The 48,204-nt window shown below is 63.1% G+C and carries 43 protein-coding genes and 1 tRNA gene; 25 read left to right on the top strand and 19 right to left on the bottom strand.

Annotated elements, in window-relative coordinates; translation table 11 throughout:
• Positions 1-494: 494 nt before the first annotated feature.
• The 5 genes from E1200_RS04975 to E1200_RS35150 form a co-directional block, all read right to left on the bottom strand.
• Positions 495-1,340, bottom strand: a complete 846-nt coding sequence (locus E1200_RS04975; RefSeq protein WP_131950587.1) for a DUF1963 domain-containing protein — start codon at positions 1,338-1,340, stop codon at positions 495-497.
• 410 nt (positions 1,341-1,750) lie between these two features.
• Positions 1,751-1,945 (bottom strand): DUF397 domain-containing protein, encoded by a 195-nt coding sequence (locus E1200_RS04970; RefSeq protein ID WP_131950586.1) that lies wholly within the window; start codon positions 1,943-1,945, stop codon positions 1,751-1,753.
• A 1-nt stretch (position 1,946) separates the two neighbouring features.
• Entirely contained in the window at positions 1,947-2,822 is an 876-nt protein-coding gene (locus tag E1200_RS04965; RefSeq protein ID WP_165950200.1) for a helix-turn-helix transcriptional regulator, read from the bottom strand.
• 344 nt (positions 2,823-3,166) lie between these two features.
• On the bottom strand, positions 3,167-3,997 hold the full coding sequence (locus tag E1200_RS04960) for a methyltransferase domain-containing protein (protein ID WP_131950584.1): 831 nt from the start codon (positions 3,995-3,997) through the stop codon (positions 3,167-3,169).
• Entirely contained in the window at positions 3,994-4,122 is a 129-nt protein-coding gene (locus E1200_RS35150; protein ID WP_279483915.1) for a hypothetical protein, read from the bottom strand. The genes E1200_RS04960 and E1200_RS35150 overlap by 4 nt, the downstream gene beginning before the upstream one ends.
• Positions 4,123-4,510: 388 nt before the next feature.
• Between E1200_RS35150 and E1200_RS04955 the strand changes: the two genes are divergently transcribed.
• The 3 genes from E1200_RS04955 to E1200_RS35145 all read left to right on the top strand — a co-directional run bounded on the left by E1200_RS04955 (position 4,511) and on the right by E1200_RS35145 (position 7,303).
• Positions 4,511-4,966: an ATP-binding protein gene (locus E1200_RS04955; RefSeq protein WP_243708344.1), complete on the top strand. Its 456-nt coding sequence runs from the start codon at positions 4,511-4,513 to the stop codon at positions 4,964-4,966.
• On the top strand, positions 4,966-5,442 hold the full coding sequence (locus E1200_RS04950) for a hypothetical protein (RefSeq protein WP_131950583.1): 477 nt from the start codon (positions 4,966-4,968) through the stop codon (positions 5,440-5,442). Before E1200_RS04955 ends, E1200_RS04950 begins: the two co-directional genes overlap by 1 nt.
• A gap of 517 nt (positions 5,443-5,959) precedes the next feature.
• Positions 5,960-7,303, top strand: coding sequence for a site-specific integrase (locus E1200_RS35145; protein ID WP_131950582.1), 1,344 nt, complete (start codon positions 5,960-5,962; stop codon positions 7,301-7,303).
• A gap of 381 nt (positions 7,304-7,684) precedes the next feature.
• Here E1200_RS35145 and E1200_RS04940 read toward each other — a convergent pair whose 3' ends face one another.
• Positions 7,685-8,932: a hypothetical protein gene (locus tag E1200_RS04940; RefSeq protein ID WP_131950581.1), complete on the bottom strand. Its 1,248-nt coding sequence runs from the start codon at positions 8,930-8,932 to the stop codon at positions 7,685-7,687.
• A 146-nt stretch (positions 8,933-9,078) separates the two neighbouring features.
• On the opposite strand from E1200_RS04940, the gene E1200_RS04935 reads away from it, so the two are divergent.
• The 7 genes from E1200_RS04935 to E1200_RS04905 all read left to right on the top strand — a co-directional run bounded on the left by E1200_RS04935 (position 9,079) and on the right by E1200_RS04905 (position 14,294).
• Positions 9,079-9,390: a calcium-binding protein gene (locus tag E1200_RS04935; RefSeq protein WP_131950580.1), complete on the top strand. Its 312-nt coding sequence runs from the start codon at positions 9,079-9,081 to the stop codon at positions 9,388-9,390.
• 12 nt (positions 9,391-9,402) lie between these two features.
• On the top strand, positions 9,403-10,578 hold the full coding sequence (locus E1200_RS04930) for a hypothetical protein (RefSeq protein ID WP_131950579.1): 1,176 nt from the start codon (positions 9,403-9,405) through the stop codon (positions 10,576-10,578).
• Between the two features lie 60 nt (positions 10,579-10,638).
• Positions 10,639-11,100 carry an NUDIX domain-containing protein gene (locus E1200_RS04925; RefSeq protein WP_131950578.1) on the top strand — a complete coding sequence of 154 codons (462 nt, stop codon included), beginning with the start codon at positions 10,639-10,641 and terminating at the stop codon, positions 11,098-11,100.
• Positions 11,101-11,234: 134 nt separating this feature from the next.
• Positions 11,235-12,557, top strand: a complete 1,323-nt coding sequence (hisS, locus tag E1200_RS04920) for a histidine--tRNA ligase (protein WP_131950577.1) — start codon at positions 11,235-11,237, stop codon at positions 12,555-12,557.
• 265 nt (positions 12,558-12,822) lie between these two features.
• Complete coding sequence (locus E1200_RS04915; RefSeq protein ID WP_131950576.1) at positions 12,823-13,062, top strand: hypothetical protein; 240 nt, start codon at positions 12,823-12,825, stop codon at positions 13,060-13,062.
• Positions 13,059-13,655, top strand: coding sequence for a DUF6879 family protein (locus E1200_RS04910; protein WP_131950575.1), 597 nt, complete (start codon positions 13,059-13,061; stop codon positions 13,653-13,655). Before E1200_RS04915 ends, E1200_RS04910 begins: the two co-directional genes overlap by 4 nt.
• A 117-nt stretch (positions 13,656-13,772) precedes the next feature.
• The gene (locus E1200_RS04905) at positions 13,773-14,294 is read left to right on the top strand and encodes a DUF6082 family protein (protein WP_131950574.1); all 522 of its coding nucleotides are present in this window, start codon (positions 13,773-13,775) and stop codon (positions 14,292-14,294) included.
• A 170-nt stretch (positions 14,295-14,464) separates the two neighbouring features.
• On the opposite strand, the gene E1200_RS04900 is transcribed toward E1200_RS04905, so the two are convergent.
• Both E1200_RS04900 and E1200_RS04895 read right to left on the bottom strand, forming a co-directional pair.
• Positions 14,465-14,776: a DUF397 domain-containing protein gene (locus E1200_RS04900; RefSeq protein WP_131950573.1), complete on the bottom strand. Its 312-nt coding sequence runs from the start codon at positions 14,774-14,776 to the stop codon at positions 14,465-14,467.
• Positions 14,769-15,620, bottom strand: a complete 852-nt coding sequence (locus E1200_RS04895) for a helix-turn-helix transcriptional regulator (protein ID WP_131950572.1) — start codon at positions 15,618-15,620, stop codon at positions 14,769-14,771. The genes E1200_RS04900 and E1200_RS04895 overlap by 8 nt, the downstream gene beginning before the upstream one ends.
• A gap of 419 nt (positions 15,621-16,039) precedes the next feature.
• Here E1200_RS04895 and E1200_RS04890 point away from each other — a divergent pair, with 419 nt between their 5' ends.
• The 7 genes from E1200_RS04890 to E1200_RS04860 all read left to right on the top strand — a co-directional run bounded on the left by E1200_RS04890 (position 16,040) and on the right by E1200_RS04860 (position 20,709).
• A complete protein-coding gene (locus tag E1200_RS04890; protein ID WP_165950199.1) occupies positions 16,040-16,501 on the top strand; it encodes an ATP-binding protein in 462 nt (153 codons plus the stop codon).
• Between the two features lie 234 nt (positions 16,502-16,735).
• Entirely contained in the window at positions 16,736-17,155 is a 420-nt protein-coding gene (locus E1200_RS04885; protein ID WP_131950570.1) for a hypothetical protein, read from the top strand.
• 682 nt (positions 17,156-17,837) lie between these two features.
• Positions 17,838-18,170: a plasmid mobilization relaxosome protein MobC gene (mobC, locus tag E1200_RS33520; RefSeq protein WP_165950198.1), complete on the top strand. Its 333-nt coding sequence runs from the start codon at positions 17,838-17,840 to the stop codon at positions 18,168-18,170.
• Complete coding sequence (locus E1200_RS04875) at positions 18,167-18,739, top strand: hypothetical protein (RefSeq protein ID WP_131950568.1); 573 nt, start codon at positions 18,167-18,169, stop codon at positions 18,737-18,739. The genes mobC and E1200_RS04875 overlap by 4 nt, the downstream gene beginning before the upstream one ends.
• Before the next feature lie 39 nt (positions 18,740-18,778).
• Entirely contained in the window at positions 18,779-19,708 is a 930-nt protein-coding gene (locus E1200_RS04870) for a hypothetical protein (RefSeq protein WP_131950567.1), read from the top strand.
• A 225-nt stretch (positions 19,709-19,933) separates the two neighbouring features.
• A complete protein-coding gene (locus tag E1200_RS04865; protein ID WP_131950566.1) occupies positions 19,934-20,497 on the top strand; it encodes a hypothetical protein in 564 nt (187 codons plus the stop codon).
• An 11-nt stretch (positions 20,498-20,508) separates the two neighbouring features.
• A complete protein-coding gene (locus tag E1200_RS04860; RefSeq protein ID WP_131950565.1) occupies positions 20,509-20,709 on the top strand; it encodes a helix-turn-helix domain-containing protein in 201 nt (66 codons plus the stop codon).
• Between the two features lie 127 nt (positions 20,710-20,836).
• On the opposite strand, the gene E1200_RS04855 is transcribed toward E1200_RS04860, so the two are convergent.
• On the bottom strand, positions 20,837-21,688 hold the full coding sequence (locus E1200_RS04855; protein WP_165950197.1) for a hypothetical protein: 852 nt from the start codon (positions 21,686-21,688) through the stop codon (positions 20,837-20,839).
• Between the two features lie 323 nt (positions 21,689-22,011).
• Between E1200_RS04855 and dpdE the strand changes: the two genes are divergently transcribed.
• The 8 genes from dpdE to E1200_RS04815 are packed head-to-tail and all read left to right on the top strand — an operon-like array spanning position 22,012 to position 39,446.
• Positions 22,012-25,326, top strand: coding sequence for a protein DpdE (gene dpdE, locus E1200_RS04850; RefSeq protein WP_131950563.1), 3,315 nt, complete (start codon positions 22,012-22,014; stop codon positions 25,324-25,326).
• Positions 25,313-27,904 (top strand): protein DpdF, encoded by a 2,592-nt coding sequence (dpdF, locus tag E1200_RS04845; protein WP_131950562.1) that lies wholly within the window; start codon positions 25,313-25,315, stop codon positions 27,902-27,904. The genes dpdE and dpdF overlap by 14 nt, the downstream gene beginning before the upstream one ends.
• Entirely contained in the window at positions 27,904-28,803 is a 900-nt protein-coding gene (dpdG, locus tag E1200_RS04840) for a protein DpdG (protein WP_131950561.1), read from the top strand. The genes dpdF and dpdG overlap by 1 nt, the downstream gene beginning before the upstream one ends.
• Positions 28,796-31,810, top strand: coding sequence for a protein DpdH (dpdH, locus tag E1200_RS04835; RefSeq protein ID WP_131950560.1), 3,015 nt, complete (start codon positions 28,796-28,798; stop codon positions 31,808-31,810). Before dpdG ends, dpdH begins: the two co-directional genes overlap by 8 nt.
• Positions 31,803-32,486 carry a hypothetical protein gene (locus E1200_RS04830; protein WP_131950559.1) on the top strand — a complete coding sequence of 228 codons (684 nt, stop codon included), beginning with the start codon at positions 31,803-31,805 and terminating at the stop codon, positions 32,484-32,486. Before dpdH ends, E1200_RS04830 begins: the two co-directional genes overlap by 8 nt.
• Positions 32,487-32,491: 5 nt before the next feature.
• Positions 32,492-36,967, top strand: coding sequence for a protein DpdJ (dpdJ, locus tag E1200_RS04825; RefSeq protein ID WP_131950589.1), 4,476 nt, complete (start codon positions 32,492-32,494; stop codon positions 36,965-36,967).
• Entirely contained in the window at positions 36,964-37,497 is a 534-nt protein-coding gene (dpdK, locus tag E1200_RS04820; RefSeq protein ID WP_131950558.1) for a phospholipase D-like domain-containing protein DpdK, read from the top strand. Before dpdJ ends, dpdK begins: the two co-directional genes overlap by 4 nt.
• A complete protein-coding gene (locus E1200_RS04815; protein ID WP_131950557.1) occupies positions 37,494-39,446 on the top strand; it encodes a hypothetical protein in 1,953 nt (650 codons plus the stop codon). Before dpdK ends, E1200_RS04815 begins: the two co-directional genes overlap by 4 nt.
• A gap of 702 nt (positions 39,447-40,148) precedes the next feature.
• Here the strand turns inward: E1200_RS04815 and dbpB (E1200_RS04810) are convergent.
• The 10 genes from dbpB (E1200_RS04810) to E1200_RS04765 all read right to left on the bottom strand — a co-directional run.
• Positions 40,149-41,261 (bottom strand): DGQHR domain-containing protein DpdB, encoded by a 1,113-nt coding sequence (dbpB, locus tag E1200_RS04810; protein WP_131950556.1) that lies wholly within the window; start codon positions 41,259-41,261, stop codon positions 40,149-40,151.
• Positions 41,258-42,520 carry a tRNA-guanine transglycosylase DpdA gene (dpdA, locus tag E1200_RS04805; protein ID WP_131950555.1) on the bottom strand — a complete coding sequence of 421 codons (1,263 nt, stop codon included), beginning with the start codon at positions 42,518-42,520 and terminating at the stop codon, positions 41,258-41,260. Before dpdA ends, dbpB (E1200_RS04810) begins: the two co-directional genes overlap by 4 nt.
• On the bottom strand, positions 42,517-43,665 hold the full coding sequence (gene dbpB, locus E1200_RS04800) for a DGQHR domain-containing protein DpdB (RefSeq protein ID WP_131950554.1): 1,149 nt from the start codon (positions 43,663-43,665) through the stop codon (positions 42,517-42,519). Before dbpB (E1200_RS04800) ends, dpdA begins: the two co-directional genes overlap by 4 nt.
• Entirely contained in the window at positions 43,665-44,645 is a 981-nt protein-coding gene (locus E1200_RS04795; RefSeq protein ID WP_131950553.1) for a hypothetical protein, read from the bottom strand. Before E1200_RS04795 ends, dbpB (E1200_RS04800) begins: the two co-directional genes overlap by 1 nt.
• Positions 44,646-44,648: 3 nt before the next feature.
• Positions 44,649-45,449 (bottom strand): GTP cyclohydrolase FolE2, encoded by an 801-nt coding sequence (gene folE2, locus E1200_RS04790; RefSeq protein WP_207933183.1) that lies wholly within the window; start codon positions 45,447-45,449, stop codon positions 44,649-44,651.
• Positions 45,446-45,802 carry a 6-carboxytetrahydropterin synthase QueD gene (queD, locus tag E1200_RS04785; RefSeq protein WP_131950552.1) on the bottom strand — a complete coding sequence of 119 codons (357 nt, stop codon included), beginning with the start codon at positions 45,800-45,802 and terminating at the stop codon, positions 45,446-45,448. The genes folE2 and queD overlap by 4 nt, the downstream gene beginning before the upstream one ends.
• Positions 45,802-46,440 (bottom strand): 7-carboxy-7-deazaguanine synthase, encoded by a 639-nt coding sequence (gene queE, locus E1200_RS04780; protein WP_131950551.1) that lies wholly within the window; start codon positions 46,438-46,440, stop codon positions 45,802-45,804. The genes queD and queE overlap by 1 nt, the downstream gene beginning before the upstream one ends.
• 8 nt (positions 46,441-46,448) lie before the next feature.
• On the bottom strand, positions 46,449-47,153 hold the full coding sequence (gene queC / locus E1200_RS04775; RefSeq protein ID WP_243708342.1) for a 7-cyano-7-deazaguanine synthase QueC: 705 nt from the start codon (positions 47,151-47,153) through the stop codon (positions 46,449-46,451).
• Between the two features lie 605 nt (positions 47,154-47,758).
• Positions 47,759-47,832: transfer RNA gene (locus E1200_RS04770), tRNA-Pro, on the bottom strand.
• 47 nt (positions 47,833-47,879) lie between these two features.
• On the bottom strand, positions 47,880-48,204 hold a 325-nt coding region (locus tag E1200_RS04765; RefSeq protein ID WP_131950549.1), incomplete at its 5' end, for a class I SAM-dependent methyltransferase.

The following is a 48,204-nucleotide window of genomic DNA, read 5'->3' as shown; positions in this document are numbered from 1 at the left end:
GGCCCGAAGATCCGGATCTCCGGCACCATGGGCTTCGGCCGGTTGAAGATCCGCCACGCCCGCCGTTAGCCGACCGAGTCACAGGGCAGTCGGCTGCCGCTGGCTCGCAGCAGGGTCATCACTCCGTCGTCGCCTGCACGTCGTCCCTTGTGTCACACGAATCTGGCAGAGAGGGGTCAAGCCGAACGGCGGAACCATTCAGGACCGACATCCCGTGCGGTCAGCCATCCGAACCGATCGGCGCCACCCGTTGATCGCCCGGCTCGGACGAAATCTCACATAGTCCGTGTGGCGTCACTACTCTGACCCGAGTGAACAGGCTGGGCGATGCGGAACTGGACGCGTTGGTGGAGCGGCCACCGTGGACGCCTACGACGAGTACGAGCAACGCGCCGGGTTCCATTGCCTGTTTGAAACAGCATCTGCGTGTGCCTTCCGGACCACCGTCCTGGGTGTCGAGGTGACCGTCACGAGGGACGATCTAGGGCGCGCGGTCACTGACTGTAGAAGATCACCGGATGTTCGTGGTCGGTCGAGCAGCCGTAGAACCCGCCGTGACTGAAGCGGCTGATCACCAGACCGGTCGGTTTATTGGCGGCCCAGTAGGCGTCAAGCTCAAGGCCGGTGTCCTCCACAGGCTGCCAGCGGGGTGGCCCATCCTCCTGATCGGACTCGCCGCCCCATTCGGAACTGTCCAGTTGCAGGATGAGGCGTGCCTGGGAGCCGCACACGTCACAGGTGGGATGCTGTCCCATGTCCGTAACATTCCACGACATGCCACCGCCCACTTTGCAGCCCGAGGCGATCGACAGGCCGTACAGGTAGGCAGGGTATTCGCCCTCCCACTCTTCGATTTCATCCTGGAGCTTCCGAGGCAGTTCCTCGATGTAGGGGTACTCGACGATCGGCTCCGGGTCGAGTAGGCAAGGGATCGGCATCGCCCATTCCTCGACTTGACGTGGAGCGGGCGGGACCGCAAGTACCTCGGTGACGTCCGCCGCCCGACGCCACCGCAGGCAGGCCCCTTCCCTCGGCACCAGCGCATCATGTGCGGGGCACCAGAGGATCTGCATAAGATCGAAGTCCGCCGGAAAGTGAAAGTCAGGGATATCGGAGGCATAGAGCTGCGCGATCGGGACCATGGCAACCGGCTCCGGATGCTCTAGCCGTCCCCAGTCATTGGGCTTGTTGTGACAGGACGGCCAGGGCTCGTCCACCGGCCACAAAAGCGGTCCGCCGATGTGACTGTCACCGACCCCAGGATTTCCGCGACGCGGATGCAACCTCACTGCCGTGCGAGCGTGCCCGGCGAGATCCGGGAACACTTCGGTGATGTCCAAGACCGGAGGACGAGTCGTATACGCCATGAACACACCCTCTCGCGCCCCGACGACAAACCCGACCGACCACCCCGGCTGGTGCCCGTGTCAGCGGCCAACCGGCTGACGACACTGGGACATCCACGGCGCTCTCGCCCCTGCGAACACCGTGCGCGGTGCTGTGGCAAGCAGTAGCGACTCCACGGCGAATCGCTTAACTTCTGAAGTCAAGGTAGCTAATGCCCAGATGCGGCAACCGGCTGAATCTCAGCCGCATACGACCTGGGTGACGACTGGGCCGTCCGAGAACCCCGGCGACGGTCACCTCTACTGATCACTGCCGCCACACCCGAGGAGAGGCATCCCCCTAGGCCGCCATGACCAGGCCGAAGAGAGGCCGAGCCCGCCTCGAGGGCCTGGTTGGCGGCTGCCTATGCCCTGGTGGAGCGAACGGTCAGGATGAAGTGGGTCCACTCTTGGCGGGTGAGGACGAGAATGGGACCGTTACCGGACTGCTTGGCGTCGCGTAGGCCGATGGTGCCGTTGGGGGAGCGGCCCACCTCCACGCAGTTCGAGTCCGGGACACTGTAGCTCGACTTACGCCAGCCGCTGTACTGCTGCTTCACGTTACGGGCCTGCCTGTTCGTTCAGCCGGTCGGCCGTGTCTGTCAGAAGAGCAAGGCTCTCCAGGGCGGGCAGTGTGGCCTGCCGGAGACGGTCATGTAGACGTTCATACCCTGCCACTTCGTCCGGAGTCGTGTGAACCAGGCAATTACTGGTCTCGGTGACGACCAGGCACGGATCGTTCGTATCGGGGAACGTGTAGATAGTGTATGAGGATGCTGGAAGACGGCCGGGCGGGACCCGCGCCTCCAGCGGTAGGACGAGGATGGTGAAGCGTGGTTCGCGGGTGACGAGTTGCACCATGTGGCGGAGCTGCGTCACCATGACATGTTTCGGAACCGCCAGCCTCTTCAAGACGAACTCGTCAATGATGACCTCGACCGAAGGACCACCTGGCCGGAAGACGTTCTCCTGTCTCCGCTGACGTGCTTCGACACTTTTTTCGGGCACATAGTTGATCCTGGAGCCCTCGACCTTGTCCAGGTCGATGAGCGCCCAGTGGTATTCCAGGCACTGGAGAAGTCCAGGTAGAGCTGTCTGGTGGTATTCGCGGATCGTCGCGGCGCCGGATTCAATGTTGGCGTACATGCGTTGTCGTGCGCCCATGGCATCGCCGTAAGAGTCCCACCAGCCGCGTGCATTGGCTTCGAGTGCGATCTCGATGATCTTCTGGGTGTGCTCGCGGGGGGTGTTGAGTGCATTGAGGATGTTCGAGACGTCGCCGACGTCGGGGCGGCAGCGGGCGTTCTCGAGCTTGGAGATCGTCGTGCGGGAGCGGAAGATCGCTTTGGCCAGCTCGTCAGCGGTGATGCCGCGCTGCTCGCGCAAGGTCCGTAGTTCGGTGGCGAGTCGTTGCCGGCGGACGAAGGGACTGGTCACCGGTGACCTCCGTGATCGGGCCGGTGAGGGCTGGGGTGAACTGCTGACCGAGGACAGCCGAGCTAGTGACTAAGGGTTATCATGCAAACGCCAAGCGTGTCATCGATTGTGGTTGTCTCGAACAGCACTCGACGAATGGCTACGCACCGAGGACGAACGTGCGCATCCATGCACGTTCACGAAAGCGCACGTCGTCGTCCGAACAGGCCACCTCCACCTCGACACGCGACTCTGGTTCGCCGGGTGCGTTGACCTGCGGCGTGTTGCCCATATGAAGGCGTCGAATGGGCAATACGCCGCAAGTCAACGCGGGGAGGCCCTGGCTGACGTTTGCGGTTACCGCGCTAGCCGGCTGTGCGTGGCAGGGTGGGCGGAACGGGGTTTTCCGATCGGTCGAGCCAGATGTGCTGCGTCGTGGCGGTGACGGTGAGGCCGAACCGGGACACGGCCGGCTCGCCCATCTCCTCCCAGCGTTCGCGGGTTCGGTGCCTGACGTCCTGCGGCATCCGCTGATCCCGCAACGGCATGAACCAGGCGGGGCACCTGAAGCGCCCTTCGGCCGTCCCGTCCTCCCCCACGGTGAGGACCGCCAGCGGATCGTCGGGGTGGAACGTCGGGCCCCAAGGGACGAGGATGAGACCGCCCGGCCGCGTCTGCCGCACCCACGCGTAAGGCAGTCGGCACACCGCGGCCGTGGCGATGACGCGATCGTAGGGAGCGCTCGCGCCGTGCCCGTGCGCGCCGTCCCCGGTCACCACCTCGACGCGGCAGTCGGCCCGCGCGAGTGCGGTGCGCGCCTGCTCGGCCAGACCGGGATCTATCTCAACCGACGTGACATTCTGCGGCCCGGCCAGCTCCGCCAGCAGCGCCGCGTTGTAACCGGTGCCCGTGCCGATCTCCAGCACCTTCATGCCCGGTTCGACATCAAGCGCTTCGAGCATCGTGGCCACGATGCTCGGCGCGCTCGCCGAGCTGGTCGGCCACGTCCCTCGCTCGGTGGCCCCGTCATCGACCTGCGTGATGATCGAGTCATCGGATCGGACGAGTTCCAGCCACCGGTCCGGGGCGTCCGCACGCCGCAGGGGGACGGCGAAGCCGTCGTCCCGGCGCACCCAGATCGTGTCCGGGACGAACGCCTCACGCGGCACCCTGCGCAGCAACTCGTCGATGTTCACCCCTGCCGCCCGGTGCCGCCGCAGCCGGTGCAGGGAATGTCCCGGGACTTCCCGTCAGCGTTGGTGGCGATCTTCCCCGTCCCCTGGCACATGCCGCAGGGCACCTGCTTGCCGTGTTTCCCCATGCCGACGACTCCTTCGGTGATTCACCGTTGAGGCCGACCCGCGTAGTGGGCGCGGCCGGCTGGACGTGTCCGGTGAGGGCCGGGGGCGACCGCTGACCGGAAACGTTCTGTCGTTCTGACTCTGTGTTATCAGTCGATCGCCAAGCGTGCCGCAGATCGAGCTGCTCCGAATGGCCTTCCGCGAGCATGTGCGTCCCGGAGACGAGCGTGCGCATCCGTGAACGTTCATGATCATGCACGTCCGCCGCGCGAACGTCCCTGCCGTCAACGCACCACCTCTGCGGAGGGGGCCGAATACCGAAAAGGCGCAGGCGGACATCGCTTGCCGTTCCTGAGCATGAGGACGTCATTCCGGAACGTCCATGTGAGGTGATCAACGTTGCTCGCGGTGCCCATTCCGGCGAAGCCCGAGACGTCCATGTACTGGCGGCGGGAATTCCACGGCAAGGCGGATCAAATCCGGCTTGTCCGGGCATTCGCCGCGCATCTACTGGCCAACTTTTCGAGCCTGGACGACATACTCCTCGTCCTGGACGAACTCGCCGTGAACGCCGTCCGGCACACCCGCTCAGGCCACGACGGCGGACGGCTGATCGTCGAGATCAGCATGGACGTGGCGGGCGTCATCGTCTACGTCACCGACCAGGGCGGCCCGGACGAGCCGCACCTCCGGGACATCACCGATCTGGCCGAGGGCGGACGGGGCCTGCTCGCCGTCGAGGCCCTGACCGCGACCTGGTCATGGACCGGTGACACCCAAGGCCGCACCATCCGCGCCACCTTCCCCCGCGAACGCACATCACCTGACGAGTGCGTGCGCCCCGCTTGTTTGGAGGTGACGTGATGACTCTCGAAATGCCCTTCGCCCGAACCGGCGGAGTCCCCTGCGGGCTGACCGCCGAGAGCCGGCGAGCCATATCGGCGGAGACCGATCTCGATCTGGCCGTGGCATGGCTGCAGCGGCGGTACCCGGACCTTTGCATCTGGTGGGGCGAGTACACCGGCTCTATCTGGGCCCTGCTCCCCGACCAACTGGTCGAGGCGAAGAACGCCCTTGCCCTTGCCCGCCATATCGACACCATCCGCGAGCGCTCCGTCCTTCGGCGCGCCGCGGCCGAACCCGTCCAGCGCGCGAATTCACTCCCTCGGACACCCCACGGCGCCTGGACCGACCGAAGCACGCTGACTCCACCCGCGGCCCGTCGGTATCGGCCCACCGCCGCAGCAAAACACGAATGGCGTGGCGGCCTTCTCCGGCGCCTGTTCGCCGGCGGCTGGCGCATCCTGTTCGGTGAAGCAGGGGCACCTCAAACGTCATGAAAGCCGTCGATCACCGACATAGCCGGGCCCTCGCGTCCCCGCCCGTGAACGGTCCTACCGAAGCCGGAAGCACTGTGCGGGCGCGCCGCAGCGGTACGCGCGTCTGCGGCCGAGCGCGCATAAGAAAAGCCGCAATTCTTTCGCGCGCTGGCTGCGTAGGTAGCCGAAAACGACGCGTCCGCACACGGCGCTCACGCGAACGTGCACGGCACGACGCATGAATGACGCACGAGCGTCGGTTGCATGGAGAAGGGCCCGACCCTCTGAGTGAGAATCGAGCCCCTGACCTGCACGGGAACCCTCTGCGGTTCTGTCGGGGTGGCGGGATTTGAACCCACGACCTCTTCGTCCCGAACGCCAAAACATGGCCATTTGGGGGTCATGCAGGTAAAGCTGATTCGCGTTAAAATCCCAGGTGGGCGGCGGGTTCCGGTGTCAATCGCTCACGGACAAGGATGGCCGGTTCGCCACCGTCCACGGACAAATCACGGACGGATGATCATGGGGAGATCGCCTCGTGGGATACGCGAAGAAGCGCAAAGGCAACAACGGAAAGTACCGCTACACGGCCTGCTACGTCGACATCAAGGGCCGCCTTCGGTCAGCCGGGACATACTCCAACAAAAGGGAAGCCGACAAGGCATGGCAGCGAGCCGAGGTGGAGGTCTCAAGAGGCCGAACCGGCGACCCGGGCCGCGGAAAGCAGCGGTTCAAGGACTACGTCGAGCAGGTCTGGCTCCCGAACCACCAGGTCGAGGCCACCACCCGTGAGAGCTACACGTACGCGATCTACAGGAACATCATGCCGACGTTCGGCTCGATGCGGATGATCGACATCCTCCCCGAGCACGTCCGCGCGTGGATCACGGCCCTCAAGAACCAGGGCATGAAGCCCGTGAACATCCGCTACAACAAGATCGTCCTCAGCGCCATCTTCACGACGGCGATGGACGACCAGGTCACCTTCATCCACCCCTGCCGCGGAGTCCGCACGCCCCCGGTCGTCCGCAAGCCCCTAGAGATCATCACGCCGGAGCAGTTCGACGACGTCTACAACGCCCTCCCCGAAGGAACCTTCCGCCTCCTGGCCGAAACCGAGATCGAGAGCGGCCTCCGCTGGGGCGAACTCAGCGAGTTGCGCGTGAAGGACGTCAACCTCCGGACCCGCATCCTCACGGTCAGCCGCACGGTCGTCGAGCTGAACCCGAAGTTCCACCCGGAAGGCCGCCACTTCCTCGTCAAGGACTACCCGAAGGACAAGGAGTTCCGCCGCTTCAAGCTCAGCACCCAGATCATCGAGAAGCTCGAGGACCACATCCGGGCCGCCAACCTGACCCAGGACGACCTCCTCTTTCAGATGCCGCCCCAGGACAAGCCCCGAGCCCGCATCACCGAGATCCCAGACCCCGAGACACTCGGCCGCACGGAACCCAACGAGAAGGGCCGCACCTACAACCACGGCACCCTCAGTGGGTACACCGCCGGCCGCTGCCGCTGCGACTACTGCCGAGGCGCCTTCACCCTCTACCGCGCCGCCCGCCGCGCGAACGGCAAGGACAACCCCCGCCCCCGCCGCGTCCGCGAGACCGACGGCCACATCCCCAACGACTGGTTCCGCCGCAAGATCTGGTACCCCGCCCTGGCCGCCGCCGGCCTCAACTTCAAACCCACCATGCGCGACCTACGCCACGCCCACGCCTCCTGGCTCCTCAACGGCGGCGCCGACCTCCAGGTAGTCAAGGAACGCCTAGGCCACGCCTCCATAGCCACAACCGAGCGCTACCTACACACCCTCCCCGACGCCGACGAGACAGCCCTCGAAGCCCTAGCCAAAACCCGCAACCGCTCAACCGCTCGGTAGCAGAAAGGTAGGCGAGAAGGGCTGGACACTCCGGCCCTTCTCGCCGCAGGCGCCATCGATGCGGAAAAGCAATTACGCGATTATCGAGCCTCACCCGAGCTGTTGCGGCAGTTGATGCGAGGTGGGGCTCGTGCCGCTGTAGCTGCGGCCGTGATGGCCAATCACGACCCCGGCCGGTAGACCAGGTGCGGTCTCCGACCTGGTCAACCGAGACTTCATGCTAACTATCATGCTAGTTAGCATGGTTATGGTCTGAGATGAAATGCTCGGCGGGGAGCTCGCCGAGATCGTCGGCAACCTTCGCATCATCGGCGCAGACAAGCCCACGGCCCTGCATGATTACGCCGGGCGGAACGCCAACCGTCTCTGCTCAAAAGGTTGTCAAGGATCCAGCCTTGCCCTATCCAGCTTGGCAATGAACGACGTCTTGCGCTTGTGGCGCTCCCGCAGGTCGGCCAGGTAGCCGGCGAAGCCGCTTTCGTCACCGGATCGCCGGTACGCCTCACCGAGCCGGATGATCGTCTTGACCGCCTTGTTGTAGCGGTATTTGTCACCGGTCGCGGCCAGTTGTAGCTCGATCAAGTCCTGGTAGGGCGCGATCACGTCGGCCGGTTGATCGATCTCCCGGAGTTCGATCAGCCGGAACCACTCCGATTCGTGCAGCTCGTTCGGGTGGGCGACCGCCAGGCCCCACGCCTCGTTCAGGAGCTTCTCGGCGATCAGGACGTTGAGCAGGTCGGTGACGTAGCGGCGGTCGACCTGGGCCCGGCCACGGATCACGCTCAACGCCGAGTCGCGCAGGTCGGGCCACTGGCCGACCCGTTCGGCGGTCTTGCGCAGGGCTATGTAATCGATGTGCATCGTCCGGTGCTCCAGCGCCGCCCGGCGCAACGCGATGGCCTCGTCCCCGCGGCCGTGGTCCAGCAGTAGATCCACCAGCCGGTCCCGTAGCTGGTCGGCCTGGTGGCCCGCCCTGTCACGCGCCAGTCCCTCGCGGGCCCACCATTCCGCGTCGCCGTCCCGTCCGGCCGCCCGCAACGCCTTCACGATTTTGGTGTAGCGGTAGGTGCCGCGCAGATCCTCGGCCAGCACCGTGACATGTGCGTCAACGTCGCCCGATACTGCCGCCAGCTGCTCCCGCAGGTCCCGCACGCCCACGAGGACCGCCCACGAGTCCGGATCATCGGCGGCGCGGCGGTCCTCCACGAGCCGGGCGAGTTCGGCCAAGCCCCGCTCTCCCAGCGCGTCTTTGAATACAGCCAGCCGGGTCTCCGGCCAACCCGGCCCGTCCAGCCGCATCTTCACCAGCCACGCAGCGAGCCGCTTGGCGTCCGGGGGCGCCGCTGTGCACGCCTTGGCGTACAGGAGCATCAGCTCACCCAATCGATCGCCCACGATCCCTGACGAGTCGTCCATGTGCAGCAACGCCGAGGTGACGCGCTCCACCGCTCGGCGTGCCAGGGGGACGGCCTGCGCTGCCGCTTCCCGCTTGATCAGCCGGTCGATCTCCGCCGCCACCTCGTCGGCCCGCGCCCCATACTCCCGGCGTCCCCGGTACGGATCCCGGCGGCGATCCCACCGCAGTCCGTCGATCAACCGCCGCACCTCGATGACCTGTGAATCCGCCACCGAGCCATTCAAGCCGAACGGCGGAACCACCCAGGACCGACATCCCGTGCAGTCAGCCATCCGAGCCGACGATCGGCGCTACCCGTTGATCGCCCGGCTCGGACGAAATCTCACATCGTCCGCGTGGCGTCACTACTCTGACCCGAGTGACAAGGCTGAGCGATGCCGAACTGGACGCACTGGTGGAGCAGGCCACCGTCGACGCCTACGACGAGGACGAGCAGCGCACCGGCTTCCACTGCCTGCTGGAAGAGCATCTACGCGTTCCCTTCCAGACCACCGTCCTGGGTGTCGAGGTGAACGTCACGAAGATCGATCTTTCGCCTGGTGGTGAGATCGTTGCAATCTGCACCCGCGGTAAGCACCGGCAGGCCATCGGGCTCCTGAATCTGCCGCTTCCCACACCTCGCCCGGCAGGCGCCGAATGGATCGACGCCTACCAGCACTGGGCCCGCTGAAGACGAGCGAAGATGAGCACTTACCAGTACTACGAGTTCCTGGCCGTCGACCAGCCTCTGGACGAACGACAGCAGGCTGAAGTCCGCGCGCTATCTACGCGGGCACGGATCACCGCCACCAGTTTCACCAACGAATACCACTGGGGCGATTTCCGGGGCGACCCCCGCAGGATGATGCGGCGCTACTACGACGCCCACCTGTACGTCACCAGCTGGGGCACCCATCAGGTGATGCTCCGCCTTCCCCGCACACTGCTCCCGCTCAAGGTCGCCGAGCAGTACTGCATCGACCCCCACGTCACCGCCGAGGTTTCCGGCAAGCACATCATCCTCGACCTGACCAGCGAGGACGAGGGCGGCGACTGGATCGAAGGCGCGGACGAATCGCTCTCGGCGATCATCGGAGTGCGCACGGAACTCGCGGCCGGAGACTTGCGTGCCCTCTACCTCGCCTGGCTCGCGGCTTACGGAAGCTGGGAACGCGATGAGGACGCCTTCGACCAGGACGAAGAAGACGAACTCGAACCGCCGGTACCCGCAGGGCTGCGTGCCCTCACCGCTTCTCAGCGCGCTCTCGCCGACTTCCTCCGCCTCGACCCCGACCTGCTCCAAGTCGCCGCCCGGACGAGCCCGCCCCTGGCTGACACCAAGGACGATGGCGGCCAGCTCGCCGAATGGATCGAGGCACTGCCGGTCAGGGACGTGAAGGCACTCCTCCTTCGAGTCGCGCAAGGCCAAGGGCACCGGGTCCAGATGGAGCTGCTCCGCCGTTTCCGTGGCAAACCCGACGCCGAAAAAGACGACCGTCCCCGGCGCACGGTGGCCGAGCTGCTGGACACCGCCGCCCAAGTCCGCCACGAACGTGAACGCGAAGCCGAGGCGGCACGCGCGGCGCAGGAGGCCCGCCGCGAGCAGCAGCGCGCGGCGGCCCGCGAGAAGAGACTGGACGCCCTGGCCCGCGACCCCGAACTGACCTGGGTACGCGTCGACGCACTCATCGACACCCGCAAACCGTCCGACTACGACGTGGCCGTCGAACTCCTCAAAGACCTCCAAGCCCTCGCCGACCGCGCCGGCCTCCCTCAGGAGTTCACCGAACGGCTCACGCTCCTACGCCGAAAGCACCACCGCAAACCCGGCCTCATCGCCCGCTTCGACCGCGCCGCCCTACCCGCGGCACGGTCATGACCACCACGCCGCCATCGGAAACATCCTCGCCGCGCTCCCCGGTCTGGCTACCCTGCCAGCGTGACCACCGCATCGGGGCTCGACTTCCAACAGTTGCACGCCGACGCCGACCGCGACGGCATCACCAAGCTCGTGGTCGGTGCCATCGTCCACACCGATGGCCAAGTGCTCATCCTGCGCCGCTCCAACGAGGACGCGTTCATGGCCGGTATCGAAGAGTTGCCCTCAGGCGGCGTCGAGCCAGGCGAGAACCTGCTCACCGCACTGGAACGCGAGCTGGCCGAAGAAATCGGCTGGACCGGACCACTCACCCTCGATCCTGGCTTTGTCGCCCATTTCGACTACATCTCCGGATCTGGCCGCAAAGCGCGCCAATACACCTTTGGTCTCACCCACAACGGTCGGCCCATCGTCCTGAGCACCGAACACACCGCCCACCGATGGCTTCACCCCACCGACCTAACCGATTCCGACGTTACTGACGAGACCGCTCAGGCAATCCGGGACTGGGCCGCCTCATAACGTTGGCAGCGCGGTGAGGAAGCCGTCGATAATCTCGAAAAGGTTCGGTCCCATGGTTCGCTCCGCGTCCGGATGCCGGGCCGGGTCTCTGACACACCTATCGCGATGAGCCGTCGCATTGATCAGGAGCTCCCTTGGCGTCACAACAGTTCGAGCCGCCCTCGGGCACCAGGGACTTTCTCGCCAGCGCCCTGCGTACCCGCGAGCATGTCTTCGCGCAGGTCCGTGGGGTGTTCGAGCGGTACGGATTCGAACCGTTGCAGACGCCGGCCTTCGAGCGGCTGGAGACCCTGACCGGCAAGTACGGCGACGAGGGCGACAAGCTGATCTTCAAGATCCTGCGGCGCGGCGAGCACGAAGCGACCGGCGAAGCCGACCTCGCTCTCCGCTACGACATGACCGTCCCGCTTGCCCGAGTCGTCGCCGCCTACGGCTCACAACTCCCTATGCCGTTCAAGCGGTACGCCATGGGTCCAGTGTGGAGGGCTGACCGGCCAGGTAGGGGCCGGTTCCGCGAGTTCGCGCAATGCGATGTGGACGTGGTCGGCTCGGCGTCGCCACTCGCTGATGCTGAGGTGGTCTGCGCGCTGACTGATGCGCTGGACGCTGTCGGCGTGCGTGACTACCGGGTACTGGTGAACTCACGGCGGGCGTTGTCGGGGCTGCTGGAGGTCTATGGCGTTCCGGTCGAACTCGGCGGCGGTGTACTCATCACCCTGGACAAGCTCGACAAACTCTCCCCAGACAAGGTCGCGGCCGAGATGGTGGACGCCCGATCGTTGGCGCCCGACCTCGCCGAAGCCCTGGTCGGCGACCTGACGGCCGCTGACGCTGTTGAGCGAATGCAGACCGCGCTGAAGGACAGCGAGGCCGGGAGCGCAGGCCTGGACGAGATCAACCGGCTACTCGAACTGGCATCCCCGAGAATCGGCGAAGACCGACTCGTTTTCACCCCCGGCCTGGTCCGTGGCCTTGACTACTACACCGGCGTGATCTTCGAAGTGGTCGCCGAGGGAATGCCGGGATCGATCGCCAGCGGTGGCCGCTACGACGGCCTGATCTCCTCCCTTGGAGGACCAGACGTCCCTGCCTGCGGCGGCTCCCTCGGCGTCGAACGGATCATCGGCCTCCTCGGCGACGGCGAGGGCGACGCACACAGAATCGACGTCGCGGTCACGATGATCGCCGAAGACACCGCGTCCGAAGTCATGGGCTTCGCCGCACAACTACGGGACGCTGGCCTGCGCACCGAGATCTACCTGGCCGCCAGCCGCAAACTGGCCAAGCAACTCAAGTGGGCCGCCGACCGAAAGGCGCGCTTCGCGCTGATCTATGGAGCGTCCGACAAGGAGGCGGAGGTGATCACAGTGCGCGACATGGATTCAGGGGAGCAGACCCTGGTCCCGGTCGGCGAGCTTGTCGCGCACCTTGCCCAGAGATGCGGCCCGTTGGGATAACCGTACGGCGCCTACCCGTTCGAGGGCCGTACCCAGGCCAAGGTCTTGGGAACGGACGCCTTCGACCCGCACACCAGAACGCCTTGTGCCTGATCAGGAATTCGGGTCAATCGACTTTATGGCTATTGTATCGCCCGATACCTGCTGATCGCTTCTTCGTATTGCATACTCCAGTTGGCCCCATCAGGCCATGAACTTGCGACAAGCGTTTCTTCGGGATGTGGCTCGGGTAGGGGCGTCGGTGGCTTCTATCCAGGAGGTTCGCATGAAGGTGACCGGTCGGCTCGGCAAAACGCCTGCTGAGCGCGGTGACACGACCTCGACGACCGGCTCCCCTGATATTCTCACTCTCAGTGATGGCGCATTCGCGGTCATCGGTGTCGACATTACCGAAGAGCTTGGGTCGAATCCGCTGAAAGACGCCCGGTGTGCACCGAACGAACGCATCGTTCGAATCACACGCACCACTCTCATCGCCGCGAAGAAAGACATCCCGGACGAATGATGCATCAACCGCCTCCGTGGGCACTGGACGGCAGCGAACGGCTCACCCTGGAAGGCTTTCTGGAGTCGTTCGGTGAGGCATGGGCACGCACCGAGCGGCGTTTCCTCAAGTTGGAGTGCTGGCAGGCATACCGTGAGGCCGACGGTGTCCAATCGCAGGAGGCATTCCAGGCGGGCGACGCCGCGCTGGCCCGCCGCCTTCTACAGGAAGAGGCGATGGGGGACCAGCCTCTTCGCGATGAGGTGAGGTCCCGGAACCTGCAGTTCACCCGGGTGCGGCTGCTCGCCTACCCGCTCACCGACTACCTGCACTACGAAATGATCAACTATGAGGTGCGGAGCCGGCTGGGAGAAGACATCGAGTTCTTCGTGCCGCCGTCTCCCGTGGAGAGCTACTTCGACTTCCTGTTGTTCGACTCCCACACCGCCCTCATCCACGACTACGGACCTGGCCCGGTCGGCCACCAGACCGGCGGCTGGCTCACTCATCACCGAGAGACGCTGCACGCCCTGGCGGACATCGCCGACGACTTGCGCACCCGCGGCGAGCAGATGCGGCCACTGGAAGGCATTCCGGACACATCCCGCGCCTAACATGGCGGTGCCATGACAGGCAGAATGAGGCGCGCCCTCCCCACGGGTCTCGCGATCAGCGCGGGGCTCCTCATCGTGGTCCTCTGCGTCCTCGTCCCGGTTCTTCTCCTGCTTCGGTTGGAGGACGACGAGTTGGCGCGCTGGTCGGACATTGGCCAGGCGGTCAGCCCGGTCGCGGTCTTCTTCTCCGGTGCCGCATTCCTGGGCATCACCGCCGCGCTCCTGATGCAGGGCCGTGAGCTGCGAAACCAGCGTGAAGAGCTGAGGATCGCCCAGGAGGAGCAACTGCGCAGCAGCGAACTCGCGATGCGCGAGCTGCACACCGACCTGATCAAGATGGCCATCGAGGACAGCGAACTTCTCTCGGTCTGGCCAGCCCCCGCCCCCGGTGAGCAAACGACCCGCAAGGACCACTACTGCAACCTGATCCTCAACCTCCAGAAGGTCGCCTACGAGACTCACACGATCGAGCTCCCAGAACTCCGCAACGCCCTGCGGTTCCTCATGACCAGCCCGGACATGCGCGCCTTCTGGACCCGAAGCCGCCAATCCCGCGTCTCCATCACCGACGGCGACGATGCTGAGGACACCTTCACTGCCGAGGTAGACGCGGCGTACACCGACACCATCGCCCCGTAGAGCAGTCCAGCGAATGCTCGGTCCGCCCTTACGACATGCCGAGGTGGCCTCCTGAACGACCTGCGTCCGAGTTTCTCCGCTATGCAAGTGCCTACGCTGGATGGGCGTGACGAGCCCTGGACCCGCACTTGGCCGAGGACGGCGTTCGCGCATCCTGCGAGATGACCGCGCTACGTGGCAGACCTCGCCTCATCGAAAGCGCCGGCCTTGATCTGACGCCTGAGTTCCTGCCATGCCCGATCTTCAAGGATGAGTTTGGGGCCTTCCGGATCCTTGGAGTCCCGCACGGCTGCGTAGCCACTGACGCTCGCAAGCTCGACGCACTGATCAGTCGTTTGCTGGCTGCGGCTGCTCTTCATCCAAGAGCCCTGGCTGGAGTCTTGATCCTCGAGCCCAGGCGCCAAGGCAGTGACTTCCACGCAGTTCTCGCCGCTGGTGCTGTAGGAAGAGCGACGCCATGTGCGGGGGGTGACGCTAGCCATCTCCGGTGATCTCCCTTGCGGCACGTTCGATGCGCGCCCGTGATTCGTCTGGAGACAATGCCATTTCGGATAGTTCGTCGAAGACCACCCTACGGCGACTGACGTCCTCTTCGGACTCCAGGTAGATGTCGCCGCCCGGGGTCTCGAGGTAGGCGATGTCGGGGTCTACGCCTACCTCGAACGTCAGGACGACGAAGTCTCCGTTGAGGCCCGGATGCCTGCCACGGGCGAACGGGAGCACCTGGAGGTTCACATGCGGGCGCCGCGCATCGGCGAGTAGCGAATCGAACTGGCCCCGCATCGTCTCGGCGCCACCCATCCTGCGATGCAAGATGGCCTCGTCGAGGATGACGTGGAGGTCAGGAGCGCTCGGGCGACTCAGGATTGAGCGCCTGGTCATCCGTGCGGCAACGCGACGCTCGATGTCTGCGGTGTCCGACGTGAAGGCCATCACGACTTCGCGTGCGTAATCGGGCGTCTGGAGCAGACCCGGAACCACCTGGGGCTGCCATTCGCGAATCTGGGAAGCCTCGTCCTCCAGGGACAGGTACGTGCCGGTGAAGATGTCGCGGTAGGCAGTCCACCAGCCTCGCTTCCAAGCATCCTTGGCGAGCTGGAGCAGAGCATCACGCTCGGGACTGATGACACCGTAGAGATCCATGATCGCGCTGAGGTCATTGCCGCTGGCCTTGGTGAGGGCCCGCTCGATCCGCATTACCTTCTGGCGGCTCCAGCCAAGGCGTTGAGCAACATCGTCCGGACGCAATTGGGCCCGTTCGCGTAGTTCGCGAAGTTCTCTGGCGAGGCGACGGCCACGAACCGTCGGGCTATGCGGCTGGACCATGAGTGGCAGTCTGCCTTCCCCTCTGCGTCCTGGGTGAAGTGGTCGCAGCAATTCGTCAACAAATCTGGTCGAGGTGATTGTGATCATGAACTGTACAGAGTCACTATGTCATGGCAACACGGAGAGCGACCAAGTGACCACAGTCGAACAAGGTGGCGAGTTGGTTCGCGTCGGTGGCCAAGAGGTTCGTCAGAGCTTCAGAGGAGCCGACGCACGGTGGCTCTGTGTGCCAAGAAGTCTCCGTGTGGCCGGGCTATGGATTGCAGCCCCTCGCCCGGCCACACGGCCTCACCCACAAAAGGGAGGTATGGATGAGGATAGCTCTGAGGGCCGTGACACCGCCTATCCTCCAGAGCGCTGAGGGTCTCTCATGCGCAGCCGAGCCGCCGGGCCGTAGCGAACCGCCCGCTAGGACGGACGTGGACGGCTCCCTGGCCATCTCCAGAGGGCCGGCGGTGCGCCAAGTCTCCGATTTCGGAGCGAGGATCAAGGCAGGCAGAGACGATCATCTGTGGCGCATAGACACGCCGGGCGTGGCCGACGCGGTACCTCTTCTGCGCCGATGGGTCCGTCTGCTCCTGTCAGCAGAGCCACGGCTTGCCGAGGCGTTCGAACTGATCGTCAGCGAATACGGCACCAATGCCGTCTGGCACTCGGCCAGTGGCGCACCTGGTGGCCGCATCAGAGTCGAACTCCTCATCGGCAACCGGCAGACGCTCCTCACGGTGCTGGACGACGGCCCTGTCCCCGTCCGCACTGATGAGGAAGTCGACCCCGCCGAGCACGGACGCGGATTGATTCTCGCCGACGCGCACGCCGACGAGACCGGTCAGGACGACCGCGCCGACGGCCACGCCGCCTGGGCCCTGATCAACCACTGAGACCAGGACGCGCGCTGCACCCCCTGGTGCGCGTCCTTCGCCGACCGTCCTGGTCGGCCAGTCGTGCGGTCGGTGGTCTGTTCCCCCGGAATCCACCGGCCGCACGACACCCCATTCGGCCGTCCTGGCCATCCATCACCTGACGAGCGCGCCTGCCGCGTTCGCTCTGGAGGTGACGTTGTGACTTACTGTGAGTACGCTGCCCGACTCAGCGGCCTCCCCGACGCTGCCGTCGTGTGGAACCACGGCCTGGCAGAGGAAGCCGATCTCGACCAGGCTGTGGAAGCCCTGCGGCGACGCTACCCCGGCATGTGCATCTACTGGGGCGAGTACACCGGCTCCCTTTGGGCCTTGCTGCCCGATCACCTGGTTGAGGCGAAGAACGCCTCTGATCTCGCCCGACGCATCGACTCGATCTTCGAATGCCGGGCTCTCCGGAGCGTTAGAAGCCTCCACGTCCAGCACGAGGTATCACCACCTCGGGCGCTCGACGGCACCTGGGACACGCCGAAAAGGAAGGTGCCTCCCGCAAGGGATCAGTTCTGGCCTGCCGACCCGGAGCCACGCCGCCGGCGCAGCCTCCTCGGCTGGCTCCTGGTCGGTTTCCGCCGGATCATGCGAGGCCCACCGCACCTGGCGCCTCCCGTCCGCTGAAGCGACACCGATGGCAGTGTCAACGGCGCCCTCTTGCTCGTGATTGTCTGCAGCCATGAGGCGCCGCGAGGTTCGAGCCGGAGGAAGAGGGCCACGGCTGTGAGGGGCGGTGCCTTCGCAGTCGCCGACGAGGTACTCGACGCCATCCGGCTGGGAGGCTCGAGCGAGCAGCCAAGTTCGGCTCAGGGCTGCCCGCCCTGCTCAACGATCTGGCCCGCCTGACCTCTCCAGCAGTCGTATGGATGGGAGTCACAGGCAGATCTTCCCCCTTCCGGCCCTACACCGAGAGTCGTCCTCCTTTCGGGTATTACGCAGGCTCCAGTGAGACGTGGCGGCGAGTTGTAATTGAGCTACTCGGTCGAGGGAGTAACCTGCTGATGGCCCTTCTTTGAGATGGCCTATCCGTAACTCTGCGGTCCGCCGCCGCCCGCCGCCGCAGCGTAAGAGCTTGAGTGGGATGCGCTGGCACAGTTTGGGTGCCGCGCTGTTTAGAGGCTGCAAGGTAGGACCGTGTCGCGACACGTTGTGGATTCATGGAAATCCACCGCACTGTGGTGCGGGACCGGGCGCGGTCCTGGTCGAGTTGATGGGAGGTGCAGTCACGAGCGAGGCGCAGCTCAACCAGCCACGCAAGCTCCAGCGACGTTCGCAGCTCGGCGGAGGACGCCGACGGGACCGGGAGATGAGGTTCCGAGTCAGCGACCAGGAGTACGAGGAAATCTGCGCGGCAGCCCAGCGAGCAGGAGCCGCCTACGGCACCTTCATTACCCAGACCGTACAGGCAGCCATTCGCCAGCACGAATTAGGACAGCAACCAACCGCGGAACTCTGCGAAGAACTGCGCGGCATCGCGCGACAGCTGAACCGAATCGGCGTGAACCTCAATCAGCTGGCGCGCATAGCGAACACGACGGGACAGGTGCCCTGCGAACTGCCCGCCGCATTGTCGTATCTGGAAAACGTCCTCCGCAGAGTGGACACCTGGTCCGTTGAGATCGGCCGGCTCCTGCGTTGATCGGCAAAGTAACCCGAGGCGAGAACCTCGCAAGGCTGCTGTCCTACCTCTACGGCCCCGGCACCCGCAACGAGCACGTCGATCCCCACATCGTCGCCGGGTTCCGGCTCCCCATGGCCCTGGAACCCGGTCTCGATGCCAGAGGCCATCGGGACTTCCGCCACCTGGTCGGTGTCATGACCTCCCCACTCGACACCCTCCGGCACACGCCACTGACCTCGCCGGTCTGGCAGTGCTCGGTCCGAGCGGCCCCCACAGACCGAACCCTGTCGGACGACGAATGGGCCGACATCGCCGAGGAGGTGATGCACCAAACCGGATTCGCCCCACGAGGCGACGACCAGGCATGCCGCTGGATCGCCGTGAGGCACGCCGACGACCACATCCACTTGGCCGTCGTCCTGGCCCGCGAGGACGGGCGCAACCCCAACGTCCACCGCGACTACTACAAGGTCGCCGACGCCTGCCACATGGTTGAGGAACGCTACGGCCTCACCCGGACCGCCCCCGCCGACCGTACAGCAGCACCCCGACCGACCCGAGCCGAGAAGGAACTCACCGACCGCTAGAACTGGCCGGAGCCACCCCGCTCCACCCTCCGCCGGCGCGTGGCCGCTGCAGCCGCCGGAGCACAGAACGAAGCAGACTTCTTCGCCGCCCTCGGAGACGCTGGAGTACTGGTCAAGACCCGAGAGAGCACCCGCAACCCTGGAGAGATCACCGGTTACGCCGTCGCCCTTCCGCACCACACCAACCAAGAAGGTCAACCGGTCTGGTTCTCCGGAGGCAGACTCGCCGCCAACCTCACCCTCCCCAAACTCCGTCACCGCTGGTCAGCTTCACAAGAAAGCAACCCGTTCCACCAACACACCTTCTACAGAGGAGAGCTGACCCATCAGGAAAGATCCGCGGCCTACCAGCAGGCCGCCCGAGCCGCCGCCACAGCCACCTGGCAGATGCGTCACATCCAAGACCCGAGAGTCCGCGCCGACGTGGCCGCCGCAGCTGCCGACGTCCTCAACGTCACCGCGGCCATCACCGGCAACCGAGAACTCGCGGAGGCCGCCGACTTCTACGACCGGGCAGCCCGCGAGCCCTACGGATACCAGCCACCGCACACGCCCTACGGAACAAACCTCCGCACGGTTGCCCGCGCGCTGGCCCTATCCGAGATCCGGGGACGACGTGGTCACCGCCCGAGCTTCGCTGGAGTCCTGCTCCATCTCATCGTGCAGTTGGCAGCCCTCATCGAGGCGGTCGCGGAGTTCCGGCAGCTGCAGCAGCGTGACGCCCAGGCCGCTGCTGCCCGAAAAGCTGCCGCCCAGCTCACCAGCGTCAGCCGGCACACGCCACGACTGCCGTCCCCGACGTTTCCAAGGACGCCCCCGAATCCCACGGCCGAGCAGAACGCCGCGCGTCTCGCCGCCACTGGCTTCCCGATACCCCTCGGCCATCAGTTGAGCGATTACCAGGGCCAACCCGTCAGGCCCACGCCCCCGCAACCTGGCTCGCATCGCCGCCGCGGTCCATCGTGGTAGCCCGACAGTAAGACCGGACGCCACGCCGGACGCAGTAGTGGCGTAATGATCAACGCAGGCGCATACTAACGGAGCGTAAACAGTCTCAACGATGTGCAAGCAGTACACGGGCGCAGCGTCCGAGACCGCGAACCTGAGCCACATCTTCCCCGCCGCACGAGAAAGGCGAAGCCATGACCGACCACAGCCCGAGCACGGGATCCACATTCACGAGGACACACCCACATGAGCGACTACACGCCGGCCCCCGCCGCCGCTGGTAATGACGACGAGACCGTCCAACTCGCAGCCAACCTGTACGAACACGTCCGACAGCTCAACTACGCCACGGCTGGCCCACCCAGCCTCACTCAGCCCTCCACCGCGTACGCCATCCTCGGCAACCTCAGCGCAGCCACCTATGGCCTCAACCAGGCGCTCGATCAGGTCAACCGCTTCTTCCTGCGCGAACTCCAGGCTGGCCGACTCGGCCACGACCACGGCGAAGACCTCACCGACGTACTGAGCCGCCACGGCCAAGCCCTGGCCGATGCAAGGCACCACACCCAAGCACTCTGCACGGCCCTCAACGAGGCACACGCCGCCATCAACGCTGTCCACTCTCGCCCCTCCCAACGAGAGTCGGCGTTCACAACTCAACGCTGGGCAAGCGATCAAGATGCTGGCGTAGCCGCGGCGGCCGAAGACTTCCCGAGACCGATCAGCGATTTCACGTTCATCGAACGGCCTCCCACCAGCGAACAGCACAGCCCGATCCGCTTCCGTCACACGAACACCCCGGAGGCCTAAGCATGGAACCGATGAGCCGCGAGGAACTCGCAGCCCTTCCCACCACAACCACCATCGAGACCGCCGCGCGCGCTCTCGGCCTCGGCCGAACCCGCGCCTACCAACTCGCCCGCGAAAATCGCTTCCCCTGCAAGGTCATCCGCATCGGCACGTCCTACCGTGTGGTCACTGCCGACCTCCAGCGCCTCATGGCTGGCAACGAGGGATCTTGATCTGGAAGTCCATCCTCTCCACAGGTGCATTCGACGTCTCGGCGGCAGGCTCGGATCAGAGTTGGTCGTTGAGGTTGGTTGGGCCTCGGCAGCGGAGTGTCGGTGGCAGCAAGTGCAGGAAGCATAATCAAACTGGGAATATTCGACGACTCTCCTGGTGGATAACGTCGAACTGCTCGTTGAGGAAATCATTCACGCGACCGGTTCCGCACACGAGGGCTGGCGGTGCTGAAGCTCGTGTTCTTGTATGACTATAGAGGGTTATGACTGATCCCTCATCGAAACGATAGGCGCTGAACAGAAACTCGCCGGAGCGGAAGTAGACTTCCACCTGTGCTCCCCCCGACACGCTGAGCCCCTCGTAGAATCCGCGTGCATCACTAATCTTTTGCTTCAGCTCATCTACCTCCGTGTCGAATCGCCAAGCGAGGGGGCGGAGGGTCTCGATGTCCTCTGCATCCGGAAGGTAAATCCTCATTCTCTTCTGTGAATGCGCCGCGAAGGTGATAAGGTGACGGGCGAGAATGTTTCGCCATGTTTGTCCGTAGGCAACGAATATGTCGAGGTTCGTGCTGCGTTCTAACGCATCGCTCCAGTCGTATTTACTTAGATATGAGTCACCGACCCAGAGAACTCCCGATCTATTGAAAGACGGAGGCGTGGGGGCGGAGTGTCCTTCTTCTGGAGCACTATTCACTTGGAGGCGTTCCCAAGCCGCCATCCATGGATCCACGCCGCTATCATCGATGCCGCAGGCCCTGATAAAACCGGAGACGAATTCCTTGCGAGGTGGACGTTTCTTCGCGAGGACGTCACTAATGGTGCTACGTGCCAACGGATACCCGTTGCGTGCCCCCCAGTGCTCGATACTACGTATCGATTTGTCCGACTGGCGCCTTAGTCGTTTGAGCATCTCGACCATGTCGCCGAAAGATTCGACCTGCCGCGGGTCCAGTCCTGTCCCGTCCTGCCCCAACACAGCCCCCACGCTGTCCTGTCCAGGTATGTCCGAAAGCGTCCGGTGAAGTGCACGTACGATAGCGGACGGTGACGGCTTTCGGCGAGGCTGGGGCCGCTTCAGGCCAGGAAGCGGGTCCCGTTGTGTCCGATGACGTCCGATGTACTGGCGAAACAAGCCGACTTGGTGTCTCCTAGGGGCACGGGTGGCTCCCACCGTCCCCGCCAACGGACTCAGCACGACACCCGCCAAAGCGCACTAACCGCTTGCAGTCGGGTAGTGGACACGGGGTCCTGTCAACCCTTCATGTGGGTTGCCTCAGGACGACAAGAAGGGAGCGGTCAATGGCGCGCATAGCCATCGGTAAATTCGTTGAATATCGGAATTCGCCTGGTGTTGGACGAGTTGCTGAAGTTGGCTGCACGAAAGTCTGCGTGGAGTTCTTCGAGTCCGTTGCTACCCCACGCGCATTGGCGCAGTGGGTTCCGGCGGACGACTGTCTTCTGGTGTCATTGGACTTGGAGACAAGGGTTTTCTGGCAGAGGCCTGACACGGGAGACTGGCTGGCCGGGCGAATTAAGGGTCATGTCGACGGTAAGTACTTCGTTCAGTTCCCCAATTACACCGCCCACTTTCCCGTGCCCGAGTCGGAATTGCGTGTGCGGTGGGACCGACCTGTGGTAGACCCGGTCTCGGTCCTTGCTTCTGGCGGCAACGAGTCTGGATACTACTACAATGCGCGCCTTCCATTCCTGCGAAATCTAATTGAGCAGCGTGCTGCGAGTGCCAGTACCCCTGCATTGCTCTCCAGTGGCGGCGAGATATTCCCTCATCAGGTCAACGCCGCCCTAACGGTCCTCTCCGACCCAGTGCAACGGTATCTACTCGCTGATGAGGTCGGCTTGGGGAAGACGATTGAGACCGGCTATATAGTGCGGCAAACGCTAATCGACGACCCTAATGCTAAGGTGTGTGTGCTGGCTCCGGATGTGCTGAGGCGCCAGTGGGGCAGGGAACTGGTCGAAAAGTTTTTCATTGATGACTTCTCCATGGCAAAGATCAAGATCCTCCCGCACGAGACGCCGGAGCGTTGGGCAGACCACCACGGTAGTGATCTCCTCGTCGTGGACGAGGCCCACCAGTTAGCTGCCACTTCTGACCCCGACGCATCGCCGTACCGTGAACTTGCAGCCCTCGCGCATTCGTCGTCACGGCTGTTGCTGCTGTCTGCAACCCCTGTGATGTCGCACCGCACCACCCAACTCGGGATGTTGCATCTGCTCGACCCTGTGCTCTACAAGTGGAGCGATCGGGAGGCTTTTGAGCACAAGCATCGGTTGCGTTCGCGCTTGGCTGACGGCGTCAACAACCTTGATGCCGAATTCACCTACCTACTTCCCACTGCGATTGAGGACATCCTCGAAATCGTCCCGGCTGAGGACACACGCTGCGTTGATCTGAGCAGGGCCGTCCTGGACTTGTTGGACGACCAGGACGAACTCCGGCCCGACGCCGAACTTGCGGAACTAGAGGCCCGCACTGAAGCACTGCGTGCCCACATCAGCGAGGCGTACCGGCTACACCGACGCGTCATCCGGCACCGTCGGTCAACGGTCCTGCAGGACGATCCCGAATCTGACTTCATGCCTTACGAAGTTCGCGGACGCCGAGCTCCCGGGCCGCTGGTACCACAAGGCGGTGTCGACGAGATGCTGCGGGTTCACTTGGCCGAATGGCGTACCCGCGTCTGGGACTACCTCGTGGATCACGAGCGTGAGGGCGACAAGCTCGGTTACGCCATGGCACTCGCGGTTCTAACCTCCCGGGCTACCGGACACCCACAAGACTTCCTTGACGCGCTCACCTGGCGCTTGGACCGCGTTCCTGCCGCTGCAGAGCAAGCCGGGTTGACCGCTGAAGAACGCACGCTGCTGTGCACACCCGACGTCCTCGACATCGAGCGGCCGGTCCTCGATGATCTCCATGCGGAGGTTGACGGCCTCAACAACCGCAGGTGTCTCGACGAGTTGATCTCGACGATCCTCCCTGGTCTCAAAGGCCGTAAGAGAGCAGTGGTGTTCTGCGGACCTGGCCAGGTGGCCGGCCAGGTGACCGACCGGCTACGTCAGCGGTTCCCATCCGTCTCTGTCTTCGAGCACACTAAGCGTTCTGGCCCAGAGCGGTCCGAGCAACAGGTGATCGGCTGGGCTGGCCGTACCGAAGTCGGCGGAGACGCACGTCGTTCAGCTGTACTCGTCGTCGACGACTCCGCTGAAGATGGCCTGAACCTCCAAGCTGCGGACGCCGCTGTCCACATCCGATTGCCCTGGTCCCCAAACCGGCTGGAACAACGGCTTGGTCGTATCGACCGCTATCGCGAGGCCAGCCTTCCCGGCCAGTTCACTGCTGTGCCCCAGTTCAGAGTGGGCGATCCCTTTGCCGAAGACTCCCTGCCGGAGGCATGGGCGGCGCTGCTGATGGAAGGGTACGGCATCTTCGGTAACTCAGTGTCGACACTCCAGGACGCGATCGCCGAGGGTCTCGCGGCGACCTGGTCCGATGCACTGGAATCGGGGGTGGAAGGTGTCACCGGCAAGGTCGGCGCGATCACTGAGGAAATGAAGAAGGCACGCGAGGAAATCGATAAGATGGACATGCTGGAGGCGATAAACGATAACAACGTCGGGGGGCGCAACATCGCCGCTGAACTCCAAGATTTTGAGTATAGCTGGAAGAGTGTGCGCAGTGCTATGCTCGATTACGCCGCCGGTGCGGGTGGAATTAGACTCCGCACCGTTGAACGAACTATTGCTGGAAGTAAGCAGCAAGCATTTGATCTGGCCGTGTCCGAGCCGTTGATCGATCCCCGCCGCTGGCGCAACATGCTGGCCGAACTTCCCGCCGCCGCGACGCGGGGGGTCTTCAACCGGTCGGTAGCAGCGCGGTCACCCGGGATCCGACTCTTCCGATCCGGAAATCCACTTGTGGATGCCCTCGCAAGGGCGATTTACCATGACGATCGTGGGCAGGCCACGGCCTTCCGCCGGTTCGACCGGCGGCACCAGGACGCCCCGGTCCCCTACTTCGGCTTCGACTTTCTGGTTGAAGCAGATCTATCCGCGGCCGGGGAACTCGTCGGTGACCAGCCACACGTTCCGGCGGCGCTGCGGCGTCAGGCCGACCAGTTGCTTGCCCCCTTCACTCTGAAGGTGTGGATCGAGGCCGGGGCGGCCGCGCCTCTGACGCACCCGGGCGCGATCGCTTGGCTCGACCAGCCCTATGACAATCGCCGGGACAAGAACTACAACGCTGAGCGTCTGCCTGGGCTTATCGGAATCTTCGGTGGTTGGGACGGCTACCGCGAAACCGCAGAAAGAGCCGAACAGGCCGCGCGCGAGCATCTTGCCGATGTCACTGACCTGCAGCAGCGCTGCGCCCGGGCCCAAGAACACGCACTACGCCACATTGCCGTGCTCGATGCGCAGGCGCAGACCCGGAAGGCGGCCGGTCACCTGCTCAGCGATACCGAGAGCCTGCTGACCGATGTGGCCGTCACCCAGGCACTGACCAACGGGCTGACCGCTCCCGTGGTCAAGGTTGTGGCGGTCACCTGCATCGTCCGTGCCGGGCTGGAGAGGGTAGGCAATGCCGTTCAGTGAGTGGGATGAGGCACGGCGACTCTTCGCGGCATGGCCGGACACCACGGCGGTCAACAACGGCGGGGGAGCCGTTGGCCGACTGGTTGACGCACTCACCGATCTACCAAATGGCGAGTCGGGTTGGCGTGACATCGTGGCCTTGACCCGGCAGATCCTGCTGAGCGCAAGGGTCCGCGGCAACGAGACGCCACTGACCGTTCCTAGCGACTCGCTGCTGCCCACTGAGGCCCAGTGGTGGGAGGGCGGCTGCCAAGCCCAGTTGATCTCGCCTGGGAGGCTAGCCGTCACGGCGCAGTTCTGGTCGCCAAGAGTACCGGCCGGATGGGCCGCCTCCGCCGCGGAGCATGACATGAAAGAGGTTGCTCTAGGGCCGGAGTCATCGCTTCGGCGTCGGCTCGACGGAACACCAGGCGACCCTTTCTGGTCGGAAGCCCTGGGGTACGAGCGGTACTACTCCATCGGCCAACGTCAGGCCGCCCGTTCCGTGGTGCTGGCGCCCGCCGGCAGCACCACGATCGTGTGCCTACCCACAGGTCACGGCAAGACCCCAGTGGCGCTCGCCCCCATCCTGCTTGGTCAGAAACTCGGCGGAACGTCCATCGTCGTGGTGCCTACGGTGGTGCTGGCGCTCGACATGGAACGCCGAACTCGCGAGCTGTTGCGGGGTCGAGGGGTTGAAGCACCCAGTGGCCACTATGCCTACATCGGCGCTCTCGCCGAGGAGTCCAAGCGGCAGTTGAGGGAGGATGTAGCCAACGGTCGGCAGACGGTGCTGTTCACCTCACCCGAGGCGATCGCCTCGGGGCTGCAGAAGGCACTGGACACCGCAGCCGAAAACGGCTATCTGCGCTACTTCGTCATTGACGAGGCCCATCTTGTCGAACAGTGGGGGAACGACTTCCGACCCACCTTCCAGACGCTCGCCAATCAGCACCGTAACTGGCTGCGCCGCGCTCCGGCCGGCCGGGAACCGCGCACGGTCGCCATGAGCGCGACGCTCACGGCCCAGCAGGTCGAGACGCTAGAGAACCTCTTCGGTCAAGCCGGAGCCACACAGGTCGTCTGGGCTTCCCAACTCCGCAGTGAGCCCAGTTACTACATCGACACGTTCCCCGACGAGCAGAGTCGCCGCTCCGCCGTTGTGGAAGCGCTGACGCGGCTACCTCGGCCGGCGATCCTCTATCTAACCCGTGTTGAGGACGCCCGCCGGTGGGCTGAGGAACTCTACGACAGCGGTCTGCGGCGCGTTGCGCATGTCACTGGCGAATCAACCCCTGAACAGCGTGGCGCTGCCATGGAGGGCTGGGCTGGACGGACCTCTGGCGAACCTGTTCCAACCCGCTTCGACATCATCGTAGGGACCTCGGCCTTCGGGCTAGGGATCGACCTCGATGATGTCCGGACGGTAGTGCACGCCTGTGTACCCGAGACAGTGGACCGCTACTACCAGGAGGTTGGGCGGGGCGGACGCGACGGGAACCCCTCGTTGGCCTACATGGCCGTTGTCCCTGGTGACTTCTTTCTCGCTGAGAGTTTGAACAAGAATGTGATTCTCAGGGCCGAAACGGCGTGGGGTCGCTGGTCTGCCCTGTTCCAGAACCGCCTGGGAGAAGTAGAGGGCACTTACCAACTGGACCTCGACATGGTTCCTCCGCGGATGACGATCGGCTACGCCAAGAACCGCGCCTGGAACACCAAAGCACTCAACCTGATGTCACGCGCCCACATGATCGAGGTGACGGCTCCCAAAGTTCCGGTCCGAAGGGAGGACGAGTCCGACGCAGCATGGGAGGCGCGCCTCGCCCTGTACTACGAGCACCTGCCGTCCCGCGTCGACGTACGGCTCCTGGACGGCCAGACAAACGATCCGGCCTACTTTGAGCGGAAGATCGACGACACGAGAACAGGCATCATCAACAGCCAGCAGGATTCGCTGGACCAACTACGGAAGGCGATCCACAGCGACCGTTGCATCGCCGACGTGTTGGCCCAGTACTACCTGCTCCCTGTGGAACGCGGCGTCCTCCGTACTTCCGCAGTGTGCCGGGGTTGTCCGCATTGCCGTCAGCATCTCGAACCGCTAGAAGCCGGGCGCTTCTACCGCATAGCTGCGCAGCCCCATCCAACTCTGGCCTATTGGCCCACGAGCGCATCGGCCCCGCTCAGTGGATTCCTGGGGTCTAACGCCTCGTTCCTGAGTGTCTGGTGGGAAGCAGAGAGCCCCGAGCATCGGTTGCTCGGTCAACTTGTGGAACAACTCGTTCGCCGCGGGGTGCATGTGATCGGTGGTCCGGGCGCGGCCCCCCTGCTCACGGCAATCCAGCGTGACGTCTCGCCCGAGCCGCTCATCCTGGATGCCGATGAGGAGCTCCTCCAGGATGACCGATGGCCGCTTCTGTGGGTTCTTGAGGACTCGGATACCTCACTGAGTACCGCCGAGCGCGACCGGATCGACAGTGGAGCACTGACCTACCTCCTCCACGCAGACCATCTCATTCATCCAGATAAGCCGATGTCTCGTCTTATCGATATACACAGCTCTAACATAACCATCGAAACCGCCCTAAGGTCCCTCTAATGTCGCTCCTCAACGTCAATGATTCCCTGCCGGCGTTCCTATGGGCAACCGTGCGGCTGCTCGCCACAACAGAACATCCCTACAGTGTCGAGAAGGCGAAGGCGTTGCTGGTCCCTCCTCCTATCGAAGGGGAGAAGGGCAGGGCTTTCAGTGATGCGGTGTCGACTCTTGAGGATCTAAAACTCGTCACGAGTCACGAGAACGGCATGCTGGAACTCCTGGGGGCCGCACGAAATTTGACAGGGAAGAAATATGGCGAGTTCGCCAAGGTGCTGCGTGATGCGGTGCTCGATCGCTCCCTCAACACCGAGATTGGTGATAATGCCAGCCAACTCGGGCCCCGAGACTTGTGCCGCGCGCTCAGTTGGTTCCTCACCCAGGACCCCACTGGACCAGCATTTAACTGGACCTCGGTTCAGCAGGTCCAGCAGGGTGCTTTGTCCGAGGAGGCTGGCTCTCTCGCCCTCATCAATGACACGCGGTGGACACGGTTCACCGCTTGGGCGCCGGCGCTGGGGTTTGCCGCCGCCGCACTGGCGACGAGTAACTCAGCCAGCTATCTGGTCCCGGACTGCACGGCCGCCGTACGCCAGACCATCTTCCTCCGATGGAAACCGGATACCAGCTTGAGCAGTGCCGAATTGCTACGCGGCTTGCGCGAGGAACTACCCGTACTGCCTGGAGGCGAATTTTCGCTGGCGGTTGGTCTTCCCGCCCCCGCAGACATGTCTGCAGGGGCCGCGCTCTCGCATGCGCTTCTCCGCGGCTCGGAAGAAGGCTGGCTGGCGCTGGAACGCGACGCTGACGCTCGAAACCTTCTCCTTGTTCACGACCCGGACCGGCCGGATTCGCCCCGCGCATACAGCACGATCAAGATTCTCAAGGACCTCAATGTCTGATCTGCACAACACATTGTGTTGGATTCCAGAGATCGCCTCCGCAACTGTTAACACCGAAGCAATCAACCCGTCTCCTGCCGTATTCCTCGCGACACACGCGCCGCTCCGCATCCGGCAGGCTGCCGTACGGGGGCGCGAACTGATTCGAGAGGATATCGAGGTCAGCGAAGAGGACGTCCTCAAGGATTTTCTGACGCGGAAGGCGGACACCGGCACCCTGCTCATGCCGATCGTCGGTGACTCCGGCTCCGGAAAATCACACCTGGTCCGGTGGGTCCGAGAGAACATCAGCGACACTAATAAGTATCAGGTCATCTACCTGGAGAAGTCGCGGACTAGTCTTAAGGCTGTCATTGAGGAGTTGCTGAGCGGTGTTCAGGACGACTCGCTGGACAGGCTACGTGCGGATATCAACAGCTTTAGTAGCGGACTGGACGAGATTGCCCTTGCGCGCAGACTAGTCAATGCCCTCAACGAAGCTCTTGCCGCCACGTCCCCGAAGGACATGCAGGGAGCGGCACGCATCCTCGCAGGCCCCAAGGGCCTTGCGACGATTCTGCAAGACCCTCATATTCAGGGCTACATACTTGCAGAGGGCGGCTTCATCTCGACACTGGCGTCACAACTCCTCAGCAATCGTGGGGCTATTGGTCCCGAAAGGGCTCCTGGGTTCGATATCGAAGACCTCCCATTGGGCGTCAGTGACATCAGAGAGGCCGCCCGGGTCCCAGCAAATCTTCTAGGCAAAATAATGTCGTCGTCTGACCTGCAGAGTGCGGCGGTCGACCTGATCAACCTGCATATAGATACTGCGGTTGGGAGCGTGGCCAACCTTGGAGGCGGCCGTCTCTTCGAAGCGATGCTTCAGGTCCGTGAAGCGTATGCGCGGAAACGGAAAGAGATCGTCCTGCTGGTCGAGGACTTCGCCCTCGTCCAGGGTGTGCAGCGCGAATTGCTGGAGGCGCTCACGGAAGCTGCGACCCGCGAGGGCAAGCAGCGGTACGCACCGATGCGAACGCTTATGGCGATCACCACCGGTTACTTCCGTGAACTGCCGGAAACGGTGCTGACTCGCGTCGCCGCGGCGACCGGGGGACATATCTATGACCTGGACCGGGTCTTCAGTGAGGAGGATGACGGTGGCGGTCAAATCACTTCATTCGTCGGTCGCTACCTCAACGCCGCTCGAGTGGGTCGCCAGAAACTAGAGCAAGCCGGTCTGGACACCGTACCCAACAAGTGCGCAACGTGTCCGTACCAGAAGACGTGCCACGAAGCCTTCGGCAGCACTGAGGAAGGCTACGGCCTTTACCCCTTCAACGAATCGGCGCTCAAGCGCATGGTCCACTCGGTTGCTCCAAGCGACAAACCATGGGCTTTCATCCCTCGAGCGGTTCTGAGCAATGTCATCCGTCCCATGCTTATCGATCACGCCCGTGAAATTAACGAGGGCGAGTTCCCCAGCAGACGCGTCAAGGAGAGGTTCCGTACCGCATCCATCGACTCACCGCTGTCCAGCGCGCTGGAAGGAGAGATCGATAACGTCGACAAGGCCAATCCTGATCGACGCAAGATCCTGCTCGAGTTTTGGGGGGATGCGCCCAGTGATCCCAGACAGATCGACGATGCTGTACTGAAGGCGTTCAGCCTCCCGCCTCTCTCTAACGCCGGCACGCGGCCGCCTGTTACCAAGCCACTTCCCGAAAAAGTAGTTCAGCCCCCGAAACCCGGAGGCCTGTCTCCCTCTCAGCAGCGAAGGATCCAGGCCCTCGAAGACTGGACTCAGCGCCAGGAAGTGCTTCCGCAGGACATAGCGGGCGTGATCCGAAGCATCGTCGCGGACACCGTGTTCCGGCGTTACGATTGGTCGGCGCCGTTGATGCGGGAACTTCCGCGCAGTGCACTGGGAAACGCGTGGTCGAACCAGGCCACGGTGGTCTCCATCGAAGGCAGCGTTCAGCGCCTTCCCGGTACGGACCGTGCTCCGATCAAGTTCAAGCGCAATCCAGTGAACAGCCAGTTCTTCCAAAGCCTCTATTTGGCAAAGGAAGACAGCCCCGAAGCGCGTGGAGAGCACCTCCGCCGCCTGGCCAAAATCGCCGACGACTCGCAGAGCGAGCTCTCCGAAGCCATCGTGCGGCACATGGAGATCTCCGATGAGGAGTTGACGATCGGGTTGCGCGCCTCACTCATCGGTGCAGCGTTGGCGGGTAGGGCCGCACCGAAGATGAGTGATGAGGAACTCCTCGCGGTGGCCCTGGACGACGGCGGCACCTGGCGGCGCGGTGACATCGCGTTCCGGATCGACGGTTGGCGCAGTCTTCTCGAAACACATCTGGGAAGGCGTCGCCCGCTCGTCGAGCGTCTGCGCACAGCACTCGGCTTGGCCCAGGGAACCGGTGCGGTGCAGATGATCGATGCTGCTCGCGCACTTCCGCTTCTGCGAGATGCGCAGCGGAGTTGGACATGGGAGACCCCGGAGAAGATCCCCTCCTGGGTGAGGCCTGCGGTCGCCGGGTTTGGGCGCTGGAATTCCTACGTCATGGAGCAGTTCGATGCGCTCGCGCTCCGAATAGGCGAAATACGGAAGACCTTCGCGCAAGACGAAAGCGGGCCAGAAGTCGTGAGGCAGGTCCGTTCGGCATTGACCGAGGCGGAGAAGGTCGGCCTCGGACCAGGACAACACGATCAGTTGCGAGCACTGCTCGCTTCGGCGGAGGCCGCCGACTGGAGGGCCGTGACGGCTCTTGAAAAGGATATCAAGGCGGCCACCTCCGAGGATGATCCACGTGCACTGGACACCGTGCTGCTGGCGGTGGCTCCCGACCGGGGCGCCGCGCTCATGACGATCAGCGAGTTCCTGAGGCACGCGGACCAGTGGCTTACTTCGGCACTTGCGTTCGCTGCTGGCCGCAGCGACACCTCCGGTGACGCCGCGGTCACAGCCATGACGAACGTGCTGAACGACTGGGCTTCGCTGATTGAAACGCAGGGGAACAATGTCTGACATTACTTCCGTTCTTAACAAAGCGACCCGTCTCCAACTCGAAGCCAACCGCATCTACTTGAGCCAGGCAGGAGCGCACGAAGCGGAGCGTGTACAGAACCGTGTTCACTCGCTCAGCCTGGCGATCGGTAAGTTGCAGATGTTGGCGAGGATCGCGCATTTCCTCATCGTGCGAACGGAAGCCAGAATCGATCTTTCGATGCTCGGCCAGGGATACAAGGAGTTGGCCAAGCATGCGGAACGCGGCTTTCCGTCGAACCAGGCATTCGGTCACGCCGAACGCCGTCTCCAGAGCACCGCGAACGCGTTGGCCGGGGCAATTCAGACCGAGTGGAAGGCCTGGGCGGAGGAGCAACTCGCTGAACTCGACCTTAGCCGTATAGCTATGCTCGGCCAAAAGCAACAAGAGCAAGCAAGAATGCTTCTGAAGTCACTCAAAGTGACGGCAACTTCTTTGTCAGTGGATATCCCTCAGATCACCGAATTCATTAATCAACACGCGCTGCTTTCCGAGGAACTTCAGCAGGCTCCGGTCGTTCCTGCTGAACTTCTCGCGCTGCTGAACAGGCTGAACGATGGAGGCGTCACTCTCGCAGACGTCGACGACGATGAGATCGCTCTGCTCCGGTCACACGCGATGGACCGGCAAATCGAGTTGAAGAGGAAGTTGTCGTGACAGACATGGAATGGCGGTTCGCCAGTCATCTGCTCGACCGACTCGAAGATCTCGAGTTCCCGGTGCTGTCGTGGGGGGCGACGAACGGCGCTCTCTCCGAGGAGGAAGTCCTCGACACGGTCGAGGAGTCTTTGGCAAGACATCCGGATGCACCTACTGCAACTGCTCGCCAGGTCGTGGACTGGCTCCTGGGGCTGCGCCTACTTCACCAGGTGCCCTTCACTTCACCTCCGAGATATCGCACACGCTTTGCTGAAGGCATGCGTCTGACAAGCGAACTGCGGCAACTGTTCCCCTTCCAGCAGGGGAAGAACCCACAGTACCCCGATCCCGGGTGGTGGCAGCGAGGTGCGAGGCTGGTCGCCGATTACCGACTGCACGTAGCCAAACGTCGGTACCCTAAACGGAACATTTCTCCTGCGGCCGCACTCATGGAGTTCAGTGCGCTTAACGGATGGGGGCCGATCCAAGAAAAAGTCGCCACTGCCTTGATGAGTGGGTGGAACCTCTCCCGTTTTCAGGTGGAGGCGACCAAGAATATCTACAGCGCATTCTCTATCAAGAGGTCGTCCGGCGTAATCGTCGGAGCCGGCACTGGCAGCGGTAAAACGCTTGCCTTTTACCTGCCCACGTTGACTGACATCGGTGCCACCGCTCACTCAACCGCCTCCTATGTCCATACACTGGCGCTTTATCCACGTAAGGAACTCTTGCGAGACCAACTGCGCGAGGCGGTGGCCAACGTTGAGCGTATCGAACAGACGCCAAGGAGGCAGCAGCGGCGACCGCTGCGGATCGGTGTGCTCTATAGCGACGTAATCCGGTCAGCTGACGCACTTAACGGCAACTCCTCCGCCGCACGCGCTTGGAAGCGCCGGCCAGACGGCTTTGTCTGCCCCTACCTCACGTGCCCCAGTTGCACGATGGGCCTCCTGATCTGGCCTGCTGAGAGGCACGCTGTAAAGGTCGAGCACCTTCTCTGTGTGGAGTGCGGTAACGAGATCAGCGGCGAACAACTTGCGCTGACGCGCAACTCGCTTACCGCCAGGCCGCCGGACCTGCTGTTCACCACTACCGAGATGTTGAACCGTAGTAGCACCGATCCGAAGTTGGGCAAACTGCTCGGCTGGTCGGGAGGGCGGACGCCGCGCGTAGTTCTGCTAGACGAGGTCCACACCTACACAGGCGTGCACGGCGCTCAGGTCGCGCTTGTCCTGCGACGTTGGCGAAACGCGCTTCGTAAGCCGGTCACGTTCGTCGGTCTGAGCGCGACGCTGCGGGAAGCACATCGGTTCTTCGCTCAACTGACAGGACTCGCCGAAGCCGACGTGACATACATTGAGCCCGACTTTGCGGACATGGAGGAGGAGGGCCGCGAATACGCTCTAGCTCTGCGCGGCGACCCGCTCTCAGGCGCAAGTCTGCTCTCTACCTCGATCCAGGCCGCCATGCTCTTTGGCCGACTTCTTGATCCCCGAGGAAAGGAGGGTCTCTACGGCTCCACCGGCTTCCTCTTCACCGACGATCTCGATGTCACCAACCGGTATTACCGCAATCTCCGCAGCGCAGAGGGACAGGGCACGGGCCCGAGGTACCGTCGCAAGGTGCTCGCGGGGCTGCGTTCACCGGCTGCCGACCACCGTGCCGAGCGTTACCAGGACGGGCAGTCCTGGGACTTTGTCGAGCGGATTGGCCACCTTCTCGACCCTGGCCTGACCTTGGGTGGACTGAAGATCGGACGCACCTCGTCTCAGGACGCCGGCGTGAGCCTTGAGGCACGGCTCATTGTGGCAACTGCCTCGCTGGAAGTCGGCTTCAACGACCCACGTGTTGGCTTGGTCATGCAGCATAAGACGCCCCATGACGCGTCATCGTTCATCCAGCGGCGTGGTCGCGCTGGGCGACAGCGCAGGACGAGGCCGCTAACCGTAGTCGCCTTGTCCGACTACGGGCGTGACCGCCTGACCTATCAGGCATATGAGACTTTGTTCGCTCCGCAGGTCACAGCCAGCAGCTTGCCGATCCGCAACCGATACGTCCTCAAAGTACAAGCGGCGCAGGTCCTTCTGGACTGGCTGCAGCAGAGACTCAGGCCTTTGCTCGGTAAGGACCTCAACGTCCGGAAACTTCTGACTGCTCCCGCCAGCCCCCTCGAGAAGCCTGCCCACGTCACTGTCGCACAGGAACTTAATGGCCTGCTGTGTGAGGACCCAGAGAACAGCCCGCGCCAGGACAGCCTCGCCCGTTACCTGCAGGACTCTCTGAAGATCAGTGCCGATGAGGCGCAGGCCCTCATGTGGGAGCAGCCTCGGTCACTCATGCTGGCCGTGATTCCCACTGCCCTGCGCCGGCTGGAGACACACTGGGGCCCGGTGCGTCCCGATCCGGGGGCCGCGCCATACAGTCTGCTGCCCGAGTTCGTGACCAAGTCGTTGTTCGCTCCCCTCAATCTTCCCGAAGTCGAGTTTCAACTGCCCTTTGACGTCGGCAAGCCTGAGGAGGAGCGGATGCCGGTCGCTCAGGCACTGCGTGAGGCTGTACCGGGGCGGGTCAGTATGCGGTTCGGTTACGGTGACGACCGTCATCGGACGTGGCTCCCAGTGCCACTGGACTCCAGCACCGAACTGGAACTCGATTCGAATGTCCTCGTCGGCTTCCGGGTGGAGGGCGAGTGGCGCGGATACAACGGCCCTCGGGAAATGCTCACTGTGCTGAGGCCGCACCGTATTAAGCTGAAGGAGCCAGACAAGGAGATCGAGGACCGTTCCCAAGGCACGCCTCTGTGGGCCACCGACATCGTGGAGTCCACGAACGCGCCGGGTAATAACCTCGAAGCCGCGGCCTCTTCATCCTGGCTGAAGGACGTGCACATCGGTTTCCGGACGCACGCTGGCGGGAATCCCGTCACCATCCGGCGCATGACGTTCGGCGCGGACGCTACGGTTGCTCGTGGTGGGGGCAATGAACTCCGAAGCCGGGTGCGATACACCTACCAGGGCGCCCCTGCTGCGCTTGGCTTCGAACTGCTGGTCGACGCTATTCAGATTAGACTGCCGCAGATCGATCTAACTCTGTCACAGGTTCAGGAGTACCTGTGCTCACCTCAGTGGCGATCACAGGCTTTCTATCGTGCTGTAGATGAGGACCCCGTTCTCGTCGAGTTTGCGAACGTCTTCAAGCGTGGTTGGCTCAGTCTCATATACTTCACCGCGTTCTCTCTGAAAGGGTTGGAAACGTCGCGAACCCCTGAGGAGATCTGGACGAGCATGGCCGACGGATCTTGGCGCGATGAGATAGAGCGGATTCTTCAGGTTCTGTATCGCTCGGAGGAGACCACCACCGATGCTCTCGCTGAAACTCGTCTGGTCAAGGCTCTTCGTGAACTGAGCCAGGAGCAGGCCGTGGTGGACGCTCTCAACCGTGCTGGAAACCTACTCTTTGCCGAGGACGTGGCAGCGCAGACGCAGCAGTTTGCGCGGCGGTTTTACCACGACACTTTGGCAGCCGCGGCCCTCGAGGCAGCGCTGCGGCTGTGTCCCGACGCCCAGGAGACAGACCTGATCGTCGACGTAGTTCCTGGCAAGGACCCGGACGATCCCGCAACAATCTGGCTCAGTGAAACCTCCGTCGGGGGCTTGGGCGTGGTCGAGCGGCTCGTACACACCTACCACGCCACGCCACAGCGCTTCTGGTCCACCCTCGTCGCCGCGCTAAAACCCAACGAGTACGAGTACACCGATGCGGCCGTTACCCGACTCCTGCGCAATATCGTCGATGAAGAACCTGACGGCACCGCCGCGGTGGCCGTCCAGGCGATCCGCGATGCCACATCCATTGCCGAGACCGAGATTGCACTACGGGAGATCAGGGCCGTATGGACCGAACTCGACGGCCCTCCGCGGCACAGTGCTGTCGCGGCCTTGTTGACCCGAGTGCTCCGGCCAGGCAGTGGCCCTGGCAGCGATGAGGAAACGCTGCGATTGCTGGACGCGTGGACGGAGACCGAGGACCGACTTGGGTTTGAGGTGGATGCGCGGGTGATCGCCTATGCGGTGGGCACCGGAGCCATCCGGACGGGTGAGCGTCAACTCCGTGCCGACCAGGCGTTTAGCATGCTGTGGCCCCGAGGGGCGCAGGCCCGGAGTTGCCACCTTCAGTACTACCAACCGTTCATCCCGCTAGAACAACCCGTCTTCCTTGATCGCCTGCTCGCGGATGCGGCGCTAGAAGAGCGGCTGCCCCGCATCGACATCACACAGCCGGGCTGGGCTGAACCGTACGAGCAGGGGATGGTTGAAGCCGGCGCGGTCGATCTGGTCTGCCCGGTCGAGGAGCGAGAAGCATTGGCAACTGCGCTGACCCTTGTCCCATTGATCGCGGTCGACCGCGATGTGCTCCGTCTGCACGGTGAGATCGACGGAATGAGCCGTGCAGGGGGACGGATTCTGGTGCGCGTGGTGCTTCGAGAGGTAGAACAGTGATCGAGGCTGAACGCAACATCCGCCCAAGCCAGGCAACAGGCATCGCGGTGGATCCGGTCATAAGGGCCGCACTGCTCTCCGAACTGGTACGTCCCGTGTCGGAAGGCCGCATGTTGTGGCTGGTGTCCGGATGGGTGACGGACGTCTCGATCATCGACAATAGCTTCGGAGCGTATGACGCGTTGCTCGGCGACGAATTTCCGGCTGTAGTAAGCCTCTCCCATCTTCTGGGAGCAATCCACCGCCGTGGCACGATCGTCAAAATGGCGACGAAGCGCCTACCTCGGAACGAAGTGTTCGCCGATCAACTCCGCCGTGCTGCTGGCAACACCCCGGAGCCGCACATCAGTAACGCCGAGGTGCTCCATGAAAAGACTTTGTGTACCAACTCGTGGCTGATTGAAGGTTCCATGAACTTCACTCGCAATGGCCTCGGCGTCAATGACGAATCCGTCAATTACACCACGAATCCGACTAAGATCGCCAAGGCGTTTATGGACTTCGCAGATCGCTGGGAGGGAAAGCGATGACCACTACTCAGGTCGACGAGCACGATTCTAGAATACTGACGAAGTTCCTAGACGTCTTCCTTGCCGATCCCAACGACATCGCTAAGTACCCTGCGGCTGTTAATACATTGCGTGAGCAAACAAGAGCAGACGATGACTTGATTGTTCTGCCGCGCGCTCACATGTCAGATGACGTCGCGTATGTGTACGTTATCGCCAGACGGTCAATAAGCAGTCGCCAGGCTCAGGAGCTCATCGCGGCCTTCGCTGGGGAGAGTTACGCGCGCACTGGGGACAGGGTTCCCTATGAACTCAACTTTGCCGATCCGCTCGACGGAGCCATCGCTGAGTTCCTTGAGAACGAAACAGCGACCGTTTTTCGAATAAGTAGTGCAAATAACAATGAAAAACGAGTAAAATTGCGTGGCGCTCTGGAGAAGATGCGGGATGTAAGTAGAAAGGCGCCGACACGTTCGTGGGCCCTAGATCGTCCTCTGGGGCGACTCATCGCTGACTTCGATGCCGCCTTGGCAGTAGGTGGCGGCACGACAGCCGACGCGATCTACCAACAGATCGTCAACCGGGGTGGAATCGACGCGACGAACCTCGCTCATCTGCGCATCAAGCATCTCGATCGCCTCGGCTTCAGCAGCGAACTTCTCGACATGCCCCGGCTTCCCTACGTACTCGCGCAGAACCCGCCTAGACCGGTCAAGGAAGCAGTGCTCAACGCTGCTTACGCCACCTCCCTCGCGACACCGTTGGAAGACGGTGACGTCGATGCCGCTGTCACTGCTCTCTCCAACATCAGGATCCCACTCCCGGTCCACGAGGCGGCAGCCCAGTATGGCCGCGAGGCTGTGGCGGTACTCCTCACCGCTGCACTCGGCCGGAGAGATGCCGAACACCTCGCGGTCCTGCTAGCGGATCTTGAAGCCGGTACGTCGTCTTCAGCGGCCTTGCCTGAAGCCTTGCTAACAGCAGTCCGTGCACTCGCTTCCTCCACGGTTGTCCAGCCGGGCTCTCCGACGCCCACTCCTGCCCCGGCCATCTCCGCTTGGCTCGGCCTTTTCGATGTCACTTCGGCCTCGGAAGAAGTTAGGAAGGTTAGGGACACTGAATCATGGCGTGACTGGGAACCGCTAGCGGATGCCGACGATCAGCTTTCCAGTTATCTGGGCAGTCTCAATGACAGTGAGTGGTCAAAAGCATGGATGCGAGTTGGAATTCTGCTCGACGCCATCGACTATCAAGCAAGCATTCCCCAAACCGCTCGAATGTTCATCAACTACGCACTGCTCGCTGACAGGTTCTCGCCAGGGGACCTGCTCACCCTCACTGCCCTAATCGACACTTTCCTGAGGGCCGGGCCTTCCCAGGCCGACTACGAGGCACTGCTCCAAGAGTTGCTGGACCCTGTTGACCGGTGGTGCTCCGTAGAACAAGCAGACATCGCCCTCGACCTCGTTGACCTGATTATACGTATGCCGTGCCCCGATGAGAACGCGCGGCTCACCCTAGCCCTCGCCATCCTTGCCCCCCTCTGTCGACACCAGAACCGATTGCCAGCCAGCACGCACGCCTTCGCCCAGCAACTCTCCACCGAACTGGATCTCGGCCTGGTCTGGCAGATGCCTGACGGCCCCGAAGATCCGATCAAGCCGGATCTCGCAGGTCGAAGCGTGCTGCTGTATTCCCTAGACGAGGGGGTCCTGAAGCGGGTCGCGAATGAAATGAGGCGACAGTTCCCAGGCATGCGAGTTCACCTCTCGCACGAGAAGGTCGGTAGTCCTTCTCTGAGGGAAAAGGCGCGGAACTCTGACGTCATCGCCCTCGCAGTGCGATGTGCTAAGCATGCAGCGACTGGTTTCATACGGGAGAATGCAAAGAACAAGAACGCCGTCTTCTGCGCCAATGGAAGCGGTTCGGCATCGCTCCTTGCTGCGGCAATGAGGGGCGTCATCCCTTAGGAAGCGAATCGTCGACCCAATTAGTCTGCCAGAAGGGCCCGGGAAGATTCCCGGGCCCTTCTGACAAACTGGGAGCACCCGGACCTCGGTCGTGATACGTTCTCGCTGTTGGCTGGGGGAAGTGTATCTGCGCCCCCACATCAACTGAGGAGGTATGAGTTCGCAAAAGGGCTTATTTGAGCACGCCCAAAATTAGAAGAGATGGCTCCTGGTGGACTCAAGGCGAAGCATGCCCAAAAAGTCGCCAAGGCGAGCCGGTGGAAGGCGGCCACCTTCCACCGGCTCTATGGGAGCCCCTCGTACGAAACTCACCCGCACACGCTGGCAGGGAGAGAGGTCCCACGCATGCCGTATTACCCGCTCAAGCCGCGGGAGTCAAATTCCGGAGCGCCCCTGAAGGCGGTGAACCCGGGCAAGACCCAGGTATCGACTGCCTTCTGCGGTGATTCGTGCCCTCACGTGTTCGAGGAGGACGAGACGGGAGAGTTGGTCTGCATCCTGTGCGGTCTGCCAGATCGTGACTGGTCAGCCCCAGATTCGGCTACACTGCCGAGTAGGTGACGCTCTGCATTCAGTTCGCTTGTTAGAGTGACGAGTGAGTTGCGGTGAGATCACCCTCCTGGAGCCAGGAGGGTGATCTCCAGCTTGGTTTTCGATTTGCGAAGACCCTCGCGGGCACGTTAGGTAAGCCTAAGTGAAGGGTCAGAAGAGCGGGTCCTGGTCGACCATGACGAGGAGGCCCTTGGTCAGCCACTTCACGTCGTTGGGAGTGTTCTGCAGGCCGTTCCACTTGCGCTCATCGTCCCTGCCGAAGTGCCAGCTTCCCTCAGTCCAGGCCGCTACGACCTTGATGTTCCTCAGCTTCTCGAGGATGTGGTGGCGGTCGAGCTCTTCGGCCGGCTCGTCTTCGGTGAGCTTGTCCATCACGTAACCCATGGCCTGGATGCCGACGCCGTGAGTTAGCCGCGACGTGCGGGGCGGCTTGCTCCAAGCGTCCGGGAAGACGTCTCTGACCAAGCCCCAGAACGTGTTGAGGTGGAGCAGCATGCGTTCGACGTCTCCGCCGCCTTGCTCGTCGCGGTACTGGTACAGCGCCCCCTCGTACATGCTGTTCTCGATCATCTTCAGGACGCTGTTGTCCTTGATGTAGCCGTCCGGCGAGGTGGGGGTCGCGATCGCCTTGTAGAACGGGCCGGCGCCGGTCCCGTTAAGCCGGGTCATGAGCACCGCTGGCAACTGCCGGCGGGCGTAAGCCGGCGGCAGGTGACCTCTGGTGTTGGGGAGCAGTTCGTGGATCAGGCCCTTGGGCAGGGGCTTGGTGTTGTTGACCAGGATGAACTGGGCTCGCTGTTCAGCCTCGTTGTCGGCGATGAAGCCTACGGCCGCGATGGGAAACGTGTCGATCTCTGCTTCCCTGATGGCAGCACTGCGCTGCTGGCCGTCCACCAGCCAAGCGGGTTTCTGGTCCTCGGGAAGGTCCTCGTCCACGGGTATGACGAGTTCTCCGGGCACCGAGTAGCCCCCCCCTGTCTCAGGGGTTGTCCCGGCTTCGAACTTCACCCTGCTGTCGAATGCCAGCACGACCGCGTTCGGCAACATCGCCGAGGGTGACTCAAGATAGCGCTTGATCGCTCTGATGTGGTTGGCTACCTCCGGGCGCTGGTAGCCGTGGAGCTCCTCCTGGTCATCACGTCGGATTCGGGACACAGCCGCGAACTCATGCAGGCGCTTGCCGTCAACCGCGAAGCAGTAGATGCGGCGATCACCCTGCCGGACCTCCAGCGCCGGAAGACGAAGCGTGTGCTGGTCGGTCATTGGTTCTCCTGACTAGGCGCACGGCCGATGTGCTGAATCTTAGCGGCGAAGACCGCAAGGTTGTGGAAGCCGCGGCTCTTGTTCCGTTCCGTGCCTCGGAATACGGCTATCTCAATGCCAAGCTTGCTGCATAGTCCACAGTTGCATGTCTTCCATGGTTTCTCTTGAAGAAGGATCTCATACTTGGGGATACGAGACTTCTTGGCGCCCTTCTTAGGATCCAGCTTGTCGCCTTCAACCAGTTGCTCATAGTCGCGGAGGGCGTTCAGTACCTTCTCCAGGGAGGCTCTAGTGTCGCCTTCGTCGTAGGCTCGTAGTAGGCGAAGTGTCTCGCGCTCGAGGCGCTTGGCTTCGGCTTGTGAAACCTCGCCAGCTAGCACCTTTCGCTTCAGGGACGGGTTTCCGTCGACCTGAGGCACCCGGATTGCCATGTAAGCGCCATCAGCGGTGTGGTAGTTGTTCTTGTCGTCCATGAACGACTGGCGAAACGGCGATGTGCTGTCGAAACTGGTTACCCCGAGAGTGGCGAACTTTTCGATGGTACCGACCCGAGTGATCCCCAACAGATGCAACTCTGCGTTCTGCCGCACCTTATCTATCTCGTAGAGACAGTCCAAGATGTCGTCGGTCCGCAAGGGCACCATTCCTCCGAGCGCTATGCGCCGGTAGCCCATCTCTTCGAGTTGGTGGACGCTGTCAGCGTAGCTGGCGGGGCTCCACCCCTGGGCAGCGCCCACCGGGACGATGGGATGCTTTCGCTTCTCCACCTCATCGAGAAAATCGCGCGCGTACTTAAGCGTGATCCGGCGACGTTCAGCCCACTTTGGTGCGACGGTGGATTCGGTGGCGTCCCGGTCATAGTGGAAGATTACATGGTCAACGCTAACGCCTTCATCAAATCCGCAGCGTTCATAGAAATCCACGACATCGGACACGCTGTACGGCGGTTCGATTTCGTCAATATAGTTGAAGGCGCCACAATCGCCCAGCGTGGTGACGCCGTCCGGGAGCCTGAAGTATTTTTGTACGCCCAACCGGTGAAGCCGTTCTCGCTGCGGCATCGTGTACTTCCCGGATCCTCTCACCGAGCCGTCCACGATAGCTTTGCTGACCAGGATCCCGTGGTAAGGACGCTTTGCTAGAACCTCATGCGCGTAGCGGTCGTCGCGCTGCCGTACACGGTACGGAGAATATTCTTCGTTGCGGAAGTCGAAGGTCGGGCTGACCTGGTCTTGGCTATCTGGAAAGAAAAATTTCAAAGGAGTTCCCTGCGTGCGCTCTGGTACAGACGGATCAGGTAGTTGGAAAGCTCTTGGACATGCTTCCCCACATTCTCAATCTCGTTCCAGCGATGCCCAAGACCCTCCCAGGTCCCAGTGGTCCAGTGACAGTGCGGAGCGATGAGTTCGAGGTGTTGGCGAATCTGCTCGTATGCATCATCGCGTTGAGGGTCAATAGTACCGAGGATGCGATCCATTAGGCGACCCATTGCCTTGATTCCAGCACCATGCATCAATCGGCTTTTTTCCGGTGGTTTGCCCCATGCTTCAGGGAAAGTGTCCCGGACTGCCGTCCAGTAGATGATCAAAGCCTGGATGATTCCGTCGTAATCCGTTTCGCCGCGACCGATGTCGCGATACGGAAAAAGGCAGCCGGAAGGAGAGGTGAGGCTTTCTTGGATCATGTCGACGACGCCAGTGTCGGTAACTACCGCACCTGGCTGGCGGCTCCCAGCACTGGAGGCTCGTTTGATCATCCCGTGAAAAGGGGATTTCTTGTCGGTGTTCAGCACATCGCATAGGCTCGATGGAGCCTTGCGTACCGCCAGGCGAGCCGGCAGGGGGCTGTCCACCTCGGGTAGCAATTCGGTGACCAAGCCGCGAGGAAGTGGGCGCGTATTGTTGATGCGCACAAACTGATCACGCTGCAAACTCACTGTATCGGCGACAAACGCCGTGACTGGGACGGGCAAGTCTCTGCGTTTAGCTCGCGCCAGGGCCAACGCGCGTTGCTGTCCATCGACGATCCAGGCGGGCTTCGGCTTGCCCTCCCTCGGCAGGGGAAGGAACAACCGGCCAGTGTCGGAGGCGCCATCATCTGGGAGCCGGTTGCCGCCGCGGGTGGCTTTGAAACGGACGTCAGGCGAGAGCGCCATGATGATCGGGTTAGGGAAGATCGGCAGCGGGCTGTCCAGATACTCGACGATCTCCTGGATGTGCTTGCGTACCTGGGGGCGCTGATAGCCGATCAGCTTGCCTGCCTCATCGCGGCTCACGCGGGAGATGTCGGCGAACTCTAGGACCTGCTCGGCCTTCAACATGAAGATGTAGAGCGGGTAGTCCTTGACCTGGATGATCCGAAGTGCTCGCACCTCGATGGACGGCTCGCTTCTGGGCATGGACATCAGGACCAGTCCTTGAGCGCGTCTTCCTGCATGATCTTCTGAAACAGCCCCTTGAAGCGGGCCTGTTCGCAAGACCGCCCAGAACTGCGTAGCCGGCGCAGCAGCTTGGTCGCGGAGACGGGTCCTGCTTCCTCTGCCATGGCTGTGCGAATGAAGGCGAACACCTCATCGTCGCTAAGCCTGGCACCCGGAGCCCGGGAGATTGCTGGGGGAGCCGACTCCCTCAGCTCCTTCATAAGGGCGGCAAGCGTCGGCCGCGTGAACGGCTTTTGCTGCTTTCTGGCCATCTCCAGCACGTGGCGGGCGGCCCGTGCATGCAAGGAGAGCAGGCTCCCGCCTACTGCAGGCTGGACCGCCGCAGAGACAGGGACGATGAAGTTCTCCAGGTCCGGGTACCGGTGGCCAGGCCCGATGATGACAAAATTGTCCGGATCGACTAGCTTCTCGGCCGCCTGCTGAAGATCGTGAGCGCACGACCTCAGATAGGCGTCCGACATGACGGCAATGACGGCAGCGTCCGGGTTGCTGGCGGCGAGGTCGGTGAACGTCCGAGGAGCACCGGGGGCGGGGCCGGGCCACTCGGCCAAGGCCCCCCACCACCTGCGGGCATCGTCGGTTGTGGAGGCAACAGAGTCCTCCTGTCCGAAGGCGAAGGTGGCCGCATAGGCGGCGATGGACGCGTCCTCCGGCATCAGCCCGTAGCCGGCGGAGCAAACCCACATCGAAGCAGAAGGGCCAACCACTGCTCCAAGTTGTTTCGCTACCTGCCAATACTCGCCGGCGTACAGGTCGGCTGCGCGGGTGGTCGCTGCTCCGGCGGCGAGGCGGCGGATCCAGTCGTGGCAACGCGCTTGTGTGTCCTGGTTCTGGGGAAGTTCGCGTGCCCGGAGCGTTGAGGAAAGCGAGCCTCGCTTGCGGTTAGCGCAGGTGACGACCAGGTGGACAGACCGTTCGCCTGGAGTGCTCGTGTTGTCGCCCATCGCCTATGCTTCGCCGGCTCGGCGGGTCCAGGACACCGCTGCGTAGGCGGCATGGTTGTGGATGCTCTCGTCGTTGAGTGCCCGAATCCGGTACGCGGCGATGGTGTCCAGCGTCCTCAAAACCTGGGCGACGTTGCGGACCATGTCCTCGACGAAGACAGGATGGTCATAGGCCGCCATGGTCACGTGGCGCTCGTCCGGCCGCTTGAGAGCGGCGTAGACGGGCGAGGACGCCGCCTTCTCCGCGATGTCGATCAGGTCGTCAAACCAGAGACCGCCTTGTGGATCGGTCGGCTCAACCACGATCGTGATGTGGCCACGCTGGTTGTGAGCGCCCCGATCACTGATGGCCTTGCTGCATGGGCAGACACTGGTCACAGGTACCGTGACGGCCAGCGTGACCCGGCTTTCCTCGGGGGCGCTGACGGCGGCCAGGGAGCACGCATAGTCAACAAAGCCGACCGCCCCGGTCACCGGGGCAGACCGCTCAAGGAAGTATGGGAAGTCGAGGCTGACACGCGCTCTCGGACTGGACATACGTTGCCGCAGGTCCTCGGCGAGGGTGGCGACGCTGCTGAGGCTGAGTTGCTCACGAGCCTCGTGCAGCACCTCAATGAAGCGGCTAAGGTGCGCTCCTTTGACCTCTGGGCCGAGGCTGACCGACATGGCGGCGGTGCCGACGGTCTCACGCTTGGCGCCCTGGCCGTCGGCGACCAGGACGGGATAACGAAGCCCTTCCACGCCGACCTCGTCAAGCGGGACACCACGCGAGTCCGGCGTGGCCTGAACGTCCTGCAGAATCACTCTTCCCCCCGGTAGACGCAGCCGGAAGTGCAGGTCTCACGCACCATGACGGCCGAGAGCGGCAACTTGCCGACCAACCTGTCCCAGATCCACTCGGCGAGCACCTCGCAGGTCGGGTTCTCCAGCCCTGGCACCTCGTTAAGGTAGTAGTGGTCGAGTTGTTCGACCAGTGGCTTCACGGCGGCCTTGATCTCGGCGAAGTCCATCAACCAGCCCGTGGCCGGGTCGACTTCGCCACTGACGTGTACCTCAAAGCGGTAGCTGTGGCCATGCAATCGAGCGCACTTATGGCCGTCGGGCACGTTCGGCAGCCGGTGGGCAGCCTCGAACGTGAACTCGCGGAAGATCTCCATCAACGGATTCCCAGGGTCTTGTGGGTCTGGACGCTCAACTGCCACTGCGGGTTAGCGAGGCAGTAGTCAATCGCCGCCCGTGTGTTGGCGACGAGATCAGGACCGTCCATCGGCTGCAGGAGCAGCCGGTCGAAAGCAAGATGTTCAAAGCGTTCGGGCTCGGCCCCGACCTGGGGATAGACCAGCTTCAAATCATTTCCCGAGGTCAGCACGATCTCGGTGCCGGCTTTGGGGCTGACACAGATCCAGTCGAGACCCGCCGGCGCGGGGCGTGTTCCGTTGGTCTCGACCGCGACCTCGAACCCTTCGGTGTGCAGGGCATCCACAGCCTCGCGGTCCAGTTGCAGGAGTGGTTCGCCGCCTGTGCAGACCACGTAAGGGCGGCTGCGCGGGTGTGCGCGTCCCTGCCAGGTCTTGGCGACGGCCGCTGCGAGATCGGCGGCTGTCTGGAACCGGCCGCCGCCTGGGCCGTCAGTTCCGACGAAGTCAGTGTCACAGAACTGACATATCGCCCGATGGCGGTCCTTCTCGCGGCCGGTCCACAGATTGCAGCTGCTAAATCGGCAGAACACGGAAGGACGCCCCGCGTGGCTCCCTTCGCCCTGAAGCGTGTAGAAGATCTCTTTAACCCGGTACATAGGGCCCGTCAAGCCTTTACTGACGTGAAGGAGGGATCGACAAGGCCGAGCTCGGCGAAGCCCCGGCTGCGAAGCAGGCACGAGTCGCACGTCTCACAGGCGCGGCCGTCGATGGGGTCGTAGCAGCTGTGCGTCCAGCCGTAGTCCACGCCGAGGGACAGACCCCGCTCGATGGTCTGAGCTTTGGTCAGTTCAATCAGGGGGGTGTGGATCTTGAGCTTCTGAGTACCTTCGACACCGGCCTTGGTGGCGAGGTTCGCCATGTGTTCGTACGCCTCGATGTACTCCGGTCGGCAGTCGGGGTACCCGCTGTAGTCCATGGCGTTGACACCGATGAACACATCCGATGAGCCCAGGGTCTCGGCCCAGGCGAGCGCGAACGACAAGAAGACGGTGTTACGCGCAGGCACGTAGGTGATCGGAATCTCCTCGCCAAGCTCGTCCGCGTTGGCATGGTGAGGGACATCGAGGGACTCGTCAGTGAGCGCCGAGCCACCAAAGACGGCGAGATTGATGTCAGCGATCACGTGGTCGGTGGCCCCCAGTTCGCGAGCCACCTTCTTCGCTGCATCGAGTTCCTCGGTATGCCGCTGCCCATACCGGAAGCTGAGGGCGTACGTCTCATATCCCTCCTCGCGGGCGATCGCCAGCACCGTGGTCGAATCGAGGCCACCACTCAGCAGGACAACAGCCCTGCGCTTCTCCGTGCTCACCTGTCGCTCCCCCATCCTGCGCACTGCGCGGAAACTGCAGCCTCATTGGTAACCGCCCAAGCGTAGTTTCAGGGCCAGGAGGTCCGCAACACGCCATGCGCTTGAGGTATCACGTGTCCTTCGCGTGCGAAGAGCCCGCGGCTGACCGATGCGGGAGGGGCAGGATGAACCGACGCAGCGACCGACTGAAACTGCATCGACCGCTGCGTGCTAGCTGAGAGCACTTAGTGGCAACGATGCGAGTGCAGTTGAGCGGCGGCTATCCGGCGATCCGCATCCAGGACGATGGCGCAGAGGTACTGCGGGCCCCGGCAGGCCGGACCCGACTGCACTCTTGGTGTTCAGGAGCCCGCCAGTAACTATCCAGTCCTCGGGGCGGCTGTTGGGTCAGGTGGCGCTGAGGTGCGTCTGGATGAGTGGGTGTAGCCGACGGGCGGATGGGGTGCGGATCTGAACCTGTGGTGGGTGGAGGTTGTCCGCTCGGTGCTGGTCCAGGGCGGACGGTGTCGGCGAGTAGAAGGTAAGTCTCGCGGACAAAAGACGGACAAAAGATCTTGAGGCCGGTCTCCGTGAGGGAGAACCGGCCTCTGACCTGCACCTTTGTGTCGGGGTGGCGGGATTTGAACCCACGACCTCTTCGTCCCGAACGAAGCGCGCTGCCAAGCTGCGCTACACCCCGGTGGTGGCTGCCCGGGAGGTGTACGTTCTCCCGGCGCCTAGTACACCTTAGCGGATGCCGGGGAGTGGTGCGTCCCTCATTCTGCGGGCTGTGAAGGTGGTCACGGCGCCGGAGTGGGTCAGGGTCACGTTGGTCAGGGCGGCGTCTAGGAGCCAGGTGCGGAGGTCGGCGGCCGTGCCGGGGGAGCCGAAGATGCCCAGGCGTTGGAAGAGGGCTATCTGGGTGTCGTGGCGGGGGGAGGTGCCTCGGATGAGGGTTGTGCCCCGGAGGGTGCCGCCTGGGCGTAGGACTCGGGTCAGTTCCCGTAGGGCGGCGGCGGGGTCTTGTAGGCAGTGGAGGCCGTTGTAGGTGACGCAGGCGTCGAAGGTGGAG

This window comes from Actinomadura sp. GC306 (assembly GCF_004348665.1).
Lineage (GTDB): Bacteria > Actinomycetota > Actinomycetes > Streptosporangiales > Streptosporangiaceae > Spirillospora.
This window is presented reverse-complemented; position numbering and strand designations above follow the sequence as displayed.

What these genes read in the sequence shown, in the direction of transcription:
- E1200_RS35150 (WP_279483915.1), bottom strand. Translation starts at nt 4,122, where the DNA reads ATGGGGAAACACGGCAAGCAGGTGCCCTGCGGCATGTGCCAGGGGACG.
- E1200_RS04950 (WP_131950583.1), top strand. Translation starts at nt 4,966, where the DNA reads ATGACTCTCGAAATGCCCTTCGCCCGAACCGGCGGAGTCCCCTGCGGG.
- E1200_RS04930 (WP_131950579.1), top strand. Translation starts at nt 9,403, where the DNA reads ATGAGCACTTACCAGTACTACGAGTTCCTGGCCGTCGACCAGCCTCTG.
- E1200_RS04915 (WP_131950576.1), top strand. Translation starts at nt 12,823, where the DNA reads ATGAAGGTGACCGGTCGGCTCGGCAAAACGCCTGCTGAGCGCGGTGAC.
- E1200_RS04910 (WP_131950575.1), top strand. Translation starts at nt 13,059, where the DNA reads ATGATGCATCAACCGCCTCCGTGGGCACTGGACGGCAGCGAACGGCTC.
- E1200_RS04900 (WP_131950573.1), bottom strand. Translation starts at nt 14,776, where the DNA reads ATGGCTAGCGTCACCCCCCGCACATGGCGTCGCTCTTCCTACAGCACC.
- E1200_RS04895 (WP_131950572.1), bottom strand. Translation starts at nt 15,620, where the DNA reads ATGGTCCAGCCGCATAGCCCGACGGTTCGTGGCCGTCGCCTCGCCAGA.
- mobC (WP_165950198.1), top strand. Translation starts at nt 17,838, where the DNA reads ATGAGGTTCCGAGTCAGCGACCAGGAGTACGAGGAAATCTGCGCGGCA.
- E1200_RS04865 (WP_131950566.1), top strand. Translation starts at nt 19,934, where the DNA reads ATGAGCGACTACACGCCGGCCCCCGCCGCCGCTGGTAATGACGACGAG.
- E1200_RS04860 (WP_131950565.1), top strand. Translation starts at nt 20,509, where the DNA reads ATGAGCCGCGAGGAACTCGCAGCCCTTCCCACCACAACCACCATCGAG.
- dpdE (WP_131950563.1), top strand. Translation starts at nt 22,012, where the DNA reads ATGGCGCGCATAGCCATCGGTAAATTCGTTGAATATCGGAATTCGCCT.
- dpdF (WP_131950562.1), top strand. Translation starts at nt 25,313, where the DNA reads ATGCCGTTCAGTGAGTGGGATGAGGCACGGCGACTCTTCGCGGCATGG.
- dpdG (WP_131950561.1), top strand. Translation starts at nt 27,904, where the DNA reads ATGTCGCTCCTCAACGTCAATGATTCCCTGCCGGCGTTCCTATGGGCA.
- dpdH (WP_131950560.1), top strand. Translation starts at nt 28,796, where the DNA reads ATGTCTGATCTGCACAACACATTGTGTTGGATTCCAGAGATCGCCTCC.
- E1200_RS04830 (WP_131950559.1), top strand. Translation starts at nt 31,803, where the DNA reads ATGTCTGACATTACTTCCGTTCTTAACAAAGCGACCCGTCTCCAACTC.
- dpdJ (WP_131950589.1), top strand. Translation starts at nt 32,492, where the DNA reads ATGGAATGGCGGTTCGCCAGTCATCTGCTCGACCGACTCGAAGATCTC.
- E1200_RS04815 (WP_131950557.1), top strand. Translation starts at nt 37,494, where the DNA reads ATGACCACTACTCAGGTCGACGAGCACGATTCTAGAATACTGACGAAG.
- dbpB (WP_131950556.1), bottom strand. Translation starts at nt 41,261, where the DNA reads ATGACCGACCAGCACACGCTTCGTCTTCCGGCGCTGGAGGTCCGGCAG.
- dbpB (WP_131950554.1), bottom strand. Translation starts at nt 43,665, where the DNA reads ATGTCCATGCCCAGAAGCGAGCCGTCCATCGAGGTGCGAGCACTTCGG.
- E1200_RS04795 (WP_131950553.1), bottom strand. Translation starts at nt 44,645, where the DNA reads ATGGGCGACAACACGAGCACTCCAGGCGAACGGTCTGTCCACCTGGTC.
- queD (WP_131950552.1), bottom strand. Translation starts at nt 45,802, where the DNA reads ATGGAGATCTTCCGCGAGTTCACGTTCGAGGCTGCCCACCGGCTGCCG.
- queE (WP_131950551.1), bottom strand. Translation starts at nt 46,440, where the DNA reads ATGTACCGGGTTAAAGAGATCTTCTACACGCTTCAGGGCGAAGGGAGC.